This window comes from Providencia sp. PROV269 (genome assembly GCF_028477785.1).
Classification (GTDB): domain Bacteria; phylum Pseudomonadota; class Gammaproteobacteria; order Enterobacterales; family Enterobacteriaceae; genus Providencia; species Providencia rettgeri.
Window position 1 is genome coordinate 1 of sequence record NZ_JAMPLV010000012.1, and the last position, 57,671, is coordinate 57,671.

General features: G+C 39.2%; 52 protein-coding genes, 1 tRNA gene and 3 pseudogenes. 30 read left to right on the forward strand and 26 right to left on the reverse strand.

What is annotated here, in order from left to right; all coding sequences use genetic code 11:
- Window positions 1-568 precede the first annotated feature (568 nt).
- Window positions 569-1,126 carry a tyrosine-type DNA invertase gene (locus tag PR683_RS14415; protein ID WP_004266220.1) on the reverse strand — a complete coding sequence of 186 codons (558 nt, stop codon included), beginning with the start codon at window positions 1,124-1,126 and terminating at the stop codon, window positions 569-571.
- A gap of 339 nt (window positions 1,127-1,465) precedes the next feature.
- On the opposite strand from PR683_RS14415, the gene PR683_RS14420 reads away from it, so the two are divergent.
- Together PR683_RS14420 and PR683_RS14425 are read left to right on the forward strand one after the other, a co-directional pair.
- On the forward strand, window positions 1,466-1,828 hold the full coding sequence (locus PR683_RS14420) for a YibL family ribosome-associated protein (protein ID WP_109912301.1): 363 nt from the start codon (window positions 1,466-1,468) through the stop codon (window positions 1,826-1,828).
- Between the two features lie 349 nt (window positions 1,829-2,177).
- Window positions 2,178-3,198, forward strand: a pseudogene (locus PR683_RS14425) (IS3 family transposase); the annotation flags it as partial.
- Between the two features lie 876 nt (window positions 3,199-4,074).
- On the opposite strand, the gene PR683_RS14430 reads toward PR683_RS14425, so the two are convergent.
- The 10 genes from PR683_RS14430 to PR683_RS14475 form a co-directional block, all read right to left on the reverse strand.
- Complete coding sequence (locus PR683_RS14430) at window positions 4,075-5,244, reverse strand: hypothetical protein (protein WP_109912300.1); 1,170 nt, start codon at window positions 5,242-5,244, stop codon at window positions 4,075-4,077.
- 79 nt (window positions 5,245-5,323) lie between these two features.
- Window positions 5,324-7,933 (reverse strand): fimbria/pilus outer membrane usher protein, encoded by a 2,610-nt coding sequence (locus PR683_RS14435; protein WP_227024234.1) that lies wholly within the window; start codon window positions 7,931-7,933, stop codon window positions 5,324-5,326.
- Between the two features lie 99 nt (window positions 7,934-8,032).
- Entirely contained in the window at window positions 8,033-8,863 is an 831-nt protein-coding gene (locus PR683_RS14440; protein WP_117162897.1) for a fimbrial biogenesis chaperone, read from the reverse strand.
- Window positions 8,839-9,603: a fimbrial biogenesis chaperone gene (locus PR683_RS14445; protein ID WP_109912298.1), complete on the reverse strand. Its 765-nt coding sequence runs from the start codon at window positions 9,601-9,603 to the stop codon at window positions 8,839-8,841. Before PR683_RS14445 ends, PR683_RS14440 begins: the two co-directional genes overlap by 25 nt.
- 10 nt (window positions 9,604-9,613) lie before the next feature.
- Window positions 9,614-10,213, reverse strand: a complete 600-nt coding sequence (locus PR683_RS14450; RefSeq protein ID WP_109912297.1) for a fimbrial protein — start codon at window positions 10,211-10,213, stop codon at window positions 9,614-9,616.
- Window positions 10,214-10,242: 29 nt separating this feature from the next.
- Window positions 10,243-10,821, reverse strand: coding sequence for a fimbrial protein (locus PR683_RS14455; protein ID WP_117162896.1), 579 nt, complete (start codon window positions 10,819-10,821; stop codon window positions 10,243-10,245).
- An 8-nt stretch (window positions 10,822-10,829) separates the two neighbouring features.
- Window positions 10,830-11,402 carry a fimbrial protein gene (locus tag PR683_RS14460; protein WP_196719955.1) on the reverse strand — a complete coding sequence of 191 codons (573 nt, stop codon included), beginning with the start codon at window positions 11,400-11,402 and terminating at the stop codon, window positions 10,830-10,832.
- Window positions 11,386-12,108, reverse strand: coding sequence for a fimbrial biogenesis chaperone (locus tag PR683_RS14465; RefSeq protein WP_109912294.1), 723 nt, complete (start codon window positions 12,106-12,108; stop codon window positions 11,386-11,388). The genes PR683_RS14460 and PR683_RS14465 overlap by 17 nt, the downstream gene beginning before the upstream one ends.
- A 75-nt stretch (window positions 12,109-12,183) precedes the next feature.
- Window positions 12,184-12,708 carry a fimbrial protein gene (locus PR683_RS14470; RefSeq protein ID WP_109912293.1) on the reverse strand — a complete coding sequence of 175 codons (525 nt, stop codon included), beginning with the start codon at window positions 12,706-12,708 and terminating at the stop codon, window positions 12,184-12,186.
- Window positions 12,709-13,016: 308 nt separating this feature from the next.
- Window positions 13,017-13,373: a helix-turn-helix domain-containing protein gene (locus tag PR683_RS14475; protein WP_109912292.1), complete on the reverse strand. Its 357-nt coding sequence runs from the start codon at window positions 13,371-13,373 to the stop codon at window positions 13,017-13,019.
- A gap of 1,044 nt (window positions 13,374-14,417) precedes the next feature.
- On the opposite strand from PR683_RS14475, the pseudogene PR683_RS14480 reads away from it, so the two are divergent.
- Window positions 14,418-14,588, forward strand: a pseudogene (locus PR683_RS14480) (PAAR domain-containing protein); the annotation flags it as partial.
- 180 nt (window positions 14,589-14,768) lie between these two features.
- On the opposite strand, the pseudogene PR683_RS14485 reads toward PR683_RS14480, so the two are convergent.
- Window positions 14,769-14,933: pseudogene (locus PR683_RS14485) on the reverse strand (Arm DNA-binding domain-containing protein); the annotation flags it as partial.
- 209 nt (window positions 14,934-15,142) lie between these two features.
- Window positions 15,143-15,237: transfer RNA gene (locus PR683_RS14490), tRNA-Sec, on the reverse strand.
- Window positions 15,238-15,546: 309 nt separating this feature from the next.
- On the opposite strand from PR683_RS14490, the gene prlC reads away from it, so the two are divergent.
- Both prlC and rsmJ read left to right on the forward strand, forming a co-directional pair.
- Window positions 15,547-17,589, forward strand: a complete 2,043-nt coding sequence (gene prlC / locus PR683_RS14495) for an oligopeptidase A (protein ID WP_272581830.1) — start codon at window positions 15,547-15,549, stop codon at window positions 17,587-17,589.
- A complete protein-coding gene (gene rsmJ, locus PR683_RS14500; RefSeq protein WP_109913165.1) occupies window positions 17,582-18,352 on the forward strand; it encodes a 16S rRNA (guanine(1516)-N(2))-methyltransferase RsmJ in 771 nt (256 codons plus the stop codon). The genes prlC and rsmJ overlap by 8 nt, the downstream gene beginning before the upstream one ends.
- Window positions 18,353-18,435: 83 nt before the next feature.
- Here rsmJ and gdhA read toward each other — a convergent pair whose 3' ends face one another.
- On the reverse strand, window positions 18,436-19,770 hold the full coding sequence (gene gdhA / locus PR683_RS14505) for an NADP-specific glutamate dehydrogenase (protein WP_004263145.1): 1,335 nt from the start codon (window positions 19,768-19,770) through the stop codon (window positions 18,436-18,438).
- A 266-nt stretch (window positions 19,771-20,036) separates the two neighbouring features.
- Window positions 20,037-20,471, reverse strand: a complete 435-nt coding sequence (gene uspA, locus PR683_RS14510) for a universal stress protein UspA (protein WP_004263149.1) — start codon at window positions 20,469-20,471, stop codon at window positions 20,037-20,039.
- A 450-nt stretch (window positions 20,472-20,921) separates the two neighbouring features.
- Between uspA and uspB the strand changes: the two genes are divergently transcribed.
- Complete coding sequence (gene uspB, locus PR683_RS14515) at window positions 20,922-21,257, forward strand: universal stress protein UspB (RefSeq protein WP_004906561.1); 336 nt, start codon at window positions 20,922-20,924, stop codon at window positions 21,255-21,257.
- Window positions 21,258-21,388: 131 nt separating this feature from the next.
- Here the strand turns inward: uspB and pitA are convergent, their stop codons facing one another.
- Window positions 21,389-22,879, reverse strand: coding sequence for an inorganic phosphate transporter PitA (gene pitA, locus PR683_RS14520; RefSeq protein ID WP_004906562.1), 1,491 nt, complete (start codon window positions 22,877-22,879; stop codon window positions 21,389-21,391).
- 375 nt (window positions 22,880-23,254) lie between these two features.
- Here pitA and PR683_RS14525 point away from each other — a divergent pair, with 375 nt between their 5' ends.
- Entirely contained in the window at window positions 23,255-24,457 is a 1,203-nt protein-coding gene (locus PR683_RS14525; RefSeq protein ID WP_004906564.1) for an NAD(P)/FAD-dependent oxidoreductase, read from the forward strand.
- A 496-nt stretch (window positions 24,458-24,953) separates the two neighbouring features.
- Window positions 24,954-25,652: a pirin family protein gene (locus tag PR683_RS14530; RefSeq protein ID WP_109913168.1), complete on the forward strand. Its 699-nt coding sequence runs from the start codon at window positions 24,954-24,956 to the stop codon at window positions 25,650-25,652.
- 67 nt (window positions 25,653-25,719) lie between these two features.
- Here PR683_RS14530 and pckA read toward each other — a convergent pair whose 3' ends face one another.
- From pckA to PR683_RS14550, 4 genes are all read right to left on the reverse strand, one after another.
- Window positions 25,720-27,339, reverse strand: a complete 1,620-nt coding sequence (gene pckA / locus PR683_RS14535) for a phosphoenolpyruvate carboxykinase (ATP) (protein WP_004906570.1) — start codon at window positions 27,337-27,339, stop codon at window positions 25,720-25,722.
- 203 nt (window positions 27,340-27,542) lie between these two features.
- Window positions 27,543-28,415 carry an Hsp33 family molecular chaperone HslO gene (hslO, locus tag PR683_RS14540; RefSeq protein WP_004263166.1) on the reverse strand — a complete coding sequence of 291 codons (873 nt, stop codon included), beginning with the start codon at window positions 28,413-28,415 and terminating at the stop codon, window positions 27,543-27,545.
- Window positions 28,416-28,454: 39 nt separating this feature from the next.
- Window positions 28,455-28,865 carry a ribosome-associated heat shock protein Hsp15 gene (gene hslR / locus PR683_RS14545; RefSeq protein WP_198635203.1) on the reverse strand — a complete coding sequence of 137 codons (411 nt, stop codon included), beginning with the start codon at window positions 28,863-28,865 and terminating at the stop codon, window positions 28,455-28,457.
- A 64-nt stretch (window positions 28,866-28,929) separates the two neighbouring features.
- Entirely contained in the window at window positions 28,930-31,023 is a 2,094-nt protein-coding gene (locus PR683_RS14550) for an IgaA/UmoB family intracellular growth attenuator (RefSeq protein ID WP_267751091.1), read from the reverse strand.
- Window positions 31,024-31,349: 326 nt separating this feature from the next.
- Here PR683_RS14550 and nudE point away from each other — a divergent pair, with 326 nt between their 5' ends.
- On the forward strand, window positions 31,350-31,901 hold the full coding sequence (gene nudE / locus PR683_RS14555) for an ADP compounds hydrolase NudE (RefSeq protein WP_004906579.1): 552 nt from the start codon (window positions 31,350-31,352) through the stop codon (window positions 31,899-31,901).
- Window positions 31,902-32,057: 156 nt separating this feature from the next.
- Here nudE and mrcA read toward each other — a convergent pair whose 3' ends face one another.
- A complete protein-coding gene (mrcA, locus tag PR683_RS14560) occupies window positions 32,058-34,574 on the reverse strand; it encodes a peptidoglycan glycosyltransferase/peptidoglycan DD-transpeptidase MrcA (RefSeq protein ID WP_004906580.1) in 2,517 nt (838 codons plus the stop codon).
- 116 nt (window positions 34,575-34,690) lie between these two features.
- Between mrcA and PR683_RS14565 the strand changes: the two genes are divergently transcribed.
- The 11 genes from PR683_RS14565 to trpS all read left to right on the forward strand — a co-directional run bounded on the left by PR683_RS14565 (window position 34,691) and on the right by trpS (window position 44,439).
- A complete protein-coding gene (locus PR683_RS14565; protein ID WP_109913171.1) occupies window positions 34,691-35,530 on the forward strand; it encodes a pilus assembly protein PilM in 840 nt (279 codons plus the stop codon).
- A 3-nt stretch (window positions 35,531-35,533) separates the two neighbouring features.
- Entirely contained in the window at window positions 35,534-36,079 is a 546-nt protein-coding gene (locus PR683_RS14570) for a PilN domain-containing protein (RefSeq protein ID WP_109913172.1), read from the forward strand.
- Window positions 36,072-36,620 carry a hypothetical protein gene (locus tag PR683_RS14575; protein WP_109913173.1) on the forward strand — a complete coding sequence of 183 codons (549 nt, stop codon included), beginning with the start codon at window positions 36,072-36,074 and terminating at the stop codon, window positions 36,618-36,620. The genes PR683_RS14570 and PR683_RS14575 overlap by 8 nt, the downstream gene beginning before the upstream one ends.
- Window positions 36,613-37,677 (forward strand): transporter, encoded by a 1,065-nt coding sequence (locus PR683_RS14580; protein WP_227024235.1) that lies wholly within the window; start codon window positions 36,613-36,615, stop codon window positions 37,675-37,677. The genes PR683_RS14575 and PR683_RS14580 overlap by 8 nt, the downstream gene beginning before the upstream one ends.
- A gap of 507 nt (window positions 37,678-38,184) precedes the next feature.
- Window positions 38,185-38,706 carry a shikimate kinase AroK gene (gene aroK / locus PR683_RS14585; protein ID WP_004906592.1) on the forward strand — a complete coding sequence of 174 codons (522 nt, stop codon included), beginning with the start codon at window positions 38,185-38,187 and terminating at the stop codon, window positions 38,704-38,706.
- Window positions 38,707-38,751: 45 nt separating this feature from the next.
- Window positions 38,752-39,840 (forward strand): 3-dehydroquinate synthase, encoded by a 1,089-nt coding sequence (aroB, locus tag PR683_RS14590; RefSeq protein WP_272571661.1) that lies wholly within the window; start codon window positions 38,752-38,754, stop codon window positions 39,838-39,840.
- Between the two features lie 263 nt (window positions 39,841-40,103).
- On the forward strand, window positions 40,104-41,015 hold the full coding sequence (locus PR683_RS14595; protein WP_004906598.1) for an SPOR domain-containing protein: 912 nt from the start codon (window positions 40,104-40,106) through the stop codon (window positions 41,013-41,015).
- 82 nt (window positions 41,016-41,097) lie between these two features.
- Window positions 41,098-42,000 (forward strand): adenine-specific DNA-methyltransferase, encoded by a 903-nt coding sequence (gene dam, locus PR683_RS14600; protein WP_004906600.1) that lies wholly within the window; start codon window positions 41,098-41,100, stop codon window positions 41,998-42,000.
- Between the two features lie 15 nt (window positions 42,001-42,015).
- The gene (gene rpe / locus PR683_RS14605; protein WP_004263207.1) at window positions 42,016-42,690 is read left to right on the forward strand and encodes a ribulose-phosphate 3-epimerase; all 675 of its coding nucleotides are present in this window, start codon (window positions 42,016-42,018) and stop codon (window positions 42,688-42,690) included.
- Complete coding sequence (locus tag PR683_RS14610) at window positions 42,687-43,379, forward strand: phosphoglycolate phosphatase (protein WP_109913175.1); 693 nt, start codon at window positions 42,687-42,689, stop codon at window positions 43,377-43,379. Before rpe ends, PR683_RS14610 begins: the two co-directional genes overlap by 4 nt.
- 16 nt (window positions 43,380-43,395) lie before the next feature.
- On the forward strand, window positions 43,396-44,439 hold the full coding sequence (gene trpS / locus PR683_RS14615; protein WP_109913176.1) for a tryptophan--tRNA ligase: 1,044 nt from the start codon (window positions 43,396-43,398) through the stop codon (window positions 44,437-44,439).
- Between the two features lie 481 nt (window positions 44,440-44,920).
- Here trpS and PR683_RS14620 read toward each other — a convergent pair whose 3' ends face one another.
- Window positions 44,921-45,403 (reverse strand): hypothetical protein, encoded by a 483-nt coding sequence (locus PR683_RS14620; protein ID WP_109913177.1) that lies wholly within the window; start codon window positions 45,401-45,403, stop codon window positions 44,921-44,923.
- Window positions 45,366-46,082, reverse strand: a complete 717-nt coding sequence (locus PR683_RS14625) for a winged helix-turn-helix domain-containing protein (RefSeq protein WP_110731515.1) — start codon at window positions 46,080-46,082, stop codon at window positions 45,366-45,368. Before PR683_RS14625 ends, PR683_RS14620 begins: the two co-directional genes overlap by 38 nt.
- 560 nt (window positions 46,083-46,642) lie before the next feature.
- Between PR683_RS14625 and PR683_RS14630 the strand changes: the two genes are divergently transcribed.
- The 10 genes from PR683_RS14630 to PR683_RS14675 all read left to right on the forward strand — a co-directional run bounded on the left by PR683_RS14630 (window position 46,643) and on the right by PR683_RS14675 (window position 54,826).
- Complete coding sequence (locus PR683_RS14630; RefSeq protein ID WP_109913231.1) at window positions 46,643-47,230, forward strand: fimbrial protein; 588 nt, start codon at window positions 46,643-46,645, stop codon at window positions 47,228-47,230.
- A 53-nt stretch (window positions 47,231-47,283) separates the two neighbouring features.
- Window positions 47,284-47,808: a fimbrial protein gene (locus PR683_RS14635; protein ID WP_109913232.1), complete on the forward strand. Its 525-nt coding sequence runs from the start codon at window positions 47,284-47,286 to the stop codon at window positions 47,806-47,808.
- 56 nt (window positions 47,809-47,864) lie between these two features.
- Window positions 47,865-50,357 carry a fimbria/pilus outer membrane usher protein gene (locus PR683_RS14640; protein ID WP_196723681.1) on the forward strand — a complete coding sequence of 831 codons (2,493 nt, stop codon included), beginning with the start codon at window positions 47,865-47,867 and terminating at the stop codon, window positions 50,355-50,357.
- A gap of 15 nt (window positions 50,358-50,372) precedes the next feature.
- Window positions 50,373-51,095, forward strand: coding sequence for a fimbria/pilus periplasmic chaperone (locus PR683_RS14645; protein WP_109913233.1), 723 nt, complete (start codon window positions 50,373-50,375; stop codon window positions 51,093-51,095).
- Window positions 51,096-51,107: 12 nt separating this feature from the next.
- Window positions 51,108-51,725 (forward strand): fimbrial protein, encoded by a 618-nt coding sequence (locus PR683_RS14650; RefSeq protein WP_109913234.1) that lies wholly within the window; start codon window positions 51,108-51,110, stop codon window positions 51,723-51,725.
- A 1-nt stretch (window position 51,726) separates the two neighbouring features.
- On the forward strand, window positions 51,727-52,230 hold the full coding sequence (locus tag PR683_RS14655; RefSeq protein WP_272581831.1) for a fimbrial protein: 504 nt from the start codon (window positions 51,727-51,729) through the stop codon (window positions 52,228-52,230).
- 20 nt (window positions 52,231-52,250) lie between these two features.
- The gene (locus tag PR683_RS14660) at window positions 52,251-53,000 is read left to right on the forward strand and encodes a fimbria/pilus periplasmic chaperone (protein WP_109913236.1); all 750 of its coding nucleotides are present in this window, start codon (window positions 52,251-52,253) and stop codon (window positions 52,998-53,000) included.
- Window position 53,001: 1 nt separating this feature from the next.
- The gene (locus PR683_RS14665) at window positions 53,002-53,514 is read left to right on the forward strand and encodes a fimbrial protein (RefSeq protein WP_109913237.1); all 513 of its coding nucleotides are present in this window, start codon (window positions 53,002-53,004) and stop codon (window positions 53,512-53,514) included.
- A complete protein-coding gene (locus tag PR683_RS14670) occupies window positions 53,480-54,328 on the forward strand; it encodes an MrpH family fimbial adhesin (RefSeq protein WP_272581832.1) in 849 nt (282 codons plus the stop codon). Before PR683_RS14665 ends, PR683_RS14670 begins: the two co-directional genes overlap by 35 nt.
- A 135-nt stretch (window positions 54,329-54,463) precedes the next feature.
- Window positions 54,464-54,826: a helix-turn-helix domain-containing protein gene (locus PR683_RS14675; RefSeq protein ID WP_109913239.1), complete on the forward strand. Its 363-nt coding sequence runs from the start codon at window positions 54,464-54,466 to the stop codon at window positions 54,824-54,826.
- A gap of 282 nt (window positions 54,827-55,108) precedes the next feature.
- On the opposite strand, the gene PR683_RS14680 is transcribed toward PR683_RS14675, so the two are convergent.
- The 3 genes from PR683_RS14680 to PR683_RS14690 all read right to left on the reverse strand — a co-directional run bounded on the left by PR683_RS14680 (window position 55,109) and on the right by PR683_RS14690 (window position 57,671).
- A complete protein-coding gene (locus tag PR683_RS14680; protein WP_004906610.1) occupies window positions 55,109-56,317 on the reverse strand; it encodes a lactate oxidase in 1,209 nt (402 codons plus the stop codon).
- Window positions 56,318-56,331: 14 nt separating this feature from the next.
- A complete protein-coding gene (locus tag PR683_RS14685; RefSeq protein ID WP_109913240.1) occupies window positions 56,332-56,898 on the reverse strand; it encodes a YceI family protein in 567 nt (188 codons plus the stop codon).
- Between the two features lie 95 nt (window positions 56,899-56,993).
- On the reverse strand, window positions 56,994-57,671 hold the full coding sequence (locus PR683_RS14690; RefSeq protein WP_004906617.1) for a hydrolase: 678 nt from the start codon (window positions 57,669-57,671) through the stop codon (window positions 56,994-56,996).

The following is a 57,671-nucleotide window of genomic DNA, read 5'->3' on the forward strand; positions in this document are numbered from 1 at the left end:
AACATTTTGATTTATTATGTTGCATTATAGATTGATTTTTATAGATATTTTATTTATCCAATTGATTATCATTGATAATTGATTAATTTTTTTGTTATATATTATATTGCTGTATTTTACAGCGGAAATTAAAAGTTTTTAACTTACAAAAACCAAAAACATGAATTTATCATCTAAATAATTTCACTTACATCCTACCATTTCACAGAGTGGCTTTATTTAGCAATCAAAAATGGACTATTATTGTAAAAAAAATGATTAAAATATGATAACAATTAGTTAACAACGAAAGTGATTTGCTGTCACTCTTAATTGGAGTAATTAAATCATGATAATTCAAAAAAAAAAGAATAAATAAAATTATTAACTAATTTTATTTTTAAAGGCTGTGAAATAAATTAGTTGAGTATGTTGTTTGTGGCTTTCAAAATAATTATTGCCCTTAATATGCACAAGAATACCTCAGTTTTATCAAATCAATTACCTAAATAACTGAGGTATTCTTGGTGTTTAGTTCATATTATTATGTTTAGTGCTAGCCTTATGTTGATACAAGTCATTAAATTGCTTATTGATTCAACCAAATACCACTAAACCTTTTTTCATTACTCGCAGTATAAATTACAGTATGAGCGATATTTCGATGCCCTAAATAATCTTGAATTAATCGTGTATCCCGGCCCAAATCAGCTAATGCATAGCCGCATGCATGCCTTAGCATATGAGGATGAAGCTTTACAGGAAGCCCAGCTATTTTTCCATACTGCTCAAATAAACGATAAATTTGATAACGAGAAATTTGGCTTCCCTTTTGTGAAATAAATAAACAATCTGATCCCGCTGTTTTCCAAGAATCTCTTTCAGCTAGCCATTTTTCAATCGCATTAAACTCTTCGGGAATTATAGGCTGTACGGTAGACAGCCCTCCTTTTAGTCTCCTAATAAATATCACTTTCTGCACTAAATCAATATCAGCCATTGTGATATGAGTGAGCTCGCTAACTCTTAACCCATGCAAAAAGCTCATTAATAACAAGCAATAATCGCGATTAGGATAGCGACCTTGCTTTGTAGCATCCAATAAAGAATTCACCTCTGTACGTGTAATAAATTTACGTTTAGTCATTATGATCTCATCTATACCTCGTTATATTTTGCTATATACCAACGATAAATTAACTAAAAATAATAATTTTTCAGAAAATTAAATATAATATGTCAGAAAGGTCAGTGATGATACCGAAATGCAAGCACTTAATCATGATATCACTAAGGCATAAAAAAACAGAATTGTGAGTGGTTGAGTGATAAGTTGATTTATAAGGTAATTATGTTGTTTTCATTGCATGAATGATGAGCGATAAAGGCGTCCTCACATGGGGTGTTAGTCTATATCCCTTTTCACCCTCTAATACGAAATAGTGTATACTTGCCGACAAGAAATTTATTCACGGTTAATTAAATAATGAAAGAAATTGAAAAAACACAAATTAAGCTTCTTAGCGACCGCTTAGACCTTATTCGTCACCAGATGGCAAGTATGCAACTGACGAGCGATGCAGAAAAATACGCAGAACTCGAAAAAGAAAAAGTGACGTTGGAAACTGAAGTTACTCGCCTGAAAGCAGTGCGTAACCAAAAGCTCAGCAAAGAAGCACAGAAGTTAGTCGATATGCCATTCAAACGCCCAATCACTAAGAAAGAACAAGCCGATCTTGGCAAGCTGAAGAAGTCCGTGCGAGGTTTGATAATTGTCCATCCAATGACGGCATTAGGCCGCGAAATGGAACTGGATGTTATGACTGGTTTCTCTAAGGCTGATTTTTAGTTAGGGAATCAACCTAACTAAAACCTGTAATGACTCACTAATACTAAAAGGTTCTTAGTACACTTTTCGTGGTTATGAACCGTTAGTGAGTATGAGTTCCCTCTTGTTTACTACGACCACCTCAGGTACTAAGCTAATTTTAGCAATTTAACTAAAAATAGTGATTCTACTATTTTTCTACTTTCCTATTTTCAGTAAATCTTTCAGCGCCGCGATATTCGCTCTCGCTCCTTCCGCTTCTTTTAACCGACGACGTTTTTGAGCAAAAATATCAAATTGAAGTGGCTTAATAAATTTGGCCACCTGAATAGAGGTGATATGCTCACCTCATAACAATAAAGATGCCTTAATGAAAAAACGCAATTTCAGTGCAGAATTTAAACACGAATCCGCCCAGCTGGTTGTGGATCAGAACTATACGATTGCTGATGCAGCTAAAGCGATGAATATTGGTCTTCCCACCATGACTCGATGGGTAAAACAGTTACGAGACGAGCGGGCGGGAAAAACGCCAAAGGCACCCCCATCACGCCCGAGCAAATTGAAATACGTGAATTAAAGAAAAAACTTCAACGTATTGAAATGGAAAACGAAATATTAAAAAAGGCTACCGCGCTCTTGATGTCAGACTCCCTGAACAATTTACGTTAATTGGGAAGCTCAGGAGCCCCACCACCTTAGTCATGGCTCAGCAGGCGCAAGGAGTATCGCTATAATGGCAACATACAGAGGCTTGCCGGTAGGCTCATGAAAAAACTCGGACTTGTAAGCTGTCAGCAACCGAGGCACCGCTATAAACGCAGTAGACAAGAACATATTGTTATACCGAATCATCTTGAACGTCAGTTTGCGGTCGCTGAGCCCAATCAGGTGTGGTATGGCGACGTGACTTATATCTGGACAGGAAAACGTTGGGCATATCTCGCTGTTGTACTCGACTTGTTCGCTCGAAAACCCATTGGATGGGCTATTTCGTTTTTGCCTAATAGTCGGTTGACAATCAAAGCACTGGAAATGGCTTGGGAAAGACGAGGATATCCAACGAATGTCATGTTCCACAGCGATCAGGGTAGCCACTATACCAGTAGACAGTTCCGGCAGTTACTATGGCGTTATCGGATAACACAGAGTATGAGCCGACGCAGAAACTGTTGGGATAACAGCCCGATGGAGCGGTTTTTCAGAAGCCTAAAAACGAGTGGGTACCGGTAACAGGCTACATAAGCTTTAGTGATGCAGTTCATAGCATAACGGATTATATTGTCGGATATTACAGCACACTCAGACCTCACGAATATAACGGCGGGTTACCCCCAAACGAATCTGAAAAAAGATATTGGGAAAACTCTAAAGCGGTGGCCAGTTTTGCGTCTCAATTACCAATGAAAATTACTTCCGGTACACAACAGAGTTCAGGGACTGTGTATCGTACCGTTAACATCACAAGCACGGTGGATAAACTCACGATTAATACTGTGCAAGTCAATCGGGGACAATGCTGAGATAGTGTTGGTAACCCCGTTCGTCCTTACGCATTGCCATTTGGTAAAACACAAACATACCGTTATATGATTTATAACGGTATGAGTAGGACGAATTACAATTGTGACATTATCGAGATTGTCATTAAAACCAATCAAGGCGATTGGACCGTTAAACCTTGATTTCTTAATCGGTTATAACGTCATTTTATTTTCTTCATAACGCGTTACGAGCTATTAGTCAATCACTTCAAAAACACTTACCACCGCTATCGATGCTTTTTATTGCGTCGTTAGCGACCTCATCATCAGAACGATCCATTTTATTTTTATCCGTTTTTGAACACACCCATTGCGGGTCATCCTCACTGTCTTTGAATGTTTTTACGTCGAAATAATAGTTCTAACTCAACGTTATCATTCAGTTCGTAAAAAAAGATCACGAGATGTTACTTAATTAAGGTGTGCGCTGTACGAGTTGAATTTACTGAGTGTCGTGAATAAGGGTAAGTCGTACGCAGATAAATAACCAGCTCTTCTATGTATTTTGCAACGCGTCTTGTTGAATTCTCAAGACAGGGAGTGTGTCCTAAGTCCATTAAATGAGGACTCACTCCCACGGGTTTAAAAGTGAAGTCTAATCATGGCTAAACACACAGATTGAAAAATTGAGAAGATAGCCAAGCGCTAACTATTAAGCCCCATGAAAGTCAGTTAGCAATATACACGTTAGCGTAAATGGCTCGACTAAAATACATTCATTACTTAATCCCAATTAATATTAATTGTGGCTTGTGCATTACCACGGCCGAGTAAACTAGCCCCATTGGAACACAGTGACCAGGTCATCGGCACTTTAGTTATACCGTTTTGTACGCCTTTAATCGTCTTCGTGCCACTCGTTCCATTAAAACCAACCTCATTGACGGTATCTGGAGCACAAGAACCACTGGCATTAATGTATCGACCTCTGATATACCCCATCACTTGACTATCACTGTTTGTCACACTTAAACGCCCCCAATAATTGCCTTCAGGAAATTGGCCAGAAAAAGCAAGGGTCATATCAGCGACCGCATCAACCGTATCTGAGGCACAATTAATTTCTAAATCTTTAGACTGTGTAGCCAAGAGTTGATCTGCTGACTTCCCAGTAATATTAACGGTTCCAAAATCAATTGAGGTTGGTGAGACGATTTGACACGCCAAAGGTCGCCTCACCGTAATTGAACTCCCTTGTAAAGTAGATGCGGTGTATTGAACGGTACCACTATCATTTATTAATCCTTGCCCTATAAATAGCTTTGGTATTGTGTACGTTCCCGCTGCGGCGGTCGATGAAGCGTAAACGCCCCAGCTGACTGAGCCCGTCGAGGTCCCCGAACCGCCTTCGATTCGAACCCACCGGTATGGCTCACCAATGTCTTGTAAAATACTGCACCAAAGAGTAGGATTGGACTTTGTCCCAACATTATTTCTCAGTCCTTTACCGTTGGTACTCACACTCGAGTTGTATTTTTTGATATCAGTCTCATTGCCAGTAACACTGTTCGCAAAGCCGCCGGAAGCCGTGACATTTAAATTCATCGGCACTAAAATAACCCCTTCAGCTATTTTTATACCATAGTACCCATCGAGTGACACAACAGGATAAATAGAATAGGTATCAGTACTCCACTTATTTACGGTACCAGAGCACAAACCTGTTGAATCGACTGATCCAGTAAACCCCACCATATTTGGACCAGCGCTTTCATATTTAGCAAAATTTTTTGCTGGTATAGATGTCGTCCAAGTATCGCCCACGTCTAATGGCTGAAAAGCCCCCGCCTTGACGGTGTAGGTTGCTGCCGAACTCACAGAAATATGCAAGCAAGATGTTAAAAACAATACGTGACAGAAAAAAGAAAAGAAAAAATTACGTGCACTTTTCATCGGATATACTCTTATAAAAACAATAATATTTAGGGCGATGACTGCTAAAAGCCGCTCACACTCAATGGGCAGATTTATCTTATTCACAACGGTAAGTTGCTTTACGTATCGGGTTGTCTGGCGTTATCTTTAATGAACCCAATTCGAACCTTACGCGGCATTGACGATCGGGTTCATTCCCCCACTTGACAAGGAGTTCACCTTTTTCAGGTAACCCCGCTAAATAAACCTGTCCACCGTCACTCACAATGCCATTAATCGCCGTCTCTTCTGACGGATTATCAGTAATAAGGGTGGCAATCGCCCCAAAAGGCAGCGGTTGGTGATCCGATTGTTGAAGATTCATCAAGACTTGATAGCCTGCGTGGGTAGCAATGTCGACTTTGATGACCGCGCCTTTGGTCGGATAAACGTTAGCATTAGAATAGGTGACATCCACATCGTCTGGGAGCGTTGTCGGATCAATGCCGACACTATTTTGCATGTAGTTTGATAAATACGGAACCACGGCATAACCTTGCCAATCGACCTTATCATAACCGTTCATTAAGCGAGTTCCTGAAGCCTCGGGGGCATAGATCAGCGCGACGGAATCACCGAGCGAGCTCGAAAAGGTGATACCGCCGGAATGCGCTAATAGACCGCCACTCGCATTCATATTGACTGCTCGCGTCTCATTACTATAGCTATACCCACCGCTCAGCGAGCCTTTGCTCCCTTGATACCCGATGTTGGCATTACTCACCGCGGTTTGATTTTGATTTCCCCAACTCTGAGCGAAGCTATATGACATTGCACTGTCCAATGTATTCCCACTGATCCCCATTTGATTAGTGGTCCGGCCTTGGTTATCATGGGTTGTGGTGGCCGTCGCATAAAGCGACGCTAACCCGTCATCATGCCCAAAAATCCGAAAAGGAATACTGATATTCAGGCTAACCTGGCGATTTTCGGGCCAACGCCCCCGCGTATCTTTTATTCTATCGATGTTATAATTAAGGCCAAAACTGATCCCCTTTGCTGTGCCACTATAGCCAAAAGACAACCCAGTTAACGTTTTGCTATTTCCCCAATAATCATCCCGATTAGCACGAAAACGCAATGTTCCATATTCGCCTAGTTGCTGGCTCAGTTGGGTTTGAAAGCTGCTACGCCGGCGTTGTAATGTCCAAGGATTAAGCCCTGAATCGAGACTATAACCTTGACTATTAAATTCACTAAAATTATAAAAGTGTTCCGTAGAATAACGTAACGCCGTCAAGTCGACCGAAGTACCGGTGGCCATCAAACTTTTAGAATACCGTAAACGGTAGGATTGCCCTGTCCTTTGGCGAGTCTCATCGGCGTTGACAGATAACCTTGCAATAGAATGGGTCATGTCTGCAGAGATTGCGCCAAAGGTACCAAGAGACACGCCCGCTCCCCCGTTAACGGCTTGATAATCGGGAGCGAGTAATGCACCACCAAATCCAGTGATCCCATTTTTCAACCCGTACATCAACGTGCCTAATATAAAATTAGAGTGACGAGATCCTTGTGTTAATGCCCCGTTATAACGTCCCGCCGTTAACTCATATTTCCATCCGCCAGGGCGTAACATGGAGGGTAATGCGGTATACGGCACAGTAAAACGTCGCTCTGTGCCGTTAGACTCTGTCACTAAAACATCATAGTCACCAGATAACCCTGCTTGCTGAATGTCATTGATATAGAAAGGGCCCGGGGCGACATAGGTTTCATAAATAACATTACCATTTTGTCGTATCGTGACTCGCGCATTCGTATTGGCAATACCGCTAATGCTAGGGGCATATCCCCGTAATTGACTGGGTAACATTTGTTCGTCTGACTGTAATGTGATGCCCTTAAATTGAACACTATCAAACACTTCCCCCCCAGTACTCGCTTCGCCCATCAATAAAGTAGAACGTAATCGACGAATATCTCTAAATAAATAGGTATCCGAAAAGCGCGTCTGTTGTTCAACACGGTTAGCGTTATTATCTGTCCCGTTATTTTTTGTTCGAGTATACGTCGCAGTACTGCGTAAACGCCAAGACGCTAGGTTTATCCCCCCTCGAACAGACGCAAATATGTTATCTGACTGCGTGGTGCTGCCGTTTGATGGCGAATTTCGATTTCGACCTGCACTGATGTTATAGTTTAATAATAATGCGGGGATACCATTATCCCATAAGGTTGGATTATCGCCTCTTATATACTCGGGATCCATGGCGACTTGAGGGACACTAATATCAAGGCGTAAACGCGCCAAATCTAAGGTTGACGTGGCATAAGGGATATACGCCGATACGTTATTTAATGGGGTATCTTGGGATAATGACTTAAGCTCGGGCAGATTGGCAACATTAACGCCCCATGCCTTGAGTAATTTAGGGGTTAACAAAGGTGAAATTCTGTCTTGGCTATTACGTTCAAAGGTGAGATCAAATTGCCCCATATCTTGGTTATTAACGAACACCGAGACCGTATAATTCCCTTCAGCAATGCTGCCCTCTTTCTCAAAAACGGACAAATCGACAGCGTCATGCTCACCACTGATACTCAAAAAGCTGGGGTCAAAATAGTCGTCAGCGAAAACCCAAGACGAGACGCCCAGCGTAGCCCCCGAACTTAACGTACAAAAATAGAAAAAAAGTGGTAATCTCGGCATCCTCGTTACCATCATAAGGTCTCTTCGCTTTATCCCTTGCATACATCAATTCTCATCATCAAAACAGAAATACGGGAAATGAACCGCCAATATCCCGATAGAAACCATCAGGGGTCACCGTGCCTTTAAGGACAGCGGCTGCTTATATTCCTGGCTCTTCACGCCTTCATCGGTAATCATTCGCCAAGTCACCACGCCCATTTTCCCTGTCGTGATTGACGTCTCATAATCTCGAGAAGAGAAAGGCGCCAGCATATTAGCGGTTGTGAGCAAAACCGGTATGCCATCAATATCCACATCACTGACCGTAATGTAATACGGTGTCGGGTTGTCGATACGAAGTACGCTGTGCTCAAAAGAAAATTGCAGTCCCTTTGCTTGGGCGTCTATATCCATATTCAATAGATGGTCGGGGCGATAAAATAATTTAAGATTATTTTGCAGCGCTAAAATAACTTGAGCACTCCCGCTGTCCATTTTTCCTGCTCTACTTGGCGATTGGCTTGGAATGGCTTTTAATGCCAACATAAAAACAGACTCCTTATCTGAGGATAAGTGACTATCAATCAGCCGAATTCGTAGCGTCATTTGCTCTTTGGGATTAACTCTCACCAGTGGCGGAAGAACAATAAAAGGAGAAGAAACCGCTGATTTTTCTGTCATCTGGTGCGCCTTGTCTAAGGATCCATCCCCCCCATTCGACCAAGGTAGTACTCGAGACTGCAAGAGATACACGTTTGACGTGTTATTCGTAACAGTAAAAGAGATCCCTTTTTTTGCATTGCCCGTGTAAATCACCCGCGTACTTTGTAATGCAATACCAGCTTGATTATCCAATTCGTTAGCCTGGGCCGTCATACCACTCAATAGGCATCCCCATAAAAGACCACACCAGATAATTGTCACACCGCGACATAGGCTCATTGCGTTACTGTATTTGTCCATGTAAACCTCTGACTAAGACCACCAAAATCGTTGATGACTGACCATGAAACCTGTTTAATGATAACTTGGGGGGCGTTATAATATTGCGTTGAGAAGGGGGCCAGCATGGCACCTTGTTCTCGAATACTTATCGGTTGGTCATTAACGAAAAGTTCCGCTAACGTCAGGTAATACGGTGTCGGATTTGTAATCTGTAATTGATTTTTACCTTGCTTAACGGTTAATTTTTCTGGCGCAAGGGAAACTGGCATGTCTAACCCTGTCGGCCGATAAAATAATTTGATCACCGTACGTATACCAAACGATACCTGAGTGGTTGTTATCTCGGGGCTTTCTGCCGATTCAGCGGAGGGTTTTACCGACGGGATCGCCAAAAAACTCAAATAAAAAAGAGATTCGCGATCTTTTGCTAAGGTTGACGTATCATTGCGGTTAATTAGCACCGCATTATTACTGTTTTTTTCAAGACGAAATAACGGGGGCGTGACCATAAAAGGGAGACGGTCTGTTGATCTCGCGAGCCCATCGGGGGTCGATAGAACACGACTATCGATAAGGTAAACTTGATCACTTTGGTTATTAATAAGCACTTTCTTGCTTTTAGCGTTTTGTTCAAACACGACGCGGGTTTGGCTCAGGCTTATTCCGCCCTCCGCTAACCCCACTTTAATACTGGCAAAAAAAAGGGAAATAAAGCCAGCGACGATAGCCACCTTAAGTGTGGAATATTGATTGAGCATATTTATGTCCTTAGTCATAGAGAAATGTGAACGTCACTGTGGCAGAAAATTTACCGCCTTGACGTGCCCCATAGACACAATTACCACAGCGTAATACGGCAAAAATGGGGATCGAGGTATCAATAGTGGCAAGTTGCTTTTCTGTCGACCAATTCTCATTGGCTGAAATGGTACCGTTGTATCCTAAATTGTTGTTTTGTTTAAATGACGTATTGCCGTCTGTTTTTAGGTAGACACCGTACCCATCGGAATCCCCAGAGCCTAATTGATTCGATCGAAATAATGTTGAGCCAAACGCCGTCGTTTTATCCCCCGTCACTTTAATTTTGGGGATAAGCCCCCACCCGCTGCAATTACTCAACATAATATTAAAAGAGGCCGATGTTTTAGGGGTTCCCGCTTCTGTTGCGGCTTCAATCTCGGAAGGTAATAGTGGGTTTCCATTGTTAAATTGAATAGTTGGCGGAACACTGATACCACACCCGCCTCCAGCAAATAGGGTTGTAAAATTTAATACACTGCTTGCTGTACCCGCGAATAACGCTGGGGAGGATACGCTGATAGCCCCGCCAAGACAGAAGGCTAAATACATCGAATGTGCTGTTTTCATTTTTTATCGTTATCCTGCCGCTAAATATCCTACTCAAATATCACATTTAACATTAATGAGGCTTGAAAACGCCCAGCGATAATCGTTGACTGAAAAGGCCCAACCATGCCCACCCAGAGGGTTGATTCGCTCTGGTATTGGTTATCCGGCGTTAACGAATTCAGTGAAACGACTGTCGTGGTATTACCGATAGCAACATCCGGGCGGTAAAAATCGGCCAAAGAGATGGGTTTTCCATCGGTAGTTTGACGGACCATAAAGCCAATCCCGTTGATTTTCTCATCTAAGAAAATCACCTTATAACTATCGGTAGGATAAGGCGTCACACCTTGCAATGTTAATTTAGGTTGAAGAATTTGAGTTTCATTAACACAGGCTAACCTGACCATTAAAGGCTGGATCTCATAGGTTTGTACGGTCCCTTTTAACTGATTCGCTTGAAGGGGTTTAAATCGCAATAATGTTTGGGGAAGTGTAATCTCACACCCAACACCTTTATTGGCGATCACCGCCTCCATCAAAACACTTGGGTTTGTTGTTGAGGCAAATGCATTGGCGATGAAAATTCCCAGAACAATCGCGCCATATTTCAGAAAAAACAGTCGCATTACTCACCTCATTCATACTGGAAATCAAACGTCACGCTAGCATTCAACTTACCTCCAACGCGATCCGCTGCGGTGCAATTAGCACAAGTCAATGCCGCACTGAGTGGCAATGTTCCATTGATGGTTGCTAAATTGGTATTGACGTTCCAACTTTTAACGGCTGAGATTTGTTTGTTTGTGGCTAAGTTTGAGTTTGCTTGGAATGTCGTATTCCCTGCGGTTGATAATAAAATACCGTATCCCACCGCAGTTGATCCTGAATCTAAAAATAAATCTTGACCGTAAGTGGAGTTGACATTCCCACTCACGATAATTTTGGGGGTGACTTTTATACCTTTACAGTTAGCAAGTATTAAATTGAATGTTTGCTTGGTAACATCGGCTTTTGCTTCAATTTGGCTGGGTAAAATAGCTTGGCCGTTATTAAACGTTATCGTCGGTGTCACTGTAATTTCACAAGCACCTTCGTAAGCTATTTGTGCACTGAAATTTACGGTTGCGGCTGACGCGCTCCCCAAGAAGCTCATCAGATAAGCCCCTGTCCCAAGGCCTGTTCTCACTAATCTATTGAATATTTGCATAAAATTTTTCCACCCCGCCATGATCATTAATTGCTTGCCATGTAATCTTGTTCGCCGTATTCACATTCGGATAAACCACTGACCCAAACGGGGGGATCATGGTATTTTGAGCCTCAAGACTCAGATGGATATTATTTTCCCCCACATGCAAAGACGACAATGTGATAAAGTAAGGGCTTGGATTACTGACTGTTAACGACTGACCTTGTCGTGAAAATTTTAATGACGACATGGCCTGCTGTTGACTGATTTCAAAATTTTTCGGTCGATAAAATAATTTAATAATACTGCCCGTCGAGACAACAACGGCACTCTGTGAGTCTGACTGAGACGGTTCATTCCCAGGGTGCCGAGCAGGCAAAGCCATCACTCGGAGATAAAAGAGTGACTCTTTGTCATGCGGCAATATTTGATCGCCCGTCTTAATAATACGAAGTTGGTTTGTCGCCCCAATTTCTAAACGAAATAATGATGGCGAGACGGAAAAAGGCGTTTGTGTATTGTTCCCCTTAATATCGTCTAAAACCTGTGCTTTAACCAAATAAGGGACGGTTGATTGCTGGCTACTGGTAACCCCAATGGTTTGCCCTTTATCCGTATTAGAAAAAATAAGTCGCGTACTATCCAATGAAATTCCAGCAAAGACACTTGCGCAAAAGAAATAGACACCGACAAAACTGATGTTGATGAAACGAAAAAAAACCATTCGCGTGACCCATTAACGGATTAATAGAACAGATAGAACGGATGTGTTCTATCTGCCTGTTTATTTTTTTGAAAATTAGTTAACGATATAAGCCACTAAAATAGGGGCGGTGTACGCGCCACCTATAGGGGATTCAGTGGTGGATGCCATACCCACTTTAAACGTGTATTGTCCCGTGGTATCTTCTTTACCTAAATTAACAGCGACACCTTGTCCATTTTTAACAATGGTTGAGCCATCACTTTGAGTCACCATAAAACCGACTGTATTGGCATCATTATTAACAAAAATATTTTGGTCATTATTTTTGACGGATGTCATTCCTTGAACAATTAACGTGCCGGTTTCACCCGCCGTACATCCTGTTAAAGAAACGGGCATATCCGTAGAGCCGACTTTTTGGTTAATTTTACCTTTAAAGTCTTCCCCTTTAAAAACTCCCATATTAAGAGTTGACTTACCACCATTGACAATCAGATTACAGGTGCTGTTTGTTATTGCGCCTTGTAATGTCACCTCGGCACTTGTGGCGGCATTCGCAACAACAGCAGAACTCAAACCCAGGGTTAATAACGTTGCTGCGACGATTTTCATATTCATACAATGATTTCCTTTATAGAAAATAAGTTTAAAATTAACGTGTTGCATCCTTGTGCCTTTACCATTTTATTTCGGTTAGGGCTAATGAGTGCTAGCAAATGGGCCTATGCCAACCTTTCGATTTATAGCCCCAAAATCAACCATTCCTGCACTCAGTGAGTGCGGCTCGACTGGATAATTTTGGGGTCACAATTCATCCATACAGAAAGCAGTCACATAAGGTGATGCCCTCATTCTCGGTGATGACGCGCCCTTAATCCCCAGGCCGCGTCTCCCTATATCAACATGCCTATACATTTAGTAAGCGGTTAACGAAAGACGCTAGAAACGTCCTTTACCAATTCAGCCTCATTCTGTTGAGACAGCGGAATAATCACATCCTGAATAAAGCACTCCCACGACACCGATAAAATAGACAAAATTTGGTTGAGCTGGTGAAGATTGATGGACGTAACACCACGCTCATAACGTGAAACATGTTGCTGACTAATTTTTAATTGCACCCCAAGTGCTTTCCCTGAAAAACCTCGGTTCACTCGCTTATTACGAATAAATTTACCCGTAGCCACGTTCAGCCGCTTAGGTGAAATACACGGAGAATCAATACATGCACCGGGATCACTGTGCACTAATGCATAGTGTGACGGCGTAGTAATGAAGGTCATAATAATGCTCCTTACACTGTTAGCAAAAAATCACTTAGTATATTGAAAAAAATATGTATCCCCAGAAATCGCGCTAAAATAAAATGCTATAATGTCTTCATTTTCAATAAATATTAATGAGCGGTATTTCACCATTAAATTATAAAAATAAAAAAAAACACTCGCGAGTAAAAATAAAATATAATAAACAATCTCAACCAAGAATTTATTTATCAACGAATTTAAAATCAGTGTTAACTGATATTAAAATAACGAGAAATATTAATAAAAAGATAAAAATTAAATGAATAAATAAACCACCTCAAGTGAAATTGACTTATTAGAATATAGAGCCACATCCTAAATGGGTAAAGCTGGTTGTACCTTTGGATAGACTGATAATGATAGTTAGTAGCTATTAATAATATAGTGATTGATCGCCACAACAGATCATAATGGGGCGGCAAATATTAACAATCTTTATAACACATTGTTATATAGTGGTATTTAGGTTTATCCTTTATAGGTGTATTTCATCATTGCCAATCTCAAATTTAATTTAGGGTGGTTATTGTAACGTAATTGACCACTGCGTCAGAAATAATTACTTACATCCTGTAATTAAATGGATGTACTTTATAATATCTTGTAGTCTTATTATTTTAATATTTTTTCGTTTTAAGAAAAAAAAGAGCGAAAAATGATCAATTATTATTTATTTTTTATTAAGAATAAATAATCATTGCTTCTAAAATAATCGATTTTAACTAGCATAGTTATAAAAATTGATTAATGGGATATGTCACTCTAAATTAATTGCTGAAACACTTGTTATATCGTCATTTATAAATTAGGTATTTTTTATCTGTCATTACTGATTAATCAGATTATTGGCCATGTGTTCAATGTGTTGATGGGAGTATTTTTAAGATAGGCAGAGATTTCTTGCAAATCGATGGATCCGTGCACTGAAGATTTATTTCAAATATAAATATGATTGATGATAAACAGTGCGATCTACATTTTGAATACTTTGGATTTCATGAAATTGGATAAGAGGGGAGTATACGTAGCACAGTGAAGGCCCGTAAAATTATTTTTAAAAATGATACGACGAATACCAGGAGTAAAAAACCTCAGGCTTCTTCTCTCGCCAAACAAACTCAAGACGTCGCTTGTGTGGGCGACTCTGTCTATTGCCCTTCATGTAAAAAAATAGGCACTATCGTTGAAGGGGGATAGCTTAATATTAGCACTCAGAATAAAAAATAAAGTCTAGGTAATAACCACCTTTACGAATATTCGTAAAGGTAGCTAAATGATATTATTTAGTTTGAATTGTGCTCTAACTCATCCATGTAATCTGCATACCACTGCATCATTTCCCTGCGCCCATCTATATACTGAGCGAGGTTAAACACCAATAGAAAGCATTTTTTCTTTGCCTGCAAAGCGATACTTCATTCTCCAATATTTAGAACCATTGCGATTAACTATCAGGTATAACCCACCTGAATCAGAAAGTTTGTAGGGCTTATCTAACGGCTTTGCCGTTTTAATTTTTATATCACTCAGAGCCATAACAATACCTCCGTAAGCCCTATCTGTTACAAAGAAAATGAGAATTTGGGGGTGCAAGATATACCATACCTAAATGCACCCCCGATTAACACCCCCAACTGGGGGTTGATGTGGGGTAACCCCAGTTGAACCGAGTTGACTATGAATTGCTTTTATATGTTGAATTTAAAGGATTTAATTGACTTCAGTGGAGGTGTATTGAACTTGAGTGGCGGAAGATCACAGGAGTCGAACCTGCCCGGGACTGCTGGCAGCCCCAACTGGATTTGAAATCCAGCCGCCTCACCGGAGACGACGATCTTCCTCTATAGATTGGAAAGTGATTATAGACTGAATTCATTATTTTCCAAAGCATTGAAACTACAACTATTGCCTTTATTGATAAAAGCCAACAAAAAACCCATTTATTGATAAGTGTTAATAAGAAAAAACGTTAGATTGATATTGAGGTTTGTACATCTGCCCCCATATACTTTCTTATATTCGCTATGGCGTACTGGTTATATGATCCATAACATTAACCCTATTTGGGTATAAGTTCGCCATTTAACTTTTATTGTCAATACAGTAAGCCTTGGCCTACGAGCACAAGCCTGCAATCACAGGATGTTTTATGACAAATTCATTATTAGCCGATTCCGCACTACCCCGCTTTTCTACTATAGAGCCTGCGGATGTTTTCCCCGCAGTCCAACATGTACTCAATGAATATCGCCAAACTGTAGAAAACCTGCTGAGTGCAACGGATCAATACACTTGGGACAACCTGTGCCAACCTTTAGAAGAAGCCAGCGATAAGCTTTCTCGTGTTTGGTCGCCAGTTAGTCATTTGCACTCTGTGAAAAACAGCCCAGAACTGCGCGAAGAGTATGAAAAATGCTTGCCGTTATTGTCTGAATTCAGTACTTGGATGGGGCAACATGAGCCTTTATATCAAGCATATAAGTCATTAAAAGAAGGGGCTGAATTTAATTCCCTTAGCCAAGCTCAACGTAAATCCATCGAAAATACCTTACGTAATTTTGAATTATCCGGCATTGGCTTACCCGCTGAAAAACAGCAACGTTACGGTGAAATCGTCGCACGTTTGTCGGAAATAGCGTCTAAATTTAGCAATAACGTTCTTGATGCTACCATGGGTTGGAGTAAGCTCATTAAAGACGAAAATGAATTAGCGGGTATGCCAGAAAGTGCAATTGCTGCAGCAAAAGCCATGGCTGAATCAAAAGGTGAAGAAGGCTACTTACTCACTCTTGATATGCCAAGCTATTTACCTGTTATGACCTATGCTGACAACGCAGAATTACGTCGTGAGATGAGCCATGCATATAGCACCCGTGCGTCTGACCAAGGCCCAAATGCAGGTAAATGGGATAACAGCGAATTAATTGATGAACTGATGGCTTTACGCCACGAACTAGCGCAATTATTAGGTTTTAAAAACTACGCAGAAAAATCCCTAGCGACCAAAATGGCCGAATCGCCAGAGCAAGTGCTGAATTTCCTCAATGATTTAGCCGACCGAGCTCATCAGCAAGGGGAAAATGAACTGGCTGAACTGACCGCTTTTGCTAAAGAGCATTATGGTGTCGATACGCTTGAATCATGGGATTTAGCCTATTACAGCGAAAAACAAAAACAGCATAAATTCTCATTAAATGATGAGCAGTTACGCCCTTATTTCCCTGAACAGCGCGTCCTGAATGGGTTATTCGAGGTTGTTCATCGTATCTATGGTTTAACCGCTAAAGAGCGCAATGACGTCGAAACATGGCATAAAGATGTACGTTTCTTCGAACTCTATGACGATACCAACACTCTGCGCGGTAGTTTCTACCTTGACCTCTACGCCCGCGAACATAAACGTGGTGGGGCTTGGATGGACGATTGTGTGGGTCGTATGGTGCATAAAGATGGCTCACTACAAAACCCTGTCGCTTACTTAACTTGTAACTTCAATAAGCCACTCGGTGATAAACCCGCCCTGTTTACCCATAATGAGGTCACTACCTTATTCCACGAATTTGGTCATGGTTTACATCATATGTTAACGCAAATTGATGTTGCAGATGTTGCAGGGATTAACGGTGTGCCATGGGATGCCGTCGAACTACCAAGCCAATTTATGGAAAACTGGTGCTGGGAGCCCGAAGCCCTCGAATTTATTTCTGGCCATTATGAAACAGGCGAACCATTACCAACAGAAATGCTCAATAGCATGTTAGCGGCGAAGAATTACCAGTCAGCTATGTTTGTTCTGCGTCAGTTGGAATTTGGTCTATTTGACTTCACCTTACACGCTGAATATGACCCAGCAAAAGGGGCGCAAGTCATGCCAACGTTATATGCAATTAAAGATAAAGTCGCAGTGGTTCCTTCACCAAAATGGTCGCGCTTCCCACATGCCTTTAGCCATATCTTTGCGGGGGGATACGCCGCAGGTTATTACAGCTACTTGTGGGCAGATGTACTCGCGGCAGATGCATACTCACGCTTCAGTGAAGAAGGTATCTTTAATCGTCAAACGGGTCAGTCCTTCCTCGACAATATCCTAAGTCGTGGGGGTTCTGAAGAGCCAATGGCACTGTTTGAACGCTTCCGTGGCCGCAAACCAGAACTCGATGCGATGTTAAAGAGCTATGGTATCCATGGCTAATGACATTGCGATCCAGTTGATCTGTGAAGAGGGTGCCGATCCTGGCACGCTCTCTCAACTTTCTGAAAAATGGCAGCTTTCTCATACCCCTGATGCCGTTATGGCTGTCGTACTTACGCCTGAAAATTTACAACTGCGTAAGCTAGATGAACCTAAATTAGGGGGAATTTTTGTCGACTTCGTCTCTGGGGCTATGGCCCATCGCCGTAAATTTGGAGGGGGTCGTGGTGAAGCGGTCGCCAAAGCTGTGGGAATCAAAAAAGATTATATTCCCGATGTGGTTGATGCCACTGCTGGCCTAGGGCGTGATGCCTTTGTTCTCGCCGCTCTCGGTTGCCATGTCCGCATGTTGGAACGTCACCCTGTGGTTGCTGCCCTATTAGACGATGGCTTACAACGGGGCTATCAAGATGCAGAAATTGGCCCATGGTTACAAGAGCGAATGTCATTGATCCATGCATCCAGTATTACCGCTCTGAGTGAAATAACCCACGCGCCTGATGTTATCTATCTCGACCCGATGTACCCTCATCGGCAAAAAAGTGCTTTAGTGAAGAAGGAAATGCGAGTATTTCAGTCATTGGTGGGAGCAGATGATGATGCAGATTCATTATTAGCCCCTGCGATTGCTTTGGCTAAACGTAGAGTCGTTGTTAAGCGCCCTGACTATGCAGAGCCCCTTGCGGGACAAAAAGCGCCATCAGCGATTACCACTAAAAACCATCGGTTTGATATCTATCCATGCATTAAAAATAACGAATAAACGTAACGGCGAAGGGCGTATGTACAGGTGAATTTATCAGTATGATACAGCCGCCCTTTCGCGTACGTTTTGAGGTCAGAGAATTACAACACACCCTGCCCAAGCATTGCATCAGCGACTTTTACAAAGCCCGCGATATTAGCACCTTGAACATAGTTTGTTTGTTTCTCTTCGCCACCGAATTCCACACAGTGCTGGTGAATATCCAACATGATATGGTGTAGACGAGCGTCAACTTTTTCTGCTTTCCAGCCTAGACGAGCCGCATTTTGAGCCATTTCAAGACCTGACGTTGCCACACCACCTGCATTAGCTGCTTTACCTGGAGCAAACAGCACTCCCGCTTCAAGGAACAGTTCGGTTGCAGGGATCGTCGTTGGCATATTAGCCCCTTCAGCGACCGCTTTAACACCATTTTTGATTAACACTTTTGCTGCATCAACATCCAGCTCATTTTGTGTTGCACATGGCAAAGCAATATCGACAGGCACATTCCATGGTTGCTGGCCCGCTAAGTAAGTTAAGCCAAACTCTTTTGCATATTCTTCAATACGACCATAGTTGTTTTTGATTTCTTCCAAACGTGCAAGTTTTTCTGTTGTAAAACCGTCTTCATCAACCACAGTACCACTTGAATCAGAAGCTGTAACCACTTTAGCGCCAAGCTCCATACATTTTTCAATGGTGTACTGTGCAACGTTACCTGAACCGGAAACTGCTACACGCATCCCTTCAAAGCCTAGGCCATGGCGTTTTAGCATTGCATTTGTGAAATAAACCAAACCGTAACCGGTTGCTTCAGGGCGAATTAAACTACCACCAAAAGACAATCCTTTACCGGTGAATACACAAGAAGTGTCATTAGACAGTTTTTTCATCATACCTGTCATAAAGCCCACTTCACGTCCACCCACACCAATATCCCCCGCAGGGACGTCAGTATTAGAACCAATATGGCGATAAAGTTCTGTCATCAATGCTTGGCAAAAACGCATCACTTCGCCATGGCTTTTACCTTTAGGATCAAAGTCAGAGCCACCTTTACCACCACCCATTGGCAATGTGGTCAGGGCATTTTTCAGTGTTTGTTCAAAGCCTAAGAATTTCAGAATGGATAAATTCACAGATGGATGAAAACGCATACCACCCTTGAATGGGCCGATTGCAGAGCTAAATTGTACACGCCATGCACGGTTGACTTGAACTTTACCTTGGTCGTCTACCCAACACACTCGAAATTGAATCACACGTTCAGGTTCAACAAAACGCTCAAGTAATGCTTGGTCACGATACTTCGCATTTTGCTCTAAGAACGGCCAAAGGGAAGTGAATACTTCACGTACCGCTTGTAAAAATTCAGGTTGAGAAGGGTCTCTTTTTTGGACAGACTCCAAGAACGAAGATAGTGATTGTGTCATCTATGTCTTCCTTTTTAACATGTAGTTGTTGTGATGTGCCTCACTCTTTCTTATCATTATTTTTAGGAAATGTGAGGTTGATTTGCGTTTGCCTATTGAATATATCATTAGTTTGTATTCTAAATTCAAGGTTTTTTTTCACTCTATAGCAAAATAAATTGCTTGACCTGCCAATAACTACCTCAAAATACATATTTTGAAACAAAAAAAACGCCTGCATAAGCAAGCGTTTTTAGTGAATAATATTTCAAACAACGTGATATGGATTATTCTTCATCATCATTTAGTGGCACAATCAACATATCCACATGGACTGTATTGATTAGTTGGCGAGCAGACGACATCAGCTTGCTCCAGAAATCTTGGTGGTGCCCACAGACCACTAAATCCATATTGTATTTTTTGATGGCATCGACCAGTACTTGGCCTAGATCACCACTACCGCTGAGTGTTTCTTGAATTTCATAACCTGCACCTGCAGACAAATCTTTCAGAGCATTACGCGTTTCATCAGTAATACGTTGCTGCATGTCACCAAGATTGACATCAATAAGACCGGTATAGAGGTCTGAATAGTTAACATCAACATGGATCATAGATACTTTGGCCCCGTAAGGTTTTGCCATAGAGACAGCCTTATCCAGTAATACTTTACTTTCAGGTGATAAATCTACCGCAACGAGAATATGTTTGTAAGCCATAAGTAAACTCCTTCCGAATGCTGATTATCTGGTGGTTATGCCTTCACCACATCTTTATGAATACTATACCTGCTAATTGTGATTATTAAGTGTTGCTTTGATCACATCTAAGCAGATTAACCTTAAAATCATCACTTCATATAACATTTTATAAAACAATAACATCATTCATTCAATATTAATATATTGCCCTAAAAAATTCGAGTTATGGAGACTCTTTAGCTTAGTAAAACAACAAAGTTGCCCAGCAAACTGTGATATTAAAGTTCAGTAACTCAGGTTTATTTTCTTCAATATAAACAAAAGGTCATCACAAATTTGCGCTAATTGCACTTTTTTTAAACAATAATTTATCCTACAATAAAATAACTGAGTATAAGTATAATTTTTCTGCTGTATTTCCTTTGCGACAATTGCTGTGAGCTTGAGCTAGGTTCTAAGGAGAGGATTATGTTCAGTATGATTGCATTGTTTTGGGCATTATGCATTTTGTGCATCTTAAATATGATGCGGTACTTTTCTTCCGTTCGTGTTCTATTGTCTATTTTAAGGGATTCAGACCCTCTGCTTTATCAATCCGTTGATGGTAATGGTTTTTTTACTACACACGGCCAGCTAAACAAACAACTCCGGTTAGTTCGATACATAAATAACAAACAATACCTTGAACATTATGACCCTGAAGTTATTTTGCGTTGTGAGCGAATCCGTAAGCAATTCATGATGATAAGCAGGCTCAGCATACTTGTTATCGTGAGTTTAGCGTATTTATTGATAACAGGTTAACTGTGATCGTAACTTTCTAATGAAAAAATAGTGATGGCCTTTCGATCATCACTATTTTGTATATGTAGATTACTGTGTTCATGTAACTGTTAAAGGCTCCATACTCATGTATGAAGCCAAAATTAGCGCGACTAGATAAACAACAGCGATAGCCAGTATAAACCGCCGGATAACACAATGGACACCGGTAAAGTTAATAACCATGCTAGCGCAATGCTTTTAATGGTTTTTGTTTGTACACCACCACCATCGACAACCATCGTACCCGCCACTGCAGAAGATAAAACCTGCGTTGTTGAAACTGGCATACCAGTATAACTTGCCACACCGATAGAGACTGCCGCAGTTACCTGAGCAGATACACCTTGCGCATAAGTCATACCTTTCTTACCAATTTTCTCACCAATGGTCACAGCAACACGCTGCCAACCAAACATGGTGCCTAATGATAATGCTAAAGCAACCGCAATAATGATCCACAATGGTGCATATTCAACGGTATACAGCAAATCATTACTGAGTTTTTTCAGTAAGCTGGCATCTTTGGAACTGGTTTCTGGTAATTTTGCAACCGCATTCGCAGTATCAGAGATACACATCAGCAAACGGCGTGCGTGGTTACGTTGGTCTGGCGTCAGCTCTTCATAACTTTGAATGCCATCAAGCATCGTTTGCGCTTGATTTAAAATAGCGCCAGTACGTGTGCTATCACAATGGAATTCACCACCGGGTTCATCACTACTTTCTGCAACGGTCGGGGCATTTTCTATTGCATGGTTTAACGCTGGTTTATGTGTTTCATAGTATTGTTGCAGGTGGACAACCGCATCATGTGTTTTTGCGATGTCATAACCGTTAGAATTCATATTCATAACGAAACCTGCTGGAGCAACACCAATTAGCACCAGCATGATAAGACCGATGCCTTTCTGACCATCGTTCGCACCATGGGAGAAACTCACCCCAACTGCTGACAAAATCAATGCAGTACGGGTCCAGAATGGCGGCTTACGCTTACCATCTTTTTTCTCACGTTCCGCAGGTGTTAAGTGAATACGACGACGTTTCTTTGTGCCACTCCAATAACGGCGCAAAAAGAAAATCATCAAACCGGCAATCACAAAACCGATAGCGGGAGACAAAATTAATGACATGAAAATACTGATCATTTTCGGTATATTCAAGGCATCAACGACAGACGAATCAGTCACAATCGCGTTGGTTAAACCCACCCCGATTATCGCCCCGATAAGTGTGTGTGAACTGGAAGCAGGAATACCTAAGTACCAAGTTCCAAGGTTCCAAATAATTGCAGCCAAGAGCAATGAGAAAACCATTGCAAGGCCGTGAGCTGAGCTCACATTAAGCAAGAGGTCTGTTGGTAAGAGATGGACAATGGCATATGCAACGCTCAACCCTCCCAGCAAGACACCAAAAAAGTTAAAAACCCCTGCCATGACAACTGCGAACTGAGCCCGCATTGCTCTGGTATAAATAACCGTTGCTACCGCGTTAGCGGTGTCATGGAAGCCATTTATAGCCTCATAGATCAGCACAAACAACAGTGCCAGAACTAATAATAGACCTGTATGAAATTCTAAACCTGTAAAAAGATGTAGCATAGACGTTAAGCCATTATATGTTGGACATGAACGCGGCGCATTATCAGTGACAAACGCTGGCGGTGGAAGCAAAATCTAACCTTTTTTTGATTTAACTACCCATCAAAAAAGTACCTCATAGCAATTACCCCATATATTTCAATGAATTGCAGCAATCAAACTTATTCTGAATTTTTGAAACTTTTTAACGATATTTCCAGAAAATAATCGTTGTTTGCTTTTTTTAGACGAATTTCTCTAATTATAATACGTCCTGTATAGTTTTCATCAGTTCTTCCTCAAAGCTTTACATTACAATCTCGATGAGATGACGTAAAATATCCCAGTTATCAATGTAATTATGCTTAAAATCAAACATATATAGAGACACTTATTGTGAAAAATTTCGACGTTATTATTTTAGGTGCTGGCGCAGCAGGTTTATTTTGTGCCTCACACTCTGGCAAACGCGGTTTGAAAACGCTAGTGGTTGATAACGGGAAAAAATTAGGCAGGAAAATATTGATGTCCGGTGGCGGACGCTGCAATTTCACTAATATGTATACAGAGCACAGTAATTACATTTCTACGAACCCGCACTTTTGTAAGTCAGCACTTGCTCGCTATACACAGTGGGATTTTATTGCCTTAGTCGCTAAATATAATATCCCTTATCATGAAAAAACCTTAGGGCAGCTTTTTTGTGATAATAGCGCACAAGATATCGTCGATATGCTGCAAAGTGAGTGTAACCTACCTAATATCACTATTAAGTTACGTAGTGAGGTCACTGCCGTTGACAAAATAGATGATGGTTTTTTAGTCACGATTAACGGCTCTCAAGTAAGTACCCACTCACTTGTCGTTGCAACCGGCGGCTTATCGATGCCTGGTTTAGGTGCAACCCCCTTTGGCTATCGCCTTGCGGAACAGTTTGGGCATACTATTATTCCAACACGAGCAGCACTGGTGCCCTTCACTTTACATAAACCCCTTTTAGAAACATTGCAGGTACTTTCAGGCATCTCTGTCCCTGCAACGGTAACAGCAGCAAATGGCACCGTATTTAAAGAAAATATTTTATTCACCCATCGGGGGCTTTCTGGTCCAGCCATTTTGCAAATATCCAGCTACTGGAACCCTGGTGAGTACGTAAGTATTAACTTACTTCCCGATATTGCCGTAAATGATTTTATCGCTTCAGAGAAACACCAGCACCCAAATCAATCGTTGAAAAATACCTTAGCAAAAATACTACCTAAACGGCTAATTGAGATATTACAAGCTCAAGGGCAAATCCCTGAATGTGCGCTAAAACAGCTTAACCATCCTCAAATTGAAGCGTTGCACACCACATTACACCAATGGCAGGTACAACCTAATGGAACGGAAGGGTACCGCACAGCTGAAGTAACATTAGGTGGCGTTGATACTCACGAAATATCGTCTAAAACCATGCAATCGCTTAAAGTGTCTGGCCTGTACTTTATTGGTGAGGTGATGGATGTAACTGGCTGGCTCGGAGGTTATAATTTTCAATGGGCATGGAGTTCCGCGGCTGCATGTGCGGAAAGCTTGCCTCTCCCTTTCACTGAATAATAGGAAAAAGACTGGAAACATACTCAGTCTTAACTCGACGCTTAACGGAATTGTTCTGTTAGGAGTATCCTCCTGTATTGATGCCCAGAAAATCTTAATCCATTGAAAAATAATGGTTAATATTTAATTTCATATAAATCATATAATTGCAGTTTTAATTATAAGATATATTATTTTGGTTAAAAATAATGCTTTACAAACGATAGTGATAACTATTATCATTATCATCACTTCCTCGATAGGGTTACTTAGTCACCCTTTTGCAGGGGGTACGACATTGCTCACATTGCTTCCAGTGTTTACTTTAGCCAGCCTTGCGCTGGCTATTTTTTTATCCACACCACAATTTTCTGCAATCACCGCGTATCTTATTCAAATTTTTTGGATCCTATGGTTAATGGGAGCTACTTTTCTCTGCGTATAAATTGGTTAAACTGTCATCAACACATTTAGAGCGAGTTCAACCAAGGTTGAAATCCGTACAGGAGAGAACACGATGATTTATTTACGCAAAGCAAACGAACGTGGTCATGCAAACCATGGATGGCTCGACAGTTGGCATACTTTTTCATTCTCTAGCTACTATGATGAGCAATTTATGGGCTTTTCTGCACTGAGAGTGATTAACGAAGACTTTATTGCTGCGGGCCAAGGGTTTGGAACCCACCCCCATAAAGATATGGAAATATTGACCTATGTGCTCAATGGGACTGTCGAACATAAAGACAGCATGGGCAATATGGAGCAAATCCCTGCGGGTGAATTCCAAATTATGAGTGCAGGTACGGGTATTCGTCATTCTGAATACAACCCAAGCAATGAAGAAGAGCTACACCTGTACCAAATTTGGATCATTCCTGAGAGAACGGGTATTGAGCCACGTTATGAGCAAAAACGGTTCGATTCCAAAGATGGCAAGCAATTGGTGCTATCACCGGATGCACGTGATGGCTCATTAAAAGTTTATCAAGATATGGAACTGTGGCGCTGGGCATTACCTGCAAATGAAACACACACTCATGCGGTCGCTGATAAGCGAGTTGTATGGATTCAAGTCGTCAAAGGGAATGTGGAAATCAATGGCCAAAAAGCAACCACCAGCGATGGTTTAGCTATTTGGCAAGAAACAGCACTCACCATCAAAGCAAGTGAAGATAGTGAAATCCTGTTGTTTGACTTACCATCCGCAGAATAATCATTTTCACAACAAAAAAGGCTCTACATTGGTAGAGCCTTTATTATTTATTGATTCACAAAACTAATTACAGTTTTGGCCCGGCTTTCACCAGTGCAGCACCTGCTGGCGTGTCCGTGTACTTATCAAAGTTATTCACGAAACGTTCTGCTAAGTCTTGCGCTTTTTCATCCCACTGCGCTTTGTCTGCATAAGTATTACGTGGGTCAAGGATATTGGTATCCACACCCGGTAATGCTGTTGGGACTTCTAAATCGAACACAGGCAGTTTAATCATGTCCGCTTTTTCGATATCACCACTTAAAATAGCATCGATGATGGCACGAGTATCTTTGATGGAGATACGTTTGCCTGTACCGTTCCAGCCTGTATTCACTAAGTAAGCTTTCGCGCCAGCCGCTTCCATACGTTTAACTAATACTTCAGCGTATTGTGTTGGGTGCAATGATAAGAATGCAGCGCCAAAACATGCAGAGAATGTCGGAGTCGGTTCCGTCACACCACGCTCTGTCCCTGCTAATTTCGCGGTAAAGCCTGACAGAAAGTGGTACTGCGTTTGTTCAGGCGTTAAACGAGAAACAGGTGGCAACACACCAAATGCATCTGCGGTTAAGAAGATAACTTTTGTTGCATGGCCCGCTTTAGAAACAGGTTTTACAATGTTGTCAATGTGGTAGATTGGATAAGAAACACGGGTATTTTCCGTTTTTGAACCATCATTGAAATCAACAGTACCATCTGCCAACACCATCACGTTTTCCAATAACGCATCACGTTTGATAGCGCCATAGATGTCTGGCTCAGCTTCTTTAGATAAGTTGATCGTTTTTGCGTAGCAACCGCCTTCAAAGTTGAATACGCCGTCATCATCCCAACCGTGTTCATCGTCACCAATTAACTTACGTTTTGGATCTGTAGAAAGTGTGGTTTTACCTGTTCCAGATAAACCAAAGAAAATGGCGACATCGCCTTTTTCGCCGACGTTAGCAGAACAGTGCATAGATGCAATGCCTTTTAATGGCAGCAGGTAGTTCATCATAGAGAACATACCTTTCTTCATTTCGCCACCATACCAAGAGCCACCGATCAGTTGCATGCGCTCTGTTAAGTTGAACGCAACAAAGTTTTCTGAATTCAAACCTTGTGCTTCCCAATTCGGGTTAGTACATTTCGCGCCGTTCATGACGATGAAATCAGGTTCGAAGCCCACTAGCTCTTCATCTGATGGGCGAATGAACATGTTTTTAACGAAATGCGCCTGCCATGCAACTTCAGTGATGAAACGTACTTTTAGACGAGTGTCGGCGTTCGCACCACAGAATGCATCAATGATAAACAAACGTTTACCAGACAGTTGTTCAGTCACTAAATGTTTGAGATCCGCCCAAACTTCTTGTGACATCGGTTTGTTGTCGTTTTTACCTTTACCTTGGTCTGCCCACCAAACTGTATCGCGAGTCACGTCATCACGTACAATATATTTATCTTTTGGTGAACGACCAGTAAAGATACCTGTATCAACCGCAACCGCACCTAAAGTGGTTACTGTTCCACGCTCATAACCTTCAAGTCCTGGCTTAGTTTCTTCCGTGAATAATAGCTCGTAACTTGGGTTATAAACCACTTCAGCTACATCATGAATACCGTACTTTTCAAGTTCCTTCAGGGTAATGCTTTTAGCGCTCATTATATTGCTCCTGGTAAACATAATTAATCTGCGGATGATCATAATTCTTTACGACTAATTAACAGCGATTGCTATCAAAGAATTGAAAATGTATAATTTTTTTTAATTCATAATGAGACTTAGAGCACGTAATAATGCTTTAAAATTATAAAAAAAGGGTGCAGAATTGCACCCTTGTCACATAATTAGGTTGCTAAATCGTATCAGTGAAGTTGCTGATTTAGCTCATTATTTAACCCTTGAAGATCGGATTCAATAAATACGTAATGTGAGCCACAAAATTCACACTCCATATCAATTTTTCCATCTTTGTGTAAAATATCGATAACATCTTCCTTCGGTAACGTCGCTAATGTACTTTCGCAACGCTCCCTTGAACAAGTACAACGAAACTCGACAGATTGTGGGTCATATAACGTGACATCTTCTTCATGATAAAGACGATGTAAAACCTCTTTCACATCCAATGTGCTCAGCTCTTGGCCTTTAATTGTGGCTGTCAGTTGCACTAAGTGGTCAAAGAAATCATGGCTTGTTTCATTTGCCGCTGGTAAAACTTGCAACAACATGCCACCTGCACTTGGTTTCCCATCTACTTCACCCACACGAATGAATAAACGGGTTGGCAATTGCTCTGACTGGCGGAAATAGGCATCAATGCTTTCTTCAATAGAATCCCCTTCGATCGCCACAATTCCTTGATAACGTTCACCTTGATTCGGTGTGATGGTAATCACCATAAAACCATTACCAATCATCTGCTTCAGAGTGCTACCAGCCACAACAGGGCCATCTACACGTGCAACACCACGCATCTGTTGTAAATTATTACCGTTGATAACCGCCAGATTAACCGGCCCATCCCCTTGAATTTGGACAGTAATATCACCATCAAACTTCAACGTTGCCGTCAATAAACTGGTAGCAACAAGTAACTCACCTAACAAACCTTTCACCGCTGTTGGGTAGTCATGGTTTTCTAAAATATGTTCAAAGGTTTCATCAACACTGATCATTTCCCCACGAACGGAATGTTGCTCAAATAAAAAACGGTGGAGTAAGTCTTGGTTTGCCATAATATCTCTCTATTGCTCGGGCTGTTGCTCAGGCCGTCATCAAGACGACTCATGAGAATTTGTTTGTTTAAACTTTAATAGAGTACGCCGTTCTTTCTTATCTGGACGTCGCTCTGGATGCGGCATCGTAAGTGCATTCATCTTACGCGCTTGTGCCATTTTCTCTCGTTGTTCAATACTTTCTACGGTTTCACAGTACAGTAACTGTGCTTCCGGCGCGCCTTTACGCTGGCTACTAATTTGCATGATTTCAACCGTCCGTTCATCATTACCTTGCCGAAGCTTAACGATTCCGTGTAGCTCAACAATCTTCCCGGGCTTAGTTCTTTGCCCATTATAATGAACTTTACCACCTTCAATCATTTCACGGGCGACTGCACGCGTTTTATAAAATCGCGCAGCCCACAGCCATTTATCAAGGCGAACAGATTCTATAGTGGATTGATTCATGGTGCCTCCTCAACATAAGTCTGAATCAAACTAAGAAGAGGCTCCCTCTATTTTCGGGATGATACTATCGACGATAGGAAGGGGGATTAGCCTCAAAGCATTTATCATAATATTCTGTGATATTACGCAAACGCTTCTTATTATTCAAAACACGTAGCACAATCAACGAACCATTTAACAAAGCACACACTAACAAAAACAGGATAAAAATCGCACTACGTATATACTGAGATACCACTTTTGCATTGGGCTCTTCATGCAACACAATTTGCAATGTGCCATTAGCATCTACTGATAAACTCGTAATGACCCCTTCAATATTGAACGGTGTATTGATTAGAAGATTTGATAACCTTTGCAATTCTTGCCAACGCTGTAATGGCGATAACTCATTAAAAGAAGCTCCCGGTATCGAATCGACTAAAGGCTTATTTTCATCACTAATTAATAAAACACCTCCAGGAGGCGGACTATTAATTTTACGCACTTCTCTGTCTATTTCTGTCCTGATAAAATCATATATGGTGTCTTCCACGATGTTTTCCAAGGCCTCTGCGCTACCCGCACGCAATAAAACATGAGCCCCTTTTAATTTTCCTGTGGATGCTTTCTTTACTAATGTAGGCCAATCCTCTGTACTTCCTAAGTTAGTCAGTGCATTTTTTAATTTTAAGCAGTTATCCGAATTATGGCACAGTTGTTCTGTTCCCATAATAATAGCCGAAAAATCAAAGATGATATTCATCCCAGATTTCATAATATCGCGCTGTAACCTTGGATTAACCCCGACTGAGTTTTTGTCTGGATGTAATTGGCTTTTGACAGTATCAAGCAATGATATTGAACGTTCGACAACCTCTGATTGAGGTTCAGTCAGTAAACTAACATCATTCCAATAAATACCAGAGCAATCAAACGGTACAAATTGAGCTTGGTTTTCTTTATTCAAATTCGGTGGGCGGTAACACATCCCTTTACCTTGGGCAACTAATGTATCCCCAATTTTGATCTGACGGGAAACAAGGTCATTAGGGTCCTCAACCTTAATTTTCTCTGTACCACCTAACCAAGCAAAACCCAGTTTTATCGGTAACCCCATCGGTTGATATGCAAATATCAAGGCCATCGTTAATAATGCCCCAACTAACATCAATACATTCTTCTTGAACCGTTTATATGGGTAATAACGTTCTTCTTCATGCAACGAAAGGTATTTACCGTGTCTAACTACCTCACCCGTTGCATAAAAATCAATATTAACGGCTTGGTTTTCTTCGTATTTTAAATAATTTCCCCAATGACTGGGGTAATGCAAATCAATCCCCGCAATAGAGGTATTTGTTGAGTATTTTTTATCAAGCTCTCCATAAAGTTCCCAACGCTTTGGCTGACCATGAATACATTGAATATCTTGGTATTTTCGAGGAAACATCCTAGAGCGAAAAAGAACAAGTAACCCAATGACAAACGTAATCATTGAAATCACTAACCCCGATTCCTGTAATAACGGGATTGAAACGAGGGTTAAATAACCAAATAAAAAACTCAGGCAAATGATCGCAGCGCCAAGCCAGCCCGTAGAATGGTGTAATCTATGCTCTTCTATCGTCTCTTTACGCACTTTTAATCGTTCAATGCTATGTTGGCCACGTTCTTGAATTGCAGCATCAGGCAATATTGAATCGAGTGGCACGCCAGTTTGCCATTCACTACTAAAATCTTTCAATGAGTGACTATTCATTGAAATAATCAATGGTAAATGATCTGTTTCGACTATCTCCATGACATTTTGGCGCTGCAAAAACGGTTCAAGCTGTGAAGGGAGCTGAACTTCAATGGTATCAATAAAATAACGCCAGCTATTTCCCTGCTCTTGGCGCAAATTAAAACGCGTTAATGAATGGCAAATTGTTGCTATTGTTGAATTTTTTTTGATTTGCCATGGATGTTGAGAAGAATTTATTGATACAGCAGAGCAATAATTTAAATACTGAGAGATGGTTTGGTAATCTGAATCAATCATTTTTCTAAATGATGGTGACGCTACAGAGGGTATTTGATAGACGCCAGAACGCCGCCCCCGCCTAAAATATAGGAAGGAAGCCATTATAGTCAGGCTAATAACAATTATAGCCGTTATAATGACATGGTTCAGCATTGTTTCCCCAATGAAAAATGAATAAGAAAAGCATATCAACCATCAGGCTTTCTAAAAATAAGCCAATTCCTATTCTATTTAGGATTTTTATTTTAAATTACAACATCTTGTAAAAAAATTTTTTATTTATTCATCCGTGCTATTTTTGAACGACGATTATACTAACAGCATTTTATCGACTCGATAATATCTATCATTTTATTTTGATATAGGTCATAGTTGTACGGTGATTTCAAAATACGGGCAGTACTAAGTACGACGCGTCTCGTAAATCAATGAAATATGCTTTTAGCAATAGATTTCACTCATCCTGTTCGGAAATCGTTATGACAGAGTTAAAAAAACCAAAAATCTTGAATATTCAAGATGTTGCTCAATCAAAATTATTCAGCATTCAATCAGTTGATCTCGAATTTAGTAATGGCGAAAAACGAGTCTATGAAAGAATGCGGCCCGCAAAACGTGAAGCGGTTCTTATTGTTCCTATCATGGGTGATAACCTCATCCTCATTCGCGAATACGCTGTCGGAATTGAAAGCTATGAATTAGGCTTTCCCAAAGGTGCTATCGACCCCGGTGAAATCGCCATTGAAGCAGCCCAACGTGAACTCAAAGAAGAAATAGGTTATGGCGCTAATCACATTGTTCAGCTCGCCAAACTTACGATGTCACCATCATACTTCTCAAGTAAAATGAACATTCTTATCGCTCAAGACTTATACAGCGAAAAACTCGAAGGAGATGAGCCAGAACCACTACAACAAGAGCTATGGCCAATATCTCGAATGATGGAATTACTGGAACATCCTGATTTCAACGAAGCTCGGAATATTAGCGCACTTTTCTATCTAGAACGTTACTTAAAAAGTAGTAAGTAAAAACACCTATTATTGTATCAGCTGTATGTGATTTCCATAACCAATTATTAATATTGGCACATAATCGCCTGATATATTAAATGTCTCTATAGAAAACACCCCATGTTTTAAATCAACAATGGGGTGCTAATTGAGAGAGTTTAGCCAACAATAATTTTAAAATAGCTCTTGGCTAGCCCCACCTTCCGTAGAAATTGTCGTGCCTACCTCTTGTACTGCATGTTCTTTCGGTTCTGTTCCTTCAATAAAATACTCACGACGGGAAGAACCTAACTTACCTGTCCGGCTATCAATGGATACAGAAATAACCCCTTTAGGTGGCTTCATTGTTTTCACAGGCACTCCATCCAAAATAGACTTCATAAAGTCATCCCACATAGGCTGTGCACTTTTAGCACCCGCTTCACCACGACCTAGTGTGCGCCTATTGTCATCGAAACCTATCCATGCTGAAGCCACAACATCTGGACCATAGCCAGAGAACCAAGCATCCTTCGAGCTATTCGTTGTTCCTGTTTTTCCACCAATATCACGCCGGCCACCTAAGTCTCTCGCTGCACGCCAACCTGTACCAGACCAACCAGGCTCGCCATAGATATTAGTCATCATCGCATCCCTAATTAAGAATGCGAGTGGGGTATTAATCACATGAGGTGCATATTGATCACCAGCATTCCCGTCTAGGTTAGATGCCGTTGTTAATTCCATTGTTGGCTCTTGTATGACGGTATTATCATCCGATTGCGTCACTTCTTCGGTAGATTCATCATCTATACCTTTACTCGCAATAGTGCGTTCAGTATCCCCATAAATCACAGGAATATTCGTACAATCAGGACATGCTATTTTAGGATTAGCTTCGAAAATAACCTCATCATTATGATTTTCGATCTTCGAAATGTAGTATGGGTCAATCAAATACCCACCATTGACCATGACGGCATATCCACGAACCATTTGCATTGGTGTAAATGATGGCGCACCTAGCGCTAACGCCTCTGTACGGTTAATATTTTCCGCTGGGAAACCAAAGCGAGTCAAATAATCAGCGGCGTAGTCCACACCCATGGCTCTCATTGCGCGAACCATCACAACGTTTTTTGATTGGCCTAAACCTTGACGCAAACGAATAGGCCCATCATATCGAGGTGGTGAATTCTTAGGACGCCAATCAGAACCTGCGCCCGCATCCCAACGGCTAATCGGCACATCATTAAGTAATGATGATAATGTCAGGCCTTTATCCATCGCAGCGGTATACAAGAAAGGTTTAATATTCGAACCAACTTGGCGTAATGATTGAGTAACCCGGTTAAACTCACTCATATTGAAGTCAAACCCACCAACAAGCGCAATAATTGCACCGTCATTCGGATTCAAAGCAACAAAGGCAGCATTTACATCAGGCACTTGCCCTAACCACCAGTTATCTTTAACTTTTCGAACCCAAATTTGCTCACCCACTTGCATCACTGCATTTACGGCTCTTGGCGTGGCGCCTTGCTGAGTATCTGAAATAAATTTACGTGCCCAACGCACCCCGGTCATCGTAATTGGGATTTGCGAGCCATCAGCTAACATCACTTGTGCTTCTGAAGCCGTTGCAGATGTTACGACGGCAGGCATTAATGGCCCATAAACAGGCATTTTCTTCAATTTTTCAACAATCTGCTCTGCTGTCCAAGCCGTTTCATTCTGTTTCCATAAAACCTCGGCAGGACCGCGATAACCATGGCGAGTATCGTAGTCGATCAAATTATTACGAACTGCAGTTGTTGCTGCTTCCTGATCTTTGCGGATCACCGTAGTGTAAACTTTATACCCATCGGTATAGGCATCTTCACCATATTTATCAAACAAGGTTTGACGCGCCATTTCGGCTAAATACGGCGCAGAAAAATCGATTTTCGGCGCATGATATGAAGCAACTATTTTTTCATTTTTTGCTTGTTCATACTGGTCTTGAGTAATGTATTTCTCCTCAAACATACGAGAAAGAACCACATTACGACGACTTACAGCACGGTCATAAGAATACAGCGGGTTAAATGTAGAAGGCGCTTTTGGCAAACCCGCAATCATCGCGATTTCACTAAGCGTCAACTCATCTACTGTCTTACCAAAATAAACGTACGCAGCCGCCCCGACGCCATAAGCACGGTTACCTAAATAAATTTTATTCAGGTACAGCTCCATAATTTCATCTTTAGTAAAAAGCTGCTCAATGCGAATAGCTAAAAAAGCCTCTTTAACTTTACGCATCAAGGTTTTTTCAGGACTTAAGTAAAAGTTTCTCGCGAGCTGCTGAGTAATCGTACTGGCCCCCTGAGAAGCATGACCAGATGATGCCATGACAGTAACAGCACGGAAAATACCAATAGGGTCAATCCCGTGGTGATCATAAAAACGGCTATCTTCAGTTGCAATAAACGCTTTTATCATTAAAGGAGGAATTTCTGCCAGCGGTAAAGGAATACGACGTTTTTCCCCATATTGGGCAATCAATTCGTTATCCGCACTGTATACCTGCATTGGAATTTGCAGACGAATGTCTTTCATTGTTGCGACATCAGGTAACTCACCTTCGACATATTTATACATGCCATAAATCGAGGCGGTTCCCAAAAAAATGCAACAGAAAACAAGAATAAAAAAGTATTTTACGAACTTCACCGGAAAATTCCCATGCTCGGCTAACAAGAGGGTTTAGATATCACTAACACACAGTATAAAGCTTATACAGCACAATAGAAAACGTAATTTATTTGTTAATGATAAGGAAATTAACTATGTATACATCAAAATGGAACATTGGGATCGACCTATATCGAGATAGAATCCAGCTAGTCGCTGCAAAGCGGCGCAGACAATACTGGCATTTATGTGAATGTTGGCAGCAGCAATTACCATTCGAATTAACGGATAATTCTAGCCATCAGCAGTATGAAATTTTACTGGATATTTTATTACAATGGCGTCAGAAATTACCTAAAAAGTGTTCAGTATCCTTCGCATTACCTGCCGTTCGTACAATAAAACAACAAATTTCATTACCCAGTGAAATCAAATTGCCACAACCGGAATTAGGGTGGTACTTACAATCTCAAGCTGAAAAGCGTTTTTCTATGCACGCCCAAGAGCTGGTTATCGACTATCGCGTCATCAAACAACAAGTTTATTTTAATGGGGCTCGCCAGTCAGATATTACCTTTTGGCAAAATCTATTTACAGAAAGCGGGTTTAACCTACTTGCTATTGATGTCGCCCCCATAGCTTTACGTTATGTGGCAAGAAATGCGGGTTTACCCGATGAATGTTGGGTTATTCATTACCGACAAGGTGAATGGCTTTGGTCAGGGCCAACTAGCCAACCAGCGAATTACAACCATTTACAAGATACCGACATACCGACACTTTCCCACTTGCTGCCCTTTCTTGATCGAGATGATACTCCCCCTACTTCGCCTATCTACCTGATTACAGATCATCAACATATTCATCACACCGCTAAGGTTGCTCATCATTGGGAATTACGTCAAGCTTTTCAAAAGCATAATATTAAATTACCGCAATTATTGGGGGATTTTGTGATTGCCGCCGGCCTTGCTTTGCGTCATGGAGATATTTAACTGATGGAACTATACCAAGTTAATTTTCTTCCTTGGCGCCAACAGCAAATAAAAAAGAAGATACGAGAGTTTTTACTCTTTTGTTTTGTGGTTTGCTGTTCAGTAATTATAGCTTGTATTTTTTTACTTTTATTTCAACAAATTGAAATAAATGACCTAAAAAACAGAAAGCATAATAGCCAACTGCAATACGAACAGATACAGCAATTAACATTACAAATCACGGCTCAACAAGCACAGAATAACCGTTTGATGAACAAAAAAAGACAGATAGATAGCATCATGGAAAATAATCAATTTTTACTTAGGCTATTACAAAATCTGTCGACTATAACACCGCCCAAAAGTTGGCTCACAAATCTACAGTTAATGGATAACAAAATAGAGATCAAAGCTAACAGTTATGATTTTCAAGATATCAATTCACTCGGCTTACAGCTTAAAAAACACCCTGGTTTGAGCGATATTCAATTGAAAAAAATCAGCCGAATGAATCAATTAAATCGTTTACACCTAACTGCTAAATACCAAGGGGAGTTCGATGAGTGAATCTACACATTCTTTTTGGTATCGCCCTTTTTGGCAACAAACGCTACCGGTTTGCTTCTTCATGGCTCTTTGTATCACTGCTGGGTATTTTTTATACTGGAAAGAAAACCAAAATCAGATCATGGGATTAGCCACTGAGAACCTGAGTTTAACTGAAGCAATTGCAAAAGAAACAAAAACTCTCCGCCACTCACCTTCGTTGCAACAGCTAGAAAAGCAGGCTCAATTGTTAAAACAATCAGTTGATACTAACGAAGCCCCTCTTGAATTACTTACACAGTTAAATACTTTACTTTCTCGTTCTTCAGTCACACTTAATCAATTGCAACCCACAGATATCAATACCTATTTTATGGAGTTCCAAGGCAATTTTGCTGCTATTTATTACGTTATAGAGCAACTTCTTACTCTTCCTCAAACTCAGAGATGGCATTTTCATGACATAAAAATAAATTTAAAACAAGGAGTTATTGTTACCACCATCTCATTTTCTTTTTTCAACAACACTCTTGCTATCAAGGATGATAACCATAATGAATAGCTCACTAACTAACATTCACATGATAATTATTGGAGGACTCCTCTTTTTATCTTCATTTTTAGTCTCTGCCGAAGAAATTAGAGATCCCTTTGCACCACTTACCCCACCTTTAGTAATAGAAAATCAGCCCACTTCGGAGATTACAATAGCGCCGATAGCGCCAAGTAAAACACCACAAGCCGAAAAAATATTTAAATTAGTCTCAATCAATGTTCAAGAGGTTCGTCTCCTATTAGAACACCCTGATACGTCGTTATTATCAAAAAATGCATCTATCCATCACGATATCACGACAAACAGCCTCATTATTAAAGATGATCCAGACCGATTAGCACTGATTGATGAATGGATAAAACATAAAGATATGCCAAATAAACAAGTGCAAATCACCGCACATATCATTAGTAGCAGCCGAACTGCATTACAAGAATTGGGTTTAGAATGGGGAATGATGGCAGGGGGAAACCTGAGCGCTAATCATTTACATCGTTACAACCGTTACTCTTCAATATCCGGGCAATTTTCCTTCAATGTTCTTAGCCTTGGAGAGGGTTTACTTGAAATGAAACTTAAAGCATTAGAAAAAGAAAATTTGCTTTCTATTATTGCGAGTCCTCGTTTAGTTGCTTCACACCAACAACCCGCAAGTATTCAGCAAGGTACAGAGATCCCCTACGTCACCAGTAATGAAAAGAAAACGCACGTACAATTTAAAGATGCTGTACTCGGGATGGATGTCACTCCCGCTATTGTGCGTGATGAAAAAGTTGAGTTAAATCTAAAAATTAGTCATAACTCGCCTGATACTGCACTCACTAGCAGTCAACATCATCACTTGGCCATCAATAAGCAAGAAATCGCAACGACCGTCACTATCAAAAATAATGAAACACTTATCCTTGGGGGAATTTTTCAGCAAAAACAAGAAAAAACAGAGACGGGGTTACCTTTTTTATCTCACATTCCTTTTCTAGGTACATTATTCACAAATACGGCAGAGCATATAGATAAACGTGTCCTTATCGTTTTTATAACACCAAAACTTATCAATATTTAATATAGAAAAAATAACGCATATACTTCAAATAGTTGAATAAGCAATAAGTCAAAGATGACAAAAAAAAATATTTTTTATGCCATAAACCTACCGGATAAATTTGACGCTGACGTCGTTTTAGCATACAAGGTTATCCATTGAGTGTTCTAACTATCCGTAGATTAAAGAACAAGCTGTCAGTCGCTTATAAAACAGCCACAATTAATGTTGCTCTACACTTAACAGAAATAACTTGCTGATACCAATAGCTAAAAACTGTTAAAAACCATGATAAACAAGGTATTAGACAACATAGACGGCTCAAATATAGAAACCTGCAATTTTAAATATGGCACTTTGCTTGCTTAGTGCCATATTTATATAGTTGCAATTCAGGTTGATGTATTGAGATAATTTTCTTATCTGATCTCACATCATCACTTATGAGGTTTCAGTTTAGGTCCCGCCGCTAATCTGATTGGCGGGGCGGGTAATCATTAACGAATAATCGTAGTAATACCAAAAAACATGGCAGAGAAACGCAATATCTTTCTGGTTGGACCAATGGGTGCTGGCAAAAGTACTATTGGCCGTCAGTTGGCTCAACAGCTTAATATGGAGTTTTTCGACTCTGATCACGAGATAGAAAAACGCACTGGCGCAGATGTAGGCTGGGTATTCGACCTTGAAGGTGAAGAAGGCTTTCGCGATCGCGAAGAAAAAATCATCAATGAGCTTACAGAGAAACAAGGCATTGTTTTAGCAACAGGCGGTGGCTCTGTTAAGTCCAAAGAGACCCGTAATCGCTTATCCGCTCGCGGTGTCGTTGTTTATCTTGAGACCACAATTGAGAAACAATTATCTCGTACACAGCGTGACAAAAAACGTCCACTACTACAAGTTGACGAACCTGCACGTGAAGTTCTTGAGAAACTGGCTGACGAACGTAATCCGATGTATGAAGAAATTGCTGATATTACCATTCATACTGATGAACAAAGCGCTAAAGTTGTTGCCAGCCAAATCATTGAACTATTAGAAAAAAACTAATTATTCATGGTGTTATTTTCAAAAATGAACTTAAGGTAAAGCAAGATGGAAAAAGTCACCGTCACTCTAGACGAACGTAGTTATCCAATCAATATTGCACCCGGCTTATATCAACAAACGGATGCATTTTGGCCATTAACTGCAGGTCAACGAGCAATGGTCGTGACAAATGAAACTCTTGCCCCTATTTATCTTGATAAGATAAAGCATGTTCTTGAATCTTCAGGTGTAAAAGTTGATACCATCATTCTACCGGATGGCGAACAATACAAATCATTATTCATTATGAATGATGTATTTACCGCATTACTTGAAAAACACCATAACCGTGACACCACCCTCATCGCTCTTGGTGGGGGCGTCATTGGCGACTTAACCGGTTTCGCAGCAGCAAGTTATCAGCGTGGAGTGCGTTTTATTCAAGTTCCTACGACCTTATTATCTCAAGTGGACTCTTCTGTCGGTGGTAAAACTGCCGTCAATCATCCATTAGGGAAAAATATGATCGGTGCATTTTATCAACCCGCTTCTGTCGTGATTGATCTCAACTGTTTAAAAACACTTCCCCCAAGAGAACTCGCCTCTGGTTTAGCTGAGGTCATTAAATATGGCATTATCCTCAATAGTGAGTTTTTTAGCTGGCTAGAAGATAATATCGATGCTCTCGTCGCTCTTGATGACCAAGCGATGGCTTACTGTATTCGCCGTTGTTGTGAATTAAAAGCACAAGTCGTTGCGGCAGACGAAAAAGAAACTAGTGGGTTACGTGCACTATTGAACTTAGGCCATACTTTTGGCCATGCTATCGAGGCGCATATGGGCTATGGCGTCTGGTTACATGGTGAAGCTGTCGCGGCTGGCATGGTTATGGCAGCAAAAACAGCTGAGCTACTTGGCCAATTTACTCCTGAACAAACACAGCGGGTGGTCACTCTTTTAGAACGTGCATCACTTCCCGTCACAGGCCCGTCACAAATGAAGCCCGATGATTATCTCCCACATATGATGCGAGATAAAAAAGTGATGGGTGGAAAACTACATTTAATTTTGCCTACCACTATCGGCCATTCGGAAATGCGTTCAGATGTTGATACGCAGACTGTCATTGCGGCAATATCATCCTGTATGTCATAAAACGAAGAAAAACCCGAATTTTTACTGACGTTTTAAAATGTTACTGGTAGATGTTCGCTAAAGTCGTTAAATTATACGGTATGCCTACGCCTATATACGAAACTCTGAAAAAGCGTATTATCAATACCACTTTGGCTAGCGTGGTATTACGAAAGGATATATGCTTTAAAATAAGCAGCGATGCCCTGCTTGGTCGTTAAGAGGTTGTACTGATAAGAGACATTTTATCTCTACTATAGGCAAATTTTATTCGGGAGAGGAAAATGGACGAATTTAAACCAGATAACCAGCCTCAAGGTCAAAATGATCTTAGGCCAGATACATCAGATAGACCGACAGGGCGCTCACGCCAATCATCATCTACTGCAAAACCTAAAATTGCACTCTCACGCCAACATATTATGATTGGTGTAGGTGTTCTGGTTCTATTGCTGCTCATTATTGCTATCAGCTCAGCGTTAAAGGCCCCTACAGAGCATGAAAAGCAACAAACAACGGGTGCAAATAATTCACAGAATATCGACTTATCGGGCTCCTCATCGTTGACAAATTCACAAGGTCAAACGTTATCAGGGCAACCGCAAGAAATTACCGGTTCACAAATCACACCGACACCAACCCAAGGAGAGCCTCAAACTCAACCAAATGGTCTGGGTGAGCGTATCGAAATACCTGGTGATGTCGTTGATGCCTTAAATCAAGGCCAAGTTTCTGTACCAAATACTAACCAACCACAAAATACGACACAGTTAACACCACCAACCGTTAAACCTGTCGAACAGCAACCCGTGGTAAAACCAGTCACACCAGAAAAAACACCTGCAAAACCCGTTGAGCAAAAACATCCTGTGCAGACTAAACAGCCAGCGAAACCTGCATCAACAGCAAGTAGCCAAGGTAGTAATATCATGTCTGCACCAGCTGGTAGCTATACATTACAACTCAGCAGCGCAAGCCGCTCTGATACATTGGAAGCTTTTGCAAAAGAAAACAAACTGGCCAATTACAAAGTCTATAAAACTATACGTAATGGGCAAACCTGGTATGTTCTTATTCACGGAAATTATAGTTCAGTGACCGACGCAAAAAATGCAATAGGAACCTTACCTGCTGCAGTGCAAGCGAAAAAACCGTGGGTTAGAAATATGAAACAAGTCAAACAGGATCAAAAATAACAACGTTTTTCCCCGGGCGCATTATGTTGTCCTGACAGAGTATAGATTTAGTACTCTAAACGATTGTAATAATAAAGACGGCATGAAAAAAAAACGCGCTTTTTTAAAATGGGCTGGGGGCAAATACCCCCTTGTGGAAGAAATCAAAAAACACCTTCCACAAGGTGATTGCTTAATTGAGCCTTTTGTTGGTGCTGGGTCAGTGTTTTTAAACACCAGTTATGATTCCTACATACTGGCAGATATCAACAGTGACCTCATCAACCTCTATAATACAGTTAAAGACCGTGCTGATTCTTTTATCGAAGAAGCCCAGCAAATCTTCACACCTGAATATAATACTTCCGAACAATATTATTTAATGCGTGAAGCCTTTAACCAATCGACCGATACTGAGAAACGCAGTGTCCTTTTTTTATACTTAAACCGCCACTGCTATAATGGGTTATGCCGTTATAATTCTCGTGGTGAATTTAATGTTCCTTTCGGCCGCTATAAAAAGCCCTATTTTCCTAAAGAAGAATTACTGTGGTTTGCTGAAAAATCACAAAATGCGATGTTTATGACTCAGCATTATGGTGAAACTTTGCTCAACGCAAAAGAGGGATCTGTTGTCTACTGTGACCCACCCTATGCACCTTTATCAGATACCGCTAATTTCACCGCGTATCATACGAATTCATTTAATTCGCTTGAACAACAAAACTTAGCGATTTTGGCACAAAAGTTATCAACAGAAAGCAAAATCCCTGTCTTGATCTCAAATCATGATACCCCGATGACGAGAGAGTGGTATCATCAAGCCCAATTACATATTGTAAAAGTACGTCGCACTATCAGTAGAAATATATTGAACCGGACAAAAGTCAATGAGTTACTGGCATTATATCCGGGTATACCAAATAGCCTTTCTCCTAGAAAAATAGATAAGAAAAAAACACAGCGCCTTGTACCTAGCGATGAATGGCTCTCAGATAACGATTAATAATCGGAGACAATAATGAAAAACTTTCTCATTGCCCCATCTATTTTATCTGCTGACTTTGCCCGTTTAGGCGAAGATACTGCCAATGTTCTTGCAGCTGGTGCCGATATCGTGCATTTTGATGTTATGGACAACCATTATGTACCAAACTTAACGTTTGGGGCGCCTATATGTAAAGCACTGCGAGACTACGGAATAACCGCACCTATTGATGTCCATTTAATGGTGAAACCCGTTGACCGCATTATCCCTGACTTTGCTAAAGCGGGTGCAACCCATATTAGCTTCCACCCTGAAGCCAGTGAACACGTTGACCGCTCACTGCAGTTAATTCGCGAGCATGGCTGTACCGCAGGGCTAGTATTTAACCCAGCAACCCCACTTAGCTACCTTGATTATGTGATGGATAAAGTCGATATGATCCTGCTCATGTCTGTCAACCCCGGCTTTGGTGGACAATCCTTTATCCCACAAACACTCAATAAATTGCGCCAAGTCCGTAAATTAATTGATGAGAGTGGTTATGATATTCGTTTGGAAGTCGATGGCGGTGTCAAGGTGAATAATATCGCAGAGATTGCAGCAGCAGGTGCCGACACCTTCGTTGCAGGTTCTGCTATTTTCGACCAACCCGACTATAAAACTGTTATCGACGCGATGCGTAACGAATTACAAAAGGTATCTCAATGACTCAAGTCGTATTAGAGAATATCAAAGCGATAGCTTTCGATTTAGACGGCACTCTCGTAGACAGCGCCAGCGGCTTAGCTGACGCTATCGACAACATGCTCAACGAATTAAATTTCCCTCCCGCAGGTAAAGAACGCGTTTCTATTTGGGTCGGCAATGGGGTTGATATATTAGTTGAGCGAGCGCTTTCTTGGGCAGGAGCCGAAATCACGCCCGAGCTACAAAAAAGAGCGCGAGCCAGTTTTGATAAATTCTATGCAACATCTGTCACAACAGGCAGCCAACTGTTCCCTGAAGTAAAAGACACTTTAGAGCAATTAGCGAAACATGGCCTGCCTATGGGAATTGTAACGAATAAAGCAACCCCATTTATTGCGCCATTATTGAAGAAGTTAGGCATTGAACACTACTTTTCTCTGGTATTGGGTAGCGATGATGTCAAAGCTTTAAAACCGCATCCAGCTCCTCTCTACTTAACGATGGGAACATTCGGTTTACGTAAAGAAGAATTGCTTTTTGTCGGCGATTCTCGTAATGATATTATTGCAGCGAAAAGCGCTGAATGCCCGTGTGTCGGTCTGACCTACGGTTATAACTATGGTGAATCTATTGCACTGAGTGAACCGAACTGTGTATTAACACATTTTTCTGATTTATTACCTGCAATTGGGTTATCTGAAATAAAATAAGCAAGGACATAACTAAATGAGTACTCCCACTGAAAATTTAAAGCAACCCCAAAAACCAATCGTATTCAGCGGCGCACAGCCTTCCGGTGAATTAACCATCGGTAACTATATGGGTGCATTACGTCAGTGGGTACAAATGCAAGATGACTACGATTGCATTTACTGTATCGTTGACCAGCACGCTATCACCGTTCGCCAAGACCCTATCGAGCTGCGTAAAAGAACCCTTGATACACTCGCGCTTTATTTAGCTTGTGGCATTGACCCGAAAAAAAGCACTATTTTTGTTCAGTCCCATGTACCACAACACGCTCAACTGAGCTGGGCGCTTAACTGCTACACCTATTTCGGTGAATTGAGCCGTATGACTCAGTTTAAAGATAAATCTGCCCGTCATGCAGAAAATATCAATGCAGGCCTATTTGATTACCCGGTACTAATGGCAGCCGATATTTTGATTTATCAAACAAATCAAGTACCCGTTGGCATTGACCAGAAACAACATCTTGAATTGAGCCGTGATATTGCTCAACGCTTCAATGCTATTTACGGTGATATTTTCACTGTACCCGATCCATTCATTCCGACTGGTGGTGGTGCCCGTGTTATGGCGCTACAAGATCCAACCAAGAAAATGTCTAAGTCTGATGATAACCGTAACAACGTTATCGCATTATTAGAAGACCCGAAATCTGTCGTGAAAAAAATCAAACGCGCAATGACTGACTCCGAAGAGCCACCGCGTATTCGTTATGATTTAGAAAACAAACCGGGTGTTTCTAACTTATTAGATATCATGTCGGGCGTGACTGGTAAGAAAATCGCAGAACTCGAAGCAGAATTTGAAGGCCAAATGTACGGTCATCTAAAAGGTGCTGTAGCAGAAGCTGTTTCTGGCATGTTAACTACTCTTCAAACTCGCTACCATGAATTCCGTAATGATGAAGCGCTGCTCAACCAAATTATGGATGAAGGTGCAACTAAAGCGGCTGCTCGCGCGCAAGAAACGTTAGATAAAGTTTATGAAGCAATTGGCTTCGTTAAACGCCCAATTTTATAGTTTATTTTTACATAAGTAGGGGAAATGTACGTATTCCCCTACTTTTTATTATAAGGATAGATTAATACCAAAGAGAAATTGATATAATCAATACACTCATTCATTATCATTTCACTATGCCTTGTCCAATAAAACCATTCAATTTTTTAATCAGCTGATAGTTAGGTGTAATTATTATTTAATAATTAAATTCATTTTCTAGAAAGAAGATCTTATTATTCTCTCCTTTCTAATTGATAATAGCATCAGAAAATGATAGTTAACTAAGCATCTTATCAAGACACACTTATCGATAACATAACGAATAATCAAAAAAATCGGTGAGTTTTTAGTGAAAAAAGAGTCGTGGCCAACCTGATTTGACCACAATAATAATCTAAATTAGATGAGTTAAAATACTATAGGCAATAAGCTAACAACTTTAACTATCAAAGCTAATTAGCTAATTTAAATAAAATATTTTTATTTTCAATATGTTGAATTACTCACTCTGACACACAAAAACAACTCGTTTGACATCAGAGATACTCCAAAGGTTATCTTTTAACAGTGTGAACTTATAGAAAAGAAGATCGTGATTCCCCGCTAAGTATGCCGATATATCAGGCGGCACATTGTCCGTAGCATTTAATTCTACTTTCCCCTTTTTAAAAATGATGGCGTCATCTTTTGTTTTCCCTTGGATAGTCAAAGTTAATACCCTGTCCATGGTATAGCTTTTATTATTATTGTGTACTGTTCCATATTCATTAACGATATATTTATTGTCGTTAACCAAGTGATAAATAACAGAAACCCTACCATAGATCAGCTCTTCTTCTGCTTCATTATTGGTAAAATTAATGACACCATGACAGTTATTCGGTATTGAATATTTTGAGTGAAAAAAATAGAAGCTAGCTACCGCGATAGCCAATATTATGCTACTAACGAACATGTAGATAAATATTGTTTTCGCATTCATAAATATTTTCATCTTTATCTTTTTTGCACCAAGAAAGAATGCTTTCATAAACACCGTTTTTTCCTATAGTCTCACTATCATCATATAAAATGATACCATTTTTATTTTTGCACCTTTCCGCTATATTTTGAGTGTTTTTTTCCATTTCTTTCAAAAAACGCTCTTCATTTGATATTTTTTTTCTTAAAAAAATATCACATCTATCGATGGTTAGCGATTTCACAACAACAGCATTGTACGATTTTGATATATAAAAATAAATTGATATAAACAGTAAAACGATCATTATTAAAATAAAAAAGTATCTCTTTTTTATTTTGATTTTCGTTTTTGCTTTTTTTTCAGAGTTTTTGAACGGCAAGTTTTCGATAGTAGCAGAAGCAACGAATTTAAACCCTTGCTTTGGGATCGTCTCTATTATTTTTTCTAAGCCAAGCTCACTCAAATTCTTTCGTAGCAAAAATATATTTTGACTCAAGTTATGGTTGGAAGATACTCGACCTAATTTCCCCCAGACCTTTTCTAATAAATAGTCTCGACTAATAACTATATTTTGCTTTTTTATGAAAACAGATAATAACTGGCTACAGGGCAATGTTAAGCTTATTATTGTATTATCACGACTTAATGTCTGTGCACTCTCATCATAAATAACTTTATCATTGATAATATATTTCATCACATTAACTTTACTATTAGGTTAACCTTTCATTATATTGCCATATTTGAATACAAAAGATCAACAAACAAATTTCAATTTTTAATGATAACTGAGTGTATCTTTATTTTTCATAAAAAAATTTTTTTATGGATAAAAAGTCACTGACAAGACAATTTTCACCACTATATTTTATTTATTTACATTAAAAATAGATTTCTATAGTACAAAAACAATTAATTTAACAAACTTTTATATCAACAGTTTAGAGTATAAATATTTTTAAATTTATATTTTAGATAAATATTCCGCTAATCTATAAAAACCTGGTTTTTTATTTTGTTTTTTCTTTACTTTGTAGTGAGCGTTTATTTTGTTGAATTTTTACATTAATATTTGAAACTCAAATAACGGACTTATGCTTATTTATTTTTTAATACATATTTAGCCTCTATTCATTTTAGTAATTGAGTACTACTGAATAAGCTGTAAGTAATAAGCTGAAGTAATAAGCTGTAAGTATTGTTGTTATTAATCCTATTGTTGTTATTCGTTTTTAATTATAGAAGAGTGTAGAAAATATGAAATTTAACAAAATCACAACTGCTTTAATTTTTACTGCTGGTCTTGCTACTTTTGGTGTTCAGGCAGCAAGTGAGCCAAGTCAAGGTTCAGGTAAAATTACATTTACAGGTTCTATTATTGAAGCTGCATGTTCTATCAATCCAGATTCAACAAACCAAGAAATCGATCTTGGTCAAATTGCAAAATCACAATTGAAAGACAATGGCCAGTCAACTCCTCGTAACTTCGATATCTTATTAGAAAACTGTTCTTTTGAAGAAGAAAGCCCAGTTGGTCCTGGTGAAGATACTCGTGCTTTAGTCGGTAATACAGTAAAAATCACTTTTGGTGGTTCACCAGCTGCAGGCAGTGCAGGTCCAATCAATACATTATTAGGAATTACCGGAACAGCTAAAGGTGCGGGTGTTGCAATCACTGATGGCTCAGGTACCGTAATTGAACTAAACAAAGAAAGTAATGGCCGTGAATTAATCAATGGCGATAATACTCTGAATTTCTCTGCATACTTACAAGGTATCGATGATGCTAGCCTTGCAACAGGTGAATTCACAGCAGTAACTAATTTCACATTATCTTATATGTAATAATTTATTGGCCGGTCAATATCGTCCGGCCACTATTAATTAGGTATAGCCAGGTGATAAAAAGATTAACATTAGTATTATTTGCCATTTTTTCCACTAATGTTATGGCAAATAAACAAGGGCATGGGAGTGTCACACTCAATGGCCAGATAATTGAATCTGCCTGTTCAATACTAACTGATGATATTTATCAGGATATTGATTTTGGAGCTATATCTATTAATTATTTATCAGGTAAAAGTTTATCTCCAATTAAAGATTTTTCTATTCATCTTGTTAATTGTGACTTGAATAAAGAATCAGGAGAAAAATGGATTGATGCAAATATAACATTTTCTGGATTACTGGATATGAATGTTGAAAATACATTTTTAACTACAGGCAGTGCTGAAGGTGTCGGTATAAAAATATATGATAATGAATTTAATGTTGCAAAAGATAAAGAAGCAATGCCAGCTATTGAGTTACAAGATAAAAATACAACTCTATATTATAAGATACAATTAGTAAGAAATAATAAACCACTTAAAGCTGGTAATTATAAAAGTTTTATTCGTTATATGGTTTCTTATCACTAAAAGCTGATAGTCATTTACTAATGAATATCGTTGATTATTCAGTTGAGAGGTGTTATGTGCTAAATTTAAAAAAAATCATTTTCAAAGTATTATTATTAAATTTTTCTCTTATGCTTTTATCCACCATTAACACTGCAAAAGCTGTAGAATTTAATACTGATATCCTTGATGATGATATAAAAAAAAATATAGACATATCTCATTTTTCTCAAGCTGGATATATAATGCCCGGCAGTTACCTTCTTCGACTATACATTAATGAATATGATGTTATGGAATCAGAATTTTCTTTTAAAGAAAGAAATGAGAATGATATCGTTGAAGCATGCATTAAGCCAGAATTTCTTCCTTTTATGGGTTTAAAAGAAAGTGTTATTGGTGATATAAAAACCTGGGATAATGGTAAGTGTATTGATTTTAATTCAATTGATGGCGCATTCGTTAAAGGTGATTTATCCGATGCATCATTAAAAGTATCTATTCCTCAGGCTTGGCTTGAGTACAGTGATGAGAATTGGTTACCTCAATCCTTATGGGATAATGGTATTCCAGGAATCATGCTTGATTATAATATAAACGGTAATTTCATAAAACCAGACGACGGTAATAGTAGCAAAAATATCAGTTCTAACGGAACACTTGGAGTAAATTATGGCGCATGGCGATTCAGAGGAGATTACCAAGCTAGTTATCGTAATTCCTCTAGAAATACTGAAAGCAAGTTCGATTGGAGCCGTATTTATGCATTTAGAGCATTACCGTGGATAACCTCTCAATTAGTCCTAGGTGAAACATATGTAAACTCTGACATATTTGACACTTGGCGTTTTATCGGTGGCTCATTAATTAGTGATGAAAGGATGATACCACCTAAATTGAGAGGATACGCGCCAGAAATTACAGGCGTCGCAAAAACAAATGCAACCGTTATTGTCAGTCAAAAAGGGCGAATTCTTAGTGAAACGACTGTAGCCGCTGGGCCATTTAAAATCTCAGATCTCAATAGTTTTGTTAAAGGCCGTTTAGATGTAAGAGTTGAAGAAGCAGATGGCAGCGTTCAAACTTATACTGCTGACACAGCGACAGTTCCATATTTAACAAGACCTGGGCAAATAAGATATAAATTATTCACCGGTAAACCAAGTGATAATCAACGTCATATTGAAGGACCTTTATTTACATCAGGTGAATTATCTTGGGGTGTTTCTAATGCTTGGTCTGTTTATGGTGGCCTAATACTTTCTAAACCATATCAATCCGTTAGCGTAGGATTAGGAAGAGACTTGTTTTGGCTTGGTGCATTATCAGTCGATCTAACTCAATCTTGGGCTGAGGTCAATAACATAAATGCTAACAATAAAAACCACACAAATAAATTAAATGGTAAATCTTGGCGACTAAGTTATTCCAAACGATTTGATGAATTAGATAGTGATATTACATTTGCAGGATACCGTTTTTCTGAAAAAGATTATATGTCAATGGGGCAATTCATTGATTCATTAAAAGGAAACTATCTATTATCTAAAGGAAAAGAATTATACACTATTACAGCAAGCAAGAATTTTTCAGAACAGCGGTTGAGCACAAATATCAGTTGGAGTCATCAAACCTATTGGGATAAAGATGACATCGATTACTACAGTTTTGCCTTAAATAAGTATATAGATATTGGCGATATACGAGATATATCATTAAACTTAAATCTATCAAGAAGTAAATATAATTATAAATGGGACAATGCTTTATTCATTGGAATGAGCATTCCTCTTCAAAAAGCAACCGTAAGCTATAATGCTAATTACAGTGGAAATACTTACTCTCAAACTGCTGGTTATTATAGCAAGCTAGATAATGGAGATAGTTATAGAATTAATGTTGGCGTTCGCAATGATAATGGTGTTAATCCACAAATAAGTGGGTTTTACGCTCATAGGGGTGATTCGTCTGATTTAAGCTTAAATGCTTCAATTCTCCAAGGTGATTATAAATCGATGGGCTTTTCCTCTAGAGGAGGAATGACAGCAACAAGCCAAGGTATGGCATTACACCCAGGAGGAAATGCGGGAGGAACTCGAGTATTAGTTGATACCGATAAAACCAGCGGTGTACCTATAGGTAATGGAATACATTCGAATAGATATGGCTATGGAGTTATTACGGATATTAGTAGTTATTATAAAGTATCAATTAAATTAGATGTAAATAAATTTGCTGATGATATAGAACCAAAAGGAACACCTGTTAGAGAGAGTGCATTTACTGAAGGTGCTATCGGTTATCATCACTTTGATATTTTAAAAGGGGCGAAAATAATGGCCTCAATAAAATTAAATGATGGCTCTGAACCACCTTTTGGAGCCCTAGTTAAAAATGCCAAAGGAGATGAACTTGGTATTGTTGGAGATAACGGAAATACATGGATAGTTGGTGCTAATAGTGAAGAGATAGCCTTTATAACATTTGGTAAAGATCAGCGTTGCCAAATACGTTTTCCTAAAGAACTCACTACAGGCGACTCTTTACTATTACCTTGTACGATTAATTGAGGTTAACTATTTATTATGAATAAATCTATTATCAATATTGGTACTATTTTGATTTCTTTTTTTACTGTCGCTCATAATGGGTATGCTGCGATAGCGCTTGATAGAACTAGAGCTATTTATCCAGGAAATGAGAAGTCCATTGTCCTTAACATTAAGAATGAAAATAAAAAGTTACCCTATTTAGCACAATCATGGCTTGAAAATGAAGCGGGTGAAAAAATAATTAGCCCATTTCTTACAACTCCACCATTACAGCGGGTCGAGCCAGGAGATAAAAGTGTTATTAAAATAACTAAAACAGCAAATATCAGCCAGTTACCACAAGATAGAGAATCTGTTTTTTATTTCAATGTTAGGGAAGTGCCACCTAAAAGCGACAAACCAAATGTAATGCAATTAGCATTGCAAACAAAGATAAAACTATTTTATAGACCCGAGTCTATCATTCCAGAAAAAAATACTAGATGGGATAACAAAATTATTCTTAATAAAGAAAATGATGGATATATGGTCGAAAACCCAACTCCATATTATATTAACTTGATAGGTATTACAGGTGCAGAGAATCAACCATTAGAGAAAAATTTTGAAGCTGTAATGATTGAACCTAAATCAAATAAAAAAGTAAAGAGTCGGACCTTTCAAAAACCATTTATTAGAACTATCAATGATTTTGGTGGAAAGCCAATTTTAGGCTTTCATTGCCAAGGAAATCGATGTGTTGCTGATGATATTTAAGTAGGAATAATTATGCTACTGATAAAAAATATATACTTAAAGGCTAATTACATTTTATTATTAGTAGCTATCCTATTTTTAACATTTGAAACCTACTCTGATGTTATTGATCGGAATTGGGATGTAGACGGGCTAAACGGGGAACTATATGTACATGGTGAACTACTTGAGTCACCATGTACTTTAGATGAAGAATCGTTAGAACAAGAATTTTCTCTAGGAGAAAGCAATACATCCCAATTTCGTCACGTTGGAGATATGTCATTACCTACATTGATTAACTTAAGATTTAAAGGATGTGGCATAAATAATGGCATTGCTGTTGATGAATTCCACTCTGGTAACTTAATATACACGCCAGATGAAGCAATCATTAAATTACATTTTAATGGTATTCCTGATAGATCAGACTCTAACTTTTTTAAAATTAATGGTGAAGCAAAAGGGATAGCTATTCGTCTTGAAGATAATAGAGGTAACATCATTATACCGAATAAACATCATCATCCTATGATTATATCCAAAGGAAAATCAGGAGTATCATTCACAGCTCAAATTGTAAAAACAAATAATGAGCTAAAAGTCGGTGAATTTAATTCAGTTATAAATATATCTTTGGAATACAAATAAAATGAAAAATGTTTTTTATTTAGTGATTGTATTTTTTATTCCTCAGCTAACTTTTTCGAAAGATACTGATATTCATTTTTATGGAACACTCATATCTGAACCTTGTACATTATCATTGGACTCCGAAGAGCAATTAATTGATTTTGGCCCTATAGTAAAATCAACATTTAATAATAATACAGTCGCAGCTAAAAGAAATGTCAATATTATATTAAATGATTGTGATATATCGATAAGTAAATTTGTTAAATTTACATTTCATGGCGATAAATTTTCTGATAATGAAGAGTTATTTGCAGTTACTGGAGAAGCTAAAGGCATTGCAATTAAACTTATCTCTGAAGATGGTGATAATATTTCACCAGATGTACCAATGAGTGACATTGAACTTTCTTCAGGAACAAATCAATTAAATATTGAAGCTATGTTAGTTGGATATGACCTATCTAAAATTTCAACAGGTAGCTTTTCTTCAGTTGTAACTTTCTCTATGAGTTATGATTAAAATATTGGAGTGATAGTTATATGAAAATTAAATTACATATGATTTTTTTATTGTTATCATTAGGTATGAGTATTGCATTTCAATCTAATGCTGCTCTATCTCTAGATCGCACTCGACTTATTTTTAATGGAAATGAAGAGTCTGTTGAAGTTACAGTTACAAATAATGATAAAAAATCACCTTATCTCATTCACTCTTGGGTTGAAAATGCTAATGGAGAAAAAATAAATGAACCATTAGTAGCTTTACCACCAATACAACGGATTGAGGCTGGAAATAAAACTTTAATCAGATTAAGAGGTTTAGCTAATATACAAAACTTACCTCAAGACAGGGAAAGCCTTTTTTTTCTAAATATCAGAGAAATCCCACCAAAAAGTAATAATAAAAATGCATTACAATTTGCATTACAGACTAGAATTAAAATATTTTATAGACCCGAAAATATTGTTATAAGAAAAAGCACATTAGCAACACCAGGAACCCAAAACATTACCATTTCAAAAGAAAAAAATAAATTTAAAATTTTCAATCCAACTGATTATAACATTAATATGGTTGCTATTAAAAATGGAAATAAAATGCTACATGGGTTTAACCCAGCAGTAATACCACCTAAAGATAACTATGAACTGGATATTCCAAATAATATCGTTCTTCAAACTCCAGTTATTTCAATCGTAAATGATTATGGGACTAGTATTAACATTTCATTTTTATGTAAAAACAATGAATGTAATGTAGAAAAAATAAACCATAAGAGTAATTAAAATGTTAGCAATCAAAAAATTTAATTTAATTATTCTTCCATTATGCTTATTCATTAGTAATACAATAATGGCTAAAGATACTGAAACAATAAAATTTTCTATTGTGGGTAGTGTGGTATCTAAACCACAATGCCAAATTAGTGATAGCAAAACAATTGAAATAAACTTTGGTGATAATATAGGAATTAATAATATTTCATCAGGAAAATATGAAAGAGAAATACCTTACGATATAACATGTGATGGAGAATCGGATGAGCTGCAATTAACACTTAAAATTAGTGGTAATGCCGTGAGTTTTGACCCTGATAACGCAACAGTACGAACTAATGAACAAGAGAATTTAGGAATAAAAATATTTCATGATGGTAAGCCATTTGAATTAGACAAAAGTATTCCGATTAATGCCAATAATATACCTAAGCTTCATGCGGTTCTCATTAAAAATGATGAAGGGGAGCTGATAGAAGGGGAGTTTAATGCTAATGCAACAATTGAAGCTGAATACCAATAAAATTATTAACACAATTTTATATATACTGTTACTAACCATTTTACCATATAGTTCAATGAGTCACGCTGGTTTCGAAGGGGAAATATTTAAGCTTATTAGACACGCAGATGGTTCCGCTACCATTGAAATGGGCGCTGACTTTGAGTTCTACGCATCACTGGCACAACCAGAAGGTTCTGGTTTTAAAGGCTGCTATTCAGGTGATACCGTATCATTAATGGCAGGGAATAAATCTGGTGGTTGGAGTATTATCGATGTTCCTGAAACAGCAGACGGTAACTGTTTCACCCCACTAAGACCAAAGTTTCCAGTAAAAATTGCTGCGGGCAATACAGCTTTACTATTTATAAAAGAAGGAATATGTATAGGGCGTGGGAAGTTAGGGCAAGTCGAATGGCAGTTTATCGACTTTTGTGTTGGTGACGATTCTATTATTGAAATCATTGGCGATGCTGTTTGTAAAATCACACCAATTGAGATTGTTCATGACTACGGACTAGTGAACACGAGTGAAATTAATGGGAAGTCAATAACAACTGATGCGACTATAACCTGCACTCATGAAAAAATTACCACTGGCGATGTCTCTGTCAGCCTGGAGTTTCAAAATTTAGTTGATGACAAATTATACCTTAGAGATGATAAAAGTATTTACTCTACGTTAGATCTTGATGATAAAGGTCCATCCGAAAACATTAAAGTACCGGTTAATCAATCCATCAACGTAAAGGTTAGAAGCACCTTATCTGCAAATGATAATGTCATTGGCGGTGATTTTTCTGGCAGTACACTGTTAGTAATGACTTATAATTAACCCAATATTATAAACTGTTATTAATAATATTATTGTATTTTGAATATATGATATTACGCGATTTAATGAAAATGCTTGATGTTTAATCCAAAATAGCCTTCAATTTTCATTTGTCATATAAGGAATTAATTAACGATGTTTACACTTAAAAAACCCTTAATAATTAAAGATGATCGTTTAGCTCTCACCATGCTAATTGGCCGTGAAATCGCTTATTTGAGAAAAGCAAAAGGCTTATCAGGAGCTGAATTAGGTAAATCTGTCGGCCTTAGTCAACAACAGATTTCTCGCTATGAAAGAGGGATAGCAAGGTTAGACTTAGGTTTAATGATATATTTACTATCAAAATTAGATATATCTTTCAATGACTTTATTACTCGATTAGTTAAAGAAGTCAAAGTAAATTACCCAGCATTATATCGAAAATACCATTTTTTATTTTCATCCGATAGAAATATAGAAAGTACAGACATTTTTTATTTTAAACCCATAAATTAGCATAGATAATTTTTAATTTATAACCATATGAGCCATGAACTTTATTATTTCAACACTTCTATAAAACATAAGTTAATTAATTAAAAAATTCATATGAATGTAATATTATTAATATATTTTTGATTTTCTTTAGTTATGAAAAACCATGCTAATATCGAAAACATGAAACAACAGATAATTTGCATTGGAAATTAAAATAACGATTTAAAAAAAACATTATACTACGCATAAAAAAACGGGAAAATTTTCCCGTTTTTAATTAACCAATGAGTTTAACTTTAATTATTGAAAATCTTTGTCGGTATACAGCTTAGTCGCCTTAACACCTTCAATATTTTTCGCACCACCTAACATCATATTGATAGAAAGTTCTTTATTCAGCTGTTGGATCACTGAGTTCACCCCTTCTGCTCCACCTAAATTCAACCCGTAGAGAATAGGACGACCAACAGCCACAACATCCGCACCGCTCGCTAAAGCTTTAAATACATGGGAGCCACGGCGTACACCACTGTCGAATACAATTGGAACACGCTTATCTACGACTTTAGCAATTGACGGCAGTACATCAAAAGACGCAGGACCACTGTCTAACTGGCGACCACCGTGATTAGAGACCCAAATCGCATCGGCACCGGCTTTGATCACAACATCGGCATCTTCAGGTGATTGAATACCTTTAACTATTACCGGTAATCCTGATAACTTTTTCACGTATTGAATATCGGCTGGTGTAAAGGCTTGTTTCGCTTGTGCATAAATTTCACTGATCCCTGCACCTTTACCTGTTTTCGAACCATCACTATTTTGCTTAGCAAATAGCTCTAAGTTGGCAAAGCCCAGTGGGAACTGGAAGTTATTACGAATATCATCTTCACGATACCCACCAACAGGGGAGTCAACAGTTAAAATAATCGCTTTAGCACCACTTTCTTTAGCTCGCTTTAACGTAAATTCGTTAAAAGCATTATTTTTGCTCATATAAAGCTGGAAAAAGAACGGGTTTTCCCCTGAAACTTCAGCCACTTCTTCAATCGTTTTATTCCCATAAGTACTTAACGAGAAAATAGAACCTGCTTTAGCCATACCTTTTGCTGTCGCTATTTCCCCATCTTTATGCGCTAATCCTTGAGCTGCCATCGGCGCTTGAATAATAGGGGTTTTTAGTTTAATTCCTAAAAAATCAGTTGAAAGGTCAATATCTGAAATTTCAATTCCCTGCATCACTCTTGGCATAATATATTTATTATCAAAGTGTTGCGTATTCTTCTTCAGGTTTAATTCATCTTCAGCACCACCGCGAATATAACCAAAAGCACCTTTATCCATACTTTTGGCAACCTGGCTTTCTAATTCATCCAAGTTCACAATTTTAATTGGGCCTTCTTTATCGCTCGCTTTGTATTCTGCCGCCTGAGCAGTACCGAATGTCAATGCAACAGCCAATAAAGTTGATGTAACAACAGTATTTTTTCTTTTAAAATTCAACATAGTTAGTATATCCCTTACTGTTTAATTGCTTCAGCTTGAATCTTGATGGTCACATCTTTTGTCATACCCTCTTTAACTAGGTAATCTACCCCCCATTGTGTACGGTCAATGGTTGTTTCAAAATCACCACCACACACATCAGCTTTAAAGATTGGGCTGAAATAACAACTAAATTTGGTCGCTTTCAGCTGAACTGGGTGTGATTGGCCTTTCATAGTCAGAACACCATCAATAGATACAGGTTTGTTGTCTGCAAAGTTCCATTTAGTCGATTTAAACTCAATAGTTGGATATTTTGCGACATCTAGCATATCTGCACTTTTAATATGATTATCAAAGGCTGATAACCCAGTATTTAATGTCTCCACTGGAATTTTCACACTGACGCTACCCGTTTGTTTTTCCGGAGAATAGCTCATATTCCCAGTGATATTGTGAAAACCGCCGCTATTGGTAGAAGTATTGAAATGGTCAATATAAAACACCGCTTTGGTATGCGTTGAGTCTAATTTATAGTCTGCTGCCTGTGCTGTACCAAACGCAAACAAAGAAACCAGCAAAGGTAATGCAAGCTTTTTCATCGTATTTCCTTAAAATTCAATTGCAAATAGGCAGCTTTATAGTCATAACGCTACCTGATTTAATTTCGTAAGTTAAATGTGAGGCCTATCGCGAATTAACGTTCAGAATCTAATTGCTCATTATTTTTCAGAACATCTTGCGCTTTGCTGTAGCTTTCAATTAATAATTGATAAGCAGGGAAAATTTGTGTGTAAGCCATTGCCCACTCCGCCGCATCTTCACGGTTCCAAGTCCCTTGTAATTCTGAAGCAACAGCCGCAGTATCCATTGGAACGACACCCGCTTGAACGACACGCGCTAAGGTGATTTCTTGCGCCATTTTGCTGTAAGTACCTGATGCATCAATGACCACAAATACTTGATAACCATCCATCACCGCACTTATCGCAGGGAAAGCCATACAAACACTGGTAATGGTTCCTGCAATAATTAATTGTTTTTTACCTGTTGCTTTTACCGCTGCCACAAACTCAGGGTTATCCCATGCATTAATTTCGCCACGGCGTGCAATATATTGTGCATGTGGCGCATTTTGATGAATTTCTGGGATCAACGGACCATTTGGGCCTTGAGGTACAGAAGCCGTTGTTATTACTGGAATTTTAGCTAGAGAAGCCATTTTAGCCAGAACAGCTGCACGAGCACGCAATTCCGTCATTGGCATGTCACCTACGGTTTGAAATAAGCCACTCTGGTGATCGATTAATAACATCACCGCATCTTCTGGGTTAATAGCAGGACGTTGACCGTTAAAATTAGCTGGGCTACTCAT

What these genes read in the sequence shown, in the direction of transcription:
- PR683_RS14680 (WP_004906610.1), bottom strand. Translation starts at nt 56,317, where the DNA reads ATGTTGAATTTTAAAAGAAAAAATACTGTTGTTACATCAACTTTATTG.
- trpS (WP_109913176.1), top strand. Translation starts at nt 43,396, where the DNA reads ATGAGTACTCCCACTGAAAATTTAAAGCAACCCCAAAAACCAATCGTA.
- hslO (WP_004263166.1), bottom strand. Translation starts at nt 28,415, where the DNA reads ATGGCAAACCAAGACTTACTCCACCGTTTTTTATTTGAGCAACATTCC.
- PR683_RS14665 (WP_109913237.1), top strand. Translation starts at nt 53,002, where the DNA reads ATGTTAGCAATCAAAAAATTTAATTTAATTATTCTTCCATTATGCTTA.
- PR683_RS14440 (WP_117162897.1), bottom strand. Translation starts at nt 8,863, where the DNA reads ATGGACAAATACAGTAACGCAATGAGCCTATGTCGCGGTGTGACAATT.
- PR683_RS14595 (WP_004906598.1), top strand. Translation starts at nt 40,104, where the DNA reads ATGGACGAATTTAAACCAGATAACCAGCCTCAAGGTCAAAATGATCTT.
- PR683_RS14455 (WP_117162896.1), bottom strand. Translation starts at nt 10,821, where the DNA reads ATGCGACTGTTTTTTCTGAAATATGGCGCGATTGTTCTGGGAATTTTC.
- PR683_RS14420 (WP_109912301.1), top strand. Translation starts at nt 1,466, where the DNA reads ATGAAAGAAATTGAAAAAACACAAATTAAGCTTCTTAGCGACCGCTTA.
- PR683_RS14670 (WP_272581832.1), top strand. Translation starts at nt 53,480, where the DNA reads ATGCTAATGCAACAATTGAAGCTGAATACCAATAAAATTATTAACACA.
- PR683_RS14475 (WP_109912292.1), bottom strand. Translation starts at nt 13,373, where the DNA reads ATGACCTTCATTACTACGCCGTCACACTATGCATTAGTGCACAGTGAT.
- aroB (WP_272571661.1), top strand. Translation starts at nt 38,752, where the DNA reads ATGGAAAAAGTCACCGTCACTCTAGACGAACGTAGTTATCCAATCAAT.
- PR683_RS14465 (WP_109912294.1), bottom strand. Translation starts at nt 12,108, where the DNA reads ATGGTTTTTTTTCGTTTCATCAACATCAGTTTTGTCGGTGTCTATTTC.
- aroK (WP_004906592.1), top strand. Translation starts at nt 38,185, where the DNA reads ATGGCAGAGAAACGCAATATCTTTCTGGTTGGACCAATGGGTGCTGGC.
- PR683_RS14570 (WP_109913172.1), top strand. Translation starts at nt 35,534, where the DNA reads ATGGAACTATACCAAGTTAATTTTCTTCCTTGGCGCCAACAGCAAATA.
- PR683_RS14660 (WP_109913236.1), top strand. Translation starts at nt 52,251, where the DNA reads ATGAAAATTAAATTACATATGATTTTTTTATTGTTATCATTAGGTATG.
- PR683_RS14645 (WP_109913233.1), top strand. Translation starts at nt 50,373, where the DNA reads ATGAATAAATCTATTATCAATATTGGTACTATTTTGATTTCTTTTTTT.
- hslR (WP_198635203.1), bottom strand. Translation starts at nt 28,865, where the DNA reads ATGAATCAATCCACTATAGAATCTGTTCGCCTTGATAAATGGCTGTGG.
- uspB (WP_004906561.1), top strand. Translation starts at nt 20,922, where the DNA reads ATGTTCAGTATGATTGCATTGTTTTGGGCATTATGCATTTTGTGCATC.
- PR683_RS14580 (WP_227024235.1), top strand. Translation starts at nt 36,613, where the DNA reads ATGAATAGCTCACTAACTAACATTCACATGATAATTATTGGAGGACTC.
- pckA (WP_004906570.1), bottom strand. Translation starts at nt 27,339, where the DNA reads ATGAGCGCTAAAAGCATTACCCTGAAGGAACTTGAAAAGTACGGTATT.
- PR683_RS14625 (WP_110731515.1), bottom strand. Translation starts at nt 46,082, where the DNA reads ATGAAATATATTATCAATGATAAAGTTATTTATGATGAGAGTGCACAG.
- PR683_RS14610 (WP_109913175.1), top strand. Translation starts at nt 42,687, where the DNA reads ATGACTCAAGTCGTATTAGAGAATATCAAAGCGATAGCTTTCGATTTA.
- PR683_RS14630 (WP_109913231.1), top strand. Translation starts at nt 46,643, where the DNA reads ATGAAATTTAACAAAATCACAACTGCTTTAATTTTTACTGCTGGTCTT.
- PR683_RS14435 (WP_227024234.1), bottom strand. Translation starts at nt 7,933, where the DNA reads ATGATGGTAACGAGGATGCCGAGATTACCACTTTTTTTCTATTTTTGT.
- PR683_RS14690 (WP_004906617.1), bottom strand. Translation starts at nt 57,671, where the DNA reads ATGAGTAGCCCAGCTAATTTTAACGGTCAACGTCCTGCTATTAACCCA.
- PR683_RS14575 (WP_109913173.1), top strand. Translation starts at nt 36,072, where the DNA reads ATGAGTGAATCTACACATTCTTTTTGGTATCGCCCTTTTTGGCAACAA.
- nudE (WP_004906579.1), top strand. Translation starts at nt 31,350, where the DNA reads ATGACAGAGTTAAAAAAACCAAAAATCTTGAATATTCAAGATGTTGCT.
- PR683_RS14565 (WP_109913171.1), top strand. Translation starts at nt 34,691, where the DNA reads ATGTATACATCAAAATGGAACATTGGGATCGACCTATATCGAGATAGA.
- PR683_RS14445 (WP_109912298.1), bottom strand. Translation starts at nt 9,603, where the DNA reads ATGCTCAATCAATATTCCACACTTAAGGTGGCTATCGTCGCTGGCTTT.
- PR683_RS14685 (WP_109913240.1), bottom strand. Translation starts at nt 56,898, where the DNA reads ATGAAAAAGCTTGCATTACCTTTGCTGGTTTCTTTGTTTGCGTTTGGT.
- PR683_RS14620 (WP_109913177.1), bottom strand. Translation starts at nt 45,403, where the DNA reads ATGAATGCGAAAACAATATTTATCTACATGTTCGTTAGTAGCATAATA.
- pitA (WP_004906562.1), bottom strand. Translation starts at nt 22,879, where the DNA reads ATGCTACATCTTTTTACAGGTTTAGAATTTCATACAGGTCTATTATTA.
- uspA (WP_004263149.1), bottom strand. Translation starts at nt 20,471, where the DNA reads ATGGCTTACAAACATATTCTCGTTGCGGTAGATTTATCACCTGAAAGT.
- PR683_RS14550 (WP_267751091.1), bottom strand. Translation starts at nt 31,023, where the DNA reads ATGCTGAACCATGTCATTATAACGGCTATAATTGTTATTAGCCTGACT.
- PR683_RS14655 (WP_272581831.1), top strand. Translation starts at nt 51,727, where the DNA reads ATGAAAAATGTTTTTTATTTAGTGATTGTATTTTTTATTCCTCAGCTA.
- gdhA (WP_004263145.1), bottom strand. Translation starts at nt 19,770, where the DNA reads ATGACACAATCACTATCTTCGTTCTTGGAGTCTGTCCAAAAAAGAGAC.
- PR683_RS14650 (WP_109913234.1), top strand. Translation starts at nt 51,108, where the DNA reads ATGCTACTGATAAAAAATATATACTTAAAGGCTAATTACATTTTATTA.
- rpe (WP_004263207.1), top strand. Translation starts at nt 42,016, where the DNA reads ATGAAAAACTTTCTCATTGCCCCATCTATTTTATCTGCTGACTTTGCC.
- PR683_RS14530 (WP_109913168.1), top strand. Translation starts at nt 24,954, where the DNA reads ATGATTTATTTACGCAAAGCAAACGAACGTGGTCATGCAAACCATGGA.
- dam (WP_004906600.1), top strand. Translation starts at nt 41,098, where the DNA reads ATGAAAAAAAAACGCGCTTTTTTAAAATGGGCTGGGGGCAAATACCCC.
- prlC (WP_272581830.1), top strand. Translation starts at nt 15,547, where the DNA reads ATGACAAATTCATTATTAGCCGATTCCGCACTACCCCGCTTTTCTACT.
- rsmJ (WP_109913165.1), top strand. Translation starts at nt 17,582, where the DNA reads ATGGCTAATGACATTGCGATCCAGTTGATCTGTGAAGAGGGTGCCGAT.
- PR683_RS14460 (WP_196719955.1), bottom strand. Translation starts at nt 11,402, where the DNA reads ATGCAAATATTCAATAGATTAGTGAGAACAGGCCTTGGGACAGGGGCT.
- PR683_RS14415 (WP_004266220.1), bottom strand. Translation starts at nt 1,126, where the DNA reads ATGACTAAACGTAAATTTATTACACGTACAGAGGTGAATTCTTTATTG.
- PR683_RS14675 (WP_109913239.1), top strand. Translation starts at nt 54,464, where the DNA reads ATGTTTACACTTAAAAAACCCTTAATAATTAAAGATGATCGTTTAGCT.
- PR683_RS14450 (WP_109912297.1), bottom strand. Translation starts at nt 10,213, where the DNA reads ATGAAAACAGCACATTCGATGTATTTAGCCTTCTGTCTTGGCGGGGCT.
- PR683_RS14430 (WP_109912300.1), bottom strand. Translation starts at nt 5,244, where the DNA reads ATGAAAAGTGCACGTAATTTTTTCTTTTCTTTTTTCTGTCACGTATTG.
- PR683_RS14470 (WP_109912293.1), bottom strand. Translation starts at nt 12,708, where the DNA reads ATGAATATGAAAATCGTCGCAGCAACGTTATTAACCCTGGGTTTGAGT.